The organism is Bradyrhizobium sp. USDA 4472 (assembly GCF_054058595.1).
Genome location: NZ_JBSSAM010000001.1, coordinates 2945872 through 3000943 on the forward strand (window position 1 = coordinate 2945872; position 55072 = coordinate 3000943).

The window sequence follows — 55072 nt, forward strand, 5'->3', positions numbered from 1 at the left end:
AGCTGCATGCCCGCTTGTGCGATCTTGTGGCTCCTGCGCCCGGCGATGTCGATGCCGTCGAACTTCACGCTGCCGCTGCGCGGCGTCACCACGCCCATCAGGCTCTTCAGCGTCGTGCTCTTGCCGGCGCCGTTACGGCCGAGCAGTGCCACCACCTCGTGCTGCTCGACGCGCATGGCGACGTCGAACAGGATGTGGGAGTCCCCGTAATAGCTGTTCAGGCCGTCGACCTCGATCAGGCTCATGCGGCGATCTCTCCGTGCACGCCGCCGAGATAGGCTTCCTGCACCGCGGCGTTGGTCTTGATTTCCTCGGGCGTGCCGGAGACCAGCACGCAGCCTTCCTGCAGCACCGTCACGCGTTCGACCAGCTCGAACAGCGAATCCATGTCGTGGTCGATGATGATCATGGTGCGGCCGCGCGCGATCGATTTGAGCAGCTTGACCGTTTCGACCCGCTCGCGCGGGCTCATGCCGGCGAGCGGCTCGTCGAGCAGCAGCAGGCGGGGCGAGGTGGCGAGGGCAAGCCCGATCTCCAGCCTGCGCTTCTCGCCATAGGCGAGCTCGGCGACCTGCGTGTCGGCACGGCGCGTCAGGTTGACCAGCGCCAGCGTGTGCTCCACCTGCTCCGTCAGGCCCTTGACGCCCGACAGCGAGCGGAAGAGGTCAAGCCGGAATTTTCCGCGCAGCTCGGCGAGTGCTGCGATCGTCAGGTTCTGCCGCACCGTCAGGCCGGTGAAGAGCTGATTGACCTGGTAGCTCTTGGTCAGTCCGAGCTGGCAGACGTCAGTGACCTTCAATCCCGTGATGTCGCGTCCCTCGAACATGATCCGGCCGGAGGTCGGCGGGATCTCGCAGGTCAGCATCTTGAAGAAGGTCGATTTGCCGGCGCCGTTGGGCCCGATGATGCCGCGCAGCTCGCCTTGATCGACGCTGAAATCGATGTCGCTGTTGGCGACGAGGCCGCCATAGCGCTTGGTGAGAGCGGTGGCTTTCAGGATCGGCCCGGAATAGGCGGGGTGCTGGACCTCCCTGGCCTGCATCGGCGCGGGCGGCGCCTCCAGTGCAGGCCCGGCCTGGGAGTCCTCCTCCCTCTCCGCAACCTTCCGACGCCTGCCGGAGAAGAGGCCGTAGAGATCGACGAGGCCGCCGATGATGCCCCCGCGCAGGAAACAGACCAGCAGCACGAACACGACGCCGAGCACGAGCTTCCAGGCGGCGCCTAAGCCCAGCGCGGACTGGAGGAAATCCTGCAGGAAGAGCCAGACGGTTGCGCCAACCAGCGGCCCGAACAGCGTGCCGCGGCCGCCGATGGCCGTCTGCATCACGAGCTGGCCTGATGTGTCGAAGGTGAAGGCGTCGGGCGGCATGAAGGCCTGAAGCACGCCGAGCAGGCCACCGGCGAAGCCGGCGTACGCGGCGGCGATCACGAAGGCGGTCAGCTTGTAGCCGTGGATGTTGTGACCCACGGCCGTGGCGCGCAGCGGGTTGTCCCTGATGGCGCTGAAGATCGCCCCCACCGGCGACCGCACGATCCTGAGCGCGATGATGACGCCGATGAAATAGCACAGCGCGATGAACTGATAGAGCGACCACCCATCTGTGAAATGGACCGTCGTGAAGCCGAGATTGAAGCTCGGCGTCGGTACGCCCGGCAGGCCGTTTTCACCGCCGGTGAAATCGGAGAGCGGATTGAACTCGACGAAGAAGAACACTTCCGCGATCGCCACCGTGATCATGGCGAAGTAGATCCCGGTACGTCGCAGCGCGATCAGTCCGATCAGGTAGCCGGTCGCTGCCGCCGCGATCATGCCGATGACCAGCGCGCCGAGCACGTTGCTGAAGCCGGCGCGGGTCAGCAGGTAGGCGGCGACGAACCCGCCGGTGCCGTAGAAGGCGGATTGGCCGAACGACAACAGGCCGGTGAAGCCGAACAGGATGTCGAAGCCGAGGCCGAACAGGCCCCAGACCAGGATCCGGTTCACGGTGTTCGGCGCGAAGCCGAGATGGGGCAGCACGAAGGGTGCCACGATCAGGCCGATGGCCGTCAGTGTCTCGATCAGGAACGGACGTTGCTTGAGCATCAGCGGATCACTTACTCGCGGCCCTGGACGCCGAGCAGGCCATGCGGTCGTACCACGAGCACGAGCGTCATCGCCGCAAACAGCATCACATAGGCATAGCCGGGGTTGAACATGGAGGTGACGCTGATGATCTCCCCGGCGATCAGGCCGCCGAGAATCGCGCCGGGGAACGAGCCGACGCCGCCGATCACCACCACCACGAAGGTCTGGACCAGGATGTCGTCGCCGATACCGGGTGTCAGCGACACCACCGGCGCGTTGACGATGCCGGCGAAGCCTGCAGCCATTGCGCCGATGCCGAATACGATCATGAAGACGCGGTAGACGTTGATGCCGAGCGAATCGACCATCACCGAATCCTCGATGCCGGCGCGCACGATCATGCCGAGCCGGGTCCGGTAGAGGATGATGAACAGCGCGCCGAGCGCGATCGCGACGATGCCGACGACCGCGAGGCGGTAGGTCGGATAGAACATGAAGCCGAGATTGGTGATGCCCTGGAATAGTGCCGGCGGCGGCACGATCTGCGACTGGCTGGAGAAGATCAGCCGGATGATCTCGACGAAGCAGATGCCGAGCCCGAAGGTGACGAGCAACTGGTCCTCGTGCGGGCGGTGGTAGAAATGCCGAATGATGGTTCTTTCCATCACCACGCCGAGCAGCATCACGAACAGCGAGCCCGCGATCACGGCGAGGATGAACGAATCCGTGTACTGGTAGGTGACGAAGCCGGCATAGCCGCCGATCATGAACATCGCGCCATGCGCGAGGTTGAGCACGCCGAGCGTGCCGTAGATGATGGTCAGGCCGGAGCTGATCAGCGCAAGCAGGGCGCCGAGCGCGAGCCCGTTGAAAAGCTGCGAAACGAGATTGGGCCAACTTATCATGCGGCGATCGCTGTTGTGACGCGCGAAGAGCTTGCGTCAAAAAGGTGACGCCGCAGGTCCAGAGTCACGGCCTACGGCGTCACAGGGGGTTAGCTCGGGCTCAGGTGTAGTCGCCGAGATGGCAGCCGAAGGCGTCCGGCTTCTGCATCAGGCTCTCGCCCGGGACGATCTCGACGACGTCGTACCAGTCTTCCTTGTTCTTCATGTCCTTCTGCTGCTTGCCCTTGACGATGATGACGGGTCGGACGCACTGGTGATCCTCGGGGCGGTAATGCACGTCGCCGACGAGCGAGGGGATGGTCTCGCCCTTCTCATAGGCCTTGATGACGTCGGGCGGATTGAAGCTGCCGGCTTCCTCGCACATGCGGGCCCAATGGGCGAAGCTGACATAGGCGTTCTCGGCGCCCCATTCCGGCTTGTATCCGTATTTCTTCTCGAATGCCTCGTTGAACATCTTGGCCAGTGGGTACTTGTCCTCGATCGTCCACCAAAAATCGGTCGCGGCATAGACGCCCTGCATCAGGCCGCCGGTTTCGCGCGCGATGAAGGGCACCTGGTAGGGCACGACCAGCTTCATCTTGTCGAGCACGCCGAACTGCTTCGCTTGCTGGGTCGACAGCACCGCATCGTGGCCCCAATTGACGTTGATGAGCACGTCGGCGCCGGAATTGGCGACGTTCAGCAGATATGAGGAATAGTCGGGCGCACCGAGCGGGGCGACCTGGTTGGTCGCAGTGGTCCAGCCGGCAGTCGCGAGGAAGTCCTGCATCGACTTGGTGACGGTATGGCCATAGGTGTAGTCAGGCGTGAGATAGGCGGCCTTCTTGCCCTTGCCGAACTCCCGCACCATCACCGGCCCGATCGCCGCAGCCGCAGTCTGGCCGAAGAAATTCTGGCGGAAGCCGTAACGCACGCAATCCTTGCCGGTGGTGTCGTTCGAGCCGGAAATGCCGCACACGAAGATCACATGCTCGCGCTGGGCGAGCTTGTTGAGCGCGACCGCGACGGCGCTCGAGGTGCCGCCGGTGATCATGATCGCCTTGTTCTCGCTGATGAAGCGCTGCTGCGCCTGCACCGCCTCATTGGGCTTGGCCGCGGAGTCGGCAACGCCGAACTTCAGCTCCTTGCCGAGCACGCCCTTGCTGGTCTTGGGCGAGATCTTCTTGATCAATTCGTGGCCTTCGTTGATGTGCTCGATCGCGAGCTGATAGCCCTTGAGCTCGTCCTCGCCCTGCACGGCGTAGGTTCCCGTGCGCGGCACGGAGATGCCGATGAAGGCGGTGGAACCGGATACGCCCGCGGGATAGGTGCCGATCGCCGGCTTGTCGTCGGCAAATGCCGGCATCGCCGGCAGCATCGAGCCGCCGATCAGGCCCGCGGTGGTCTGGAGCAGGCCACGGCGCGAGAGACCGCGGCGGATGAGATCGTCAGTCATGGTCGTTTCCTCCGAACGTCGTTCTTGTTTGCAGGCAAACACGACTTATCCGGCGGCGGCCGGCCCCATGGGCCTGCCCGCGCCGGGCACGTCACATCCGCGTGTAGCTCTTGGACCTAAGCATTGCTTGTGAAGGCCGTCTGTCAATTTCGCCTTTGGTCGAACGACCAAAATTATGTCGTGAAAACATATCGGAGAGCGATATATATTAGTCTTTGTGAGTACGAAGCTGGCGGGTTCGGCGAAAGAAATGGCGCGGCAGACGACAGTGGCAGGTGCCGACAAGCGACGATCCTGGCCGCAAGAGGCGGAGCGGCAGGAGGCTGCGCGGCCTTCCGGGGAGGGCGGCGACCAGCGCGTCCCGTCTCAATCCGGCGATGCCCCCAGATTGTCCGAGCCACGCAACCGGCCAACCCGCGAGCGCGGACCGGCCGTCGGATCCGTTCAGGCGAAGCGCGCGCCGGCGCCGATGAAGCGACTGAGCGTGCGGGCCCAGAACGTGCTGAAGGAGCTCGCAGTCGAGCTCACCGGCGAGCAGCCCCCGAAAGGGAATTGGTCGCCCTCGCGCGAACTGCTGCGCGCGCTGACGGCCGAGCGCCTTGCGACTGCGCGCAATTGCGGTCCGCACACCCTGCGCGAGATCGTCGATTGGGCGCAGGGATCCGGCGTCACCATCAAGCCGGTGCTTCCAGCGGGCGGCTCGCTGTCGCAGATGTGGGCAGAGCTGATCAACAATGCGTCGGCCGGCAGCCTGAGCGGGGCCGAGATCGTCGGCGCACTTCAGCGTTCGATCCGGCGAAAGAGCGTCCGCATCCCGATCGCGTTTCAGGTCATCCTGGTGAAAATCCTGCTGTCCAGCTTCGAATAAGGCGCTTGGATAGCTGTGCATCGCTGAATCCGGCCGGTTGGTCCGGCGGCGGTCGCTTGCTACTTTAGGCTAAGTCTCCCGTGGCGGCGGGTGGCATGGTCGAGGTGGGCATGGTTCAGGCGAAGAAGGCGCAGCGGTCCGGTGTGGTGACGTCAGCCGGGCGCGCCGGCAGCGCGATGCGGGCTTCCGATTACGCAGCGCTGGCACAGTTCCGCTACCAGATCCGGAGCTTTCTGGCATTCAGCGAGGCGGCGGCTGCAGAGCAGGGGTTGACGCCGACGCAGCACCAGGCGCTGCTCGGCATCAAGGGTTTTGTCCGTCCCGGTCCCGCAACCGTCGGTGATGTCGCGAAGTTTCTGTTGATCCGGCATCACTCCGCTGTCGAGCTGATTGATCGGATCGAAAAACTGGGCCTGGTCAGTCGCGTCGCTGATCGCGAAGATGCCAGGCGCGTCCATCTCAAGCTGACGAAGAAAGGCGAGCAGAAGCTCCAGGCGCTCTCGCGGAAGAACCTCGAGGAACTTCGCCGTGCCGCCAGCCCGGCTCTGAACCGTCTTTTGAAGTCGTTCGGCGAGTCCGGCGGGGCGTGAGCGACGAGCCGCCGGTCAAGCCCCGGCTCCTTGCGCGGCGAGCTGTGCCGCCTGGTGCTCCGTGGTCAGCGCATCGGTCAATTCGCCGAGCGCTTCGCCCGCGATCACCTGCGGCAGCTTGTAGAGCGTCAGGTTGATGCGGTGGTCGGTGACGCGCCCTTGTGGAAAATTATAGGTGCGGATGCGCTCGCTGCGGTCGCCGGAGCCGACCTTCTCCTTGCGCTCGGCCGAGCGCGCGGCGTCGACGCGCTGCCGTTCGGCGTCGTAGATGCGCGAGCGCAGGATGTTCATGGCGGAGGCGCGGTTCTTATGCTGCGAGCGGCTGTCTTGCATCATCACCACGATGCCGGTGGGGATATGGGTGATGCGAATCGCCGATTCGGTCTTGTTGACGTGCTGGCCGCCGGCCCCTTGCGCGCGCATGGTCTCGATCCGCAAATCGTCGTTCTTGATCTCGACGTCGACGTCCTCGACCTCGGGCAGCACCGCGACCGTTGCAGCGGATGTGTGGATGCGCCCCTGTGTCTCGGTGTCGGGCACACGCTGGACCCGATGCACGCCGGATTCGAACTTCAGCTTGGAGAACGCACCGCGGCCCTGGACCTCCGCGATGATTTCCTTGAAGCCGCCGACGGTGCCTTCGCTCGCCGAGATCACTTCGACCTTCCAGCCCTGCAAGCTCGCAAAGCGCTCGTACATCCGGAACAGATCGCCGGCGAACAGCGACGCCTCGTCGCCGCCGGTGCCGGCGCGGATTTCCAGCACCACGTTGCGGTCGTCCATGGCATCCTTGGGCAGCAGCGCGACGCGGATCTTCTGGACGAGGTCCTCGATCTTTGAATTGAGCTCGTCGCGCTCGGCTTCCGCCATGCTGCGCATCTCGGCATCAGTGGCCGGATCTGATATCAGCGCCTCGGTGTCGGCGAGTTCCTTCACCGCGGAACGATAGGTCTTCACCGCGTCGATCAGCGGATTGATCTCGGCGAGCTCGCGCGTGACCTGCACATAGCGCTCGGAGGAGAGCTGTCCCAGCGCTTCGGCCTCGAGCGAGGCGTGGTGCGCGAGCAGGACATCCAGTTTGGCTTCGGGGAGTGACGACATCGATTTGCTCTCAAAAGGCGGCGGGACGTGAGGCGGCGAACAACGAGCGGCAGGTCCGCTACAACGCCAAGCCTTCGGCCTCGGCAAATTCCGTCAGCTTCTGCCGGATCGAGACGCTTCCCGTCGGCGCATCCAGCAGCGGGCCGAGCATCGCTTCGGCCTTCCTGGCGTCGAGGTCGATCACCATCGCCTTGACCGGGCCGAGCGCGGTGGCCGACAGCGACAGCGAGCGGTAGCCCATCGCGATCAGCGCCAGCGCGCCGATCGGCTTCGAGGCCATTTCACCGCAGAGCGACAGCGATTTCTTCGCAGCCTGCGATTTTTGCGCGATGTCGCGCAGCGCACGCAGGATCGGCGCCGACATGGTGTCGAAGCGCTCGGAGACCTTGGCATTGCCGCGATCGACCGCGAACAGGAACTGGAACAGATCGTTGGAACCGACCGAGATGAAGTCGACCTTCTTCAGGAGTTCGTCCATCTGATAGAGCAGCGCCGGCACCTCGACCATGGTGCCGATGTCGATGCGCTCCGGCAGCGTATGGCCGTGCTGGCGCAGATAGGTCAGCTCGCGCTCGACCAGCGCCTTCGCCGAATCGAACTCGGCGACCTCCGAGATCATCGGGAACATGATCCGCAGCGCACGGCCGCCGCCGGCGCGCAACAGCGCGCGGATCTGGCCCCGCAACAGGCCGGGACGGTCGAGCCCCAGCCGGATCGCGCGCCAGCCGAGCGCGGGATTCTCCTCGATCACCGTCTCCATATAGGGCAGCGCCTTGTCGCCGCCGATGTCGAGGGTGCGGAAGGTGACGGGCTTGCTGCCCGCGGCATCCAGCACGGCGCGGTACAGCGCGAGCTGGTCGCTGGTGCGCGGCAGGCTCTGGCCGACCATGAATTGCAGCTCCGTGCGGAACAGGCCGATGCCGGCGCTGCCGGTGTCCTCGATATGCGGCAGGTCGATCGCAAGCCCCGCATTGATCAGCAGCTCGACCTTCTGGCCATCCTTGGTGACGCAAGGGCGGTCACGCAGGGCCAGATATTGCGCCTGACGGCGGGCGCGGAAGCGCACGCGTTCGGCATAGGCTGCCTCGACTTCCTGCGAAGGCCGCACATAGATCGCGCCCGACGTGCCGTCGACGATGATGGCGTCGCCGGGGTCGGCAATGCCGGGTGCGTTCGGCACCTCGCCCACAGCGGGAATGCCGAGCGCGCGCGCCACGATCGCGACATGCGAGTTGGCGGTGCCTTCCTCCAGCACGATGCCGCGCAGGCGCTTGCGGTCATAGTCGAGCAGCGCGGCGGGCCCCATGGCGCGCGCGATCACGATGGCGTTGTCGGGCATCTGCTCGCGCGAGGGCGCATGGTCCTGGCCGACCAGCTGCCGCATCAGGCGGTACCCGAGATCCTCGAGATCGTGCAGCCGGTCACGCAGATAGGGATCGGTGACGCGCAGCATGCGGGCGCGGGTGTCGGACTGGACGCGCTCGACTGCGGCCTCCGCCGTGAGGCCGGTGGCCACGGCCTCGTGCAGCTTGTGCGACCAGCCCTGGTCGTTGGCGAACATGCGGTAGGCTTCGAGCACGTCGCGATGCTCGCCGCCTTCGGCGACGTCGCCGCGCTCCAGCATGCGGTCGAGATCCGAGCGCAGCTTGGCGAGCGCGGTGTCGAGCCGCTTGATTTCCTTCGGCAGGTCCTCGGCGATGTAGTCCTTGATGACGACGCGCGGCTCATGCAGCACGACATGGCCGAGCGCGATGCCTTCCGAGAGGATGGCGCCGGCCTTCTGCGTCGAATGGCGTGCGGCCGGCTCCAGGCCGGGTTGGGCCAGCGCGGACAATTCGCCTGATGCGATCAGCTCCGCCAGCACCATGGCGGTGGTCTGCAGCGCCTCGAGCTCTTCCTCGACATAGGTGCGCTTGGCGCGGTTCTGCACCACCAGCACGCCGAGCGTGTTGCCGGCGCGCAGGATCGGCACGCCGAGGAAGGAGTGGTAGATTTCTTCGCCGGTCTCCGGGCGGAACGAGAAGGCCGGGTGGCTTTGGGCGTCGTTCAAATTGAGCGGCGTCGCCTCGCTGGCAACGAGGCCGACCAGACCTTCGTGGGCGCTGAGCACGGTATGGTGCACGGCCTCGCGGTTGAGGCCTTCGGTGGCATAGAGCTCGAGGGTGTTGTCGATGCGCAGCACATAAACCGAGCACACCTCAGCCACCATGTTGGCGGCGATCAGCACCACGATCTTGTCCAGCCGCTCCTGGGCCGAGACTTGCTCCGCCATGGTTTCGCGGAGCCGTCTCAACAAGACGCGGGGACCTCCCGACGCGCTCCGCATGAACCGTCAATCTCCTCCGTCTGCCGGGCCCGGCGATATTGGCCGGCGGCTGGCCTAAAACTCCAGAAAAACAATCAAATTGTTTGTCCGGCGCAGGCGCAAACCACAGCTTGCGCCGAATCAGCGGCCTGAACTGGGACACAGTCTGCGGCAGCCCACCCTGTTCGCCGTATAGCGAATTGAGGCTTGTTTTGCCAAGCAAAACGCCTGCCAAACGCGAAGGTGTGTACACCCCGGCGTTTGCTGCGACCGCTAAGAGAAAATTCGTCTAGGCCTGATCGAGACCGTAGAGCGTGTGCAGCGTGCGCACTGCAAGCTCGGTATAGGCGGTGTCGATCAAAACCGAGAACTTGATCTCGGAGGTTGTAATGGCCCGGATGTTGATATTCCGTCTGGCGAGCGCCGAAAACGCCTGGGCGGCGACGCCGGCATGGCTGCGCATGCCGCTGCCGATCACCGAGATCTTGGCGACGTCAGTGGCGGTATCCAGCCTTGCATACCCGATCGTGCCCTTGGCGGCGGTAATGGTGTCCTTGGCCCTGACGTAGTCGGCGGCCGGCACCGTGAAGGTGAGGTCGGTGGTCTTGCCGTCCTCGGACACGTTCTGGACGATCATGTCGACGTTGATATTGGCGTCCGCCAGCGGCCCGAAGATCGATGCCGCGACGCCGGGCTTGTCCTCGATCTGACGCACCGAGATCTGGGCCTCGTCCTTCGAAAAGGCGATGCCGGTGACGACGTGATTTTCCATGATCTCCTCCTCGCCGCAGATCAGCGTGCCGGGCGGCTGGTTGGCATGCGGGTCGATATCCTCGGGCTTGTCGAAGCTGGAGCGGACGAAGATCGGCATGTTGTGGACCATGCCGAGTTCCACCGAACGCACCTGGAGCACCTTGGCGCCCTGGGAAGCCAGTTCCAGCATGTCTTCGAACGCGATCTTGTCGAGCCTCTTGGCCTTCGGCACGATTCGCGGGTCGGTGGTGTAGACGCCGTCGACGTCGGTGTAGATGTCGCAGCGGTCGGCCTTCACCGCCGCGGCAACGGCCACGGCCGAGGTGTCGGAGCCGCCACGGCCGAGCGTGGTGATGCGATTTGTCCTGGGATCGATGCCCTGGAAGCCGGCGATAACGGCGACCTCCTTGCGATCCCTAAAACGGGAGATGATCTCGCTGCCGTCGATGTCCTCGATCCGGGCCGAGGCATGGGCGTCGCTGGTCTTGATCGGGATCTGCCAGCCCTGCCAGGAGCGGGCCTGGATACCCATGCCCTGGAGCACGATGGCCAGCAGGCCCGAAGTCACCTGTTCGCCGGAGGCGACGACGGCGTCGTATTCGCGCGCGTCGTGCATCGGCGAGGCCTCGGTGCACCAGGCCACCAGCTCGTTGGTCTTGCCCGACATCGCCGAGACGACCACCGCCACTTCATGGCCGGCGTCCACCTCACGCTTCACATGGCGTGCGACGTTGCGGATACGTTCGATGTTGGCGACGGACGTGCCGCCGAATTTCATCACGAGGCGGCTCATGACGACGCGTGCATTCCCTCTTGAGGATCAGTATGGTGACCCGCCCCGGACGGATGCCCTGGGGGATACCGACCGCGCGTATACAGAGGGGCGGGGCCCGGGGCAAGCGGGTTCCTGCAAGGCCCAATTCGGGCAATGGGTTGTCAGAGGTTATGGCGCGCTATATTGACGAAATCCTGCAGCCCGGCGAGCGGGTGCTGTATTCGACCAATGCGCACTGGATCTTCTATTTCCCGGCCATTTTGGCCTGGGTCGTGGCCCTTGGTTTCCTGGTGGCCTCGCGGATGACCACGATCGACTGGATCGTCTTGGTGTGTCTGACCGCCGCGGGCGTCGCGGCCTTGGCCGCGCTGTTCTGGACCCTGAAGGGCTGGTTCCATCGCTTCACCACGGAGACCGACGTCACCAATCTCAGGGTTGTGCACAAGACCGGCTTCATCAAGCGCCGCACCTTTGAAATGGCGCTGGATAAGGTCGAGAGTGTCGATGTCGACCAGACGATTCTTGGACGAATTCTCAACTACGGCGACGTGACCATTCGCGGCGTCGGCGAGGGGATCGAGACGATCAAGACAATCGCCTCTCCGCTCGCTTTCCGTAGTTCGATCACCACGCGGTAGGACCGCGCCTGGCCATGAGCATGCAGCAAGATACTTCCGCAATCGCCTCCGCCCAGCCGGGCTCGACCGTCGACGCCGCCGAGATCGCGAAGTTTTCAAAGCTCTCGGCCGAGTGGTGGGATCCGAAGGGCAAGATGGCGCCGCTGCACCGGATCAATCCGCTGCGGCTCGGCTACATCCGCGACGCAGCCTGCCGCAAGTTCGAGCGCAATGTGCGCAGCCTGAACTGCCTCGGTGGCCTCCGCGTGCTCGACATCGGCTGCGGCGCCGGCCTGTTGTGCGAACCGCTGTCGCGGCTGGGGGCGCAGGTGATCGGCGTCGATCCCTCGGTGAGCAACATTGCTGCGGCGAAGCTGCATGCCGACAAGAGCCATCTGTCGATCGACTATCGCTGCACCACGGTGGAAGAGATCGATCCGCGCGAGCGTTTCGACATCGTGCTGGCGATGGAAGTGGTCGAGCACGTCGTCGACGTCGGCGTCTTCGTGAAGCGCTGCGCCGCGATGCTGAAGCCGAACGGGCTGATGGTGGTCTCGACGCTCAATCGCAACTGGAAGAGCTTTGCGCTCGCCATCGTCGGCGCCGAATACGTCCTGCGCTGGCTGCCGCGCGGCACCCACGAGTGGAACAAGTTCGTCACGCCGGACGAGCTGACCAAACACCTCCTCGACAACCGGCTCGTCATCACCGAGCAGACCGGCGTCGTCTACTCCCCCTTTGCCGACAAATGGACGCTCTCGTCGGACATGGATGTGAACTACATGGTGGTGGCGGAAGGGATGGTATGAGGCGGGCATGACCGAGATGCGTGCTCCCACTCCCCGGGGCGGCGTCCCTGCGAACGCCGGGACGAAGTTTTGCGAAGGCTGCCGACCCGCGCATCTCACACCGCGTCCCACCGACAGATTCCGCGGCATCAGTCCCTGCTTTCGCAGGGACGACAGCGTACGTGTGGTAGGAGCATCGCTCCCATGACGGCCGTGTGGTTGACCGCGTCGGCCGTAGCTTGCAGGTTGGCCTGACCTTTCCTGCAATAGCCCCACCCGATGTTCACCGTCACCAGCCTCTGGATTCCCTTCACCGTCATTGCCGCGCTCGGCCAGGTGGCGCGCAATGCGATGCAGCGGTCGCTGACCAAGCCGCTGGGGACGTGGGGTGCGACCAATATCCGCTTCCTGTTCGGCTTCCCGTTCTCGCTCCTTTTCCTGGGGCTGGTGCTCGTCGCGACCGGCGATCGTCTCGGCGTGCCGCCATCGATGTTCTGGCCATGGCTGTTGCTGGGTGCGCTCAGCCAGATCGTCGGCACCGGGTTGATGCTGCTCGCCATGAACGACCGTTCCTTCGTGGTGACCACGGCCTATCTGAAGACCGAGGCGATCCAGACCGCGATCTTCGGCTTCGTCTTCCTCGGCGATCACCTGACCTGGCTGAAAGTGCTGGCGATCGTGATCGCCACCGTGGGCGTCGTCATCACCGCGCTGCGCCCCGGCGGCGAGAAGAGCTTTGCGGAGCTGAAGCCGACCATCACCGGGCTCGTCGCGGCGGCGGCGTTCGCGCTCTCTGCGGTCGGTTTTCGCGGCGCGATCATCAACGTTCACGGCGTGTCCTTCGTGACCGCGGCCTCGTTCACCTTGGTGCTCGGCCTGTTCGTGCAAACGCTGATCCTGACGATCTATCTGCTCTGGCGCGCGCCAAAGGTGCTTCAGTCGATCCTGGGGCTGTGGAAGCCGTCGCTGCTCGCGGGCTTCACGGGCGCCTTCGCCTCGCAGTTCTGGTTCCTCGCGTTCGCATTGACGGCCGCGGCCAATGTCCGCACGCTCGCGTTGATCGAGGTGCTGTTCGCGCAGGGCGTGGCGTATTACTCGTTCCAGCAGCCGATCGCGCCGCGCGAGCTTGCAGGCATCGCGCTGATCATTGTCGGCGTGGCGGTGCTGGTGGGGACTTAGTTCCGGTCTTCCGGCAAGGTCGGCAGCGGCGACACCTCGATGCCTTCGTCGATCAGCGACCTCGCCTCGTCGGGCGAGGCCTCGCCGTAGATCGGGCGGTGCTCCTTGTCGCCGTAATGCATCGCACGGGCTTCATTGGCAAAGCGCTCGCCGACATTGTCGGCATTCTTCACGATGTGATCGCGCAGCTCCTTCAGCTTGGCGCGCAACTCTTTCTCTTGCGCCATCATCAGCGAGGCCGGTCCTGCCGGTGCAGTCTCGGGCGCGGCGGTCGGCTCCGGCGTTGCGCGGCTGCGGCCCTTCTTGCCGACGATGCGCGGCGCCATGATCGCCTTTTGCACCTTGGCCGAGCCGCAGATCGGGCAGGTCACGAGCTTGCGCTTCACCTGCGAATCGTAAGCCGACGAACTCTGGAACCAGCTCTCGAAAGCGTGGTCGCGGTCGCAATGGAGCGCGTAGCGGATCATGCCGATCCCCGTACGAGGTGTAGATGATCCGGCCCGGCCTTCGGATCGGCGACACCGAAGCGGCGGCCATGCTGGAGCGAGGGGATCGCGCGGCGCGCCGTCTCGACCTTGGCCGGATCGATCTTGGCCATGATGATGCCGGGCTCGACATCGCCCTCGGCGAGGATCTCGCCCCAGGGATCGATGATCAGCGAATGGCCGTAGGTCTCGCGCTTGTTCTCGTGGGTGCCAGCCTGCGCGGCTGCGAAGATGAAGCAGCCGGTCTCGATCGCGCGCGCGCGCAACAGGATGTGCCAGTGCGCCTCGCCGGTCTTGCGGGTGAAGGCGGACGGCACCGTGATGAAAGAGGCTCCGCTCTCGGCCAGCGCGCGGTAGAGCGCGGGAAAGCGGACGTCGTAGCAGATCGTCAGGCCGACGCGGCCCCAGGGCAGGTCGGAGATCACGGCGGTCTCGCCCGGCTGGTAGTTGGCGGATTCGCGATAGCTCTCGCCATCCGGCAGGACGATGTCGAACATGTGGATCTTGTCGTAGCTTGCGAGCACCTGGCCCTCGGGCCCGATCAGGAAGGAGCGGTTCACCGCTTTTTCTTCCGAGAAGCGCAGCGCCAGCGAGCCGACATGGATGTGGATCTTCAGTTCCGCCGCGAGTGCCCGATAGGCCTTCAGCGAGATGTCCTCTTCTTCGCTCTGCAGATGCTCGAACAGCGCCGTGCGGTTCAGCTGCATCATGTTGCTGACCTCGGGGGTCTGCACGTAGTCCGCGCCATTGGCCGCAGCCTGCCGGATCAGCCCGGTGGCCTGCGCGAGGCTCGGCTCGGGCAGCAACCCGGTGCGCATCTGCACCATGGCGGCGGTGAAGGTCCTCACGGCACTCATGAGACCGCCTTGACGCTTTCGAGCAGCCCGTCGAGCTTGCCCTCGCGATCGAGCGCGTAGAGGTCGTCGCAGCCGCCGACATGGGTGCCGCCGATCCAGATCTGCGGGAAGGTCGAACCCTCGCCCGCGCGGTCGTACATCTCCTCGCGCCAGGACGGGTTCTTGGCGACGTCGAATTCCGTGAAGGTCGCCTTCTTGCGGGTCAGAAGCGACCTGGCAGCGGAACAATAGCCGCATCCCGGCCTGGTATAGATCTCGACAGCAGCGGTCATGGTATCAAGCGCTCTCATGTCATGAATTTGTTGAATTATATGGGAGTTTACCTGATCTCGACAACCCGGGCGAACACCAGGACGTCGACCTGGGCGGCCTTGGCGCGGAGCAGCGCGCGTGCGCAGGCGTCAAGTGTCGCACCCGAGGTCAGGACATCGTCGATCAGGATGATGCGCTGGCCCTGGACCTCGGCCTGACGGTCGGGGGATACCTGGAATGCCCCCTGCACATTGGTCGCGCGCTGGGCCCGCGACAGCCCGATCTGCTGCTCGGTGGCGCGCACGCGGCGCAGCACCTCAGCCTTCACCTTCACCCCGCTCTGCCGCGCGATGATCTGAGCCAGCGCACCGGACTGGTTGTAGCGTCGCCGCCAGGCCCGGCGCCAATGCAGGGGCACCGGGACCAGCATGTCGGCGCCCGCGAGCAGCTCGCCGCCCGCGCGCGCCATCCAGCGGCCCATGGCGGGCGCGAGGTCGGTGCGGTCCTGGTATTTCAGCGCGTGCACCAGCGTGCGTGCGGCCTCGTCATAGCGCACTGCCGCGCGCGCCCGCCGGTAGGCGGGCGGGCTCGCGATCGCCTCCATCGACAGCATGTCGGGGCCGGGGTCGTAGACGAAGGGAATGCCGAGCCGCGGGCAATAGGGCCGCTCAATGAACGACAGCTTGGCCCAGCACGCCGCGCAGACGCCCTCGCCGTCGACAGGCTCGCGGCAGGACACGCACAGCGTCGGCAGCGCAACGTCGAGCGCGAGCTTTGCCACATGCGCCAGAACGTGGCGGCCAGCCGTCCATGCGGCACGCAAGGGCGACGCGATGGAGCGGGTTGGGGCGGCGTCGGCGTCCATGAGAGGAGGCTAGCGCCGCATGTGGCGGATTGCCAGAGCCAGCATGATCGGCGTAACCAGCGGCATGGCCCAGACCCCCCAAATCCCGCCCGCTCTGTTCGACCGTGCCTTGCTGCGTGCGCGGCAGCGGCGTGCGCAGGCGCAAGGCGAGGTGACCTTCCTGCTCGACCGCGTCGCCGAGGACATGTCCGACCGGCTGGCCGCGGTGATGCGCGAGTTTCACGCGCCGGCCGATCTCTGGACGCCCGGCGAGGGGCTCGCGGGGCTGCGCGCACGGTTGCCTTCGATCCAGCGGATTGCGCTCGATGCGGCCGGCTCGGAGACATTGCCTTTCGCGCCCGACGGTCTTGATCTCGTCGTCTCCGCGCTGGCGCTGCAATTCGTCAACGATCTGCCTGGCGTGCTTGCGCAGATCCGTCGCGCGCTGAAGCCGGATGGGTTGCTGCTCGCCGCGATGATCGGCGGCGACACTCTCACCGAGCTGCGGCAGGCGTTTGCCGCGGCGGAGGCCGAATGCGAGGGCGGTGTCTCGCCGCGCGTGGCGCCGTTCGCCGATTTGCGCGACATCGGCGCGCTGTTGCAGCGGGCGGGCTTTGCGCTGCCGGTCACCGACGTCGATCGCGTCGTGGTGCGTTATTCCAACGCGTTCGCGCTGATGCAGGACCTCCGCCGCATGGGCGCGACCAATGTGCTGATCGAGCGGCGGCGCACCCCGAGCCGCCGCGCGACGCTGCTGCGGATGGCTCAAATCTATGCCGAGCGTTTTGCCGATGCCGACGGCCGTATCCGCGCGACGTTCGACATCATCTGGCTGTCGGGCTGGGCGCCGCATGCGAGCCAGCAGCAGCCGCTGAAGCCGGGTTCGGCCAAGGCGAGCCTGGCGGAGGCGGTGAAGAAGGCGGGAGAGACGTAAGCTCCTTCTCCGTCATGGCCGGGCACGACGTTGAGAGTGTTGGCGACAGCCCCTCTTACATCAGCAAGTCAATCAAATGCGGGATCAGCGGAATGTCCGCCGGCGGCATCGGATAGTCGCGCAGCTTGTTGGCGCGCACCCAGGCCAGCGTCTGGCCTTCGCGGGCTTCGACGATCCCCTCCCAGCGCCGGCAGATGTAGAGCGGCATCAGGAGATGAAAGGTCTCGTAGCCGTAGCTCGCAAAGGTCAGCGGCGCCAGGCAGGGCTCGGCGACGGTGATGCCGAGCTCCTCGTGGAGCTCCCGGATCAGGCTCTGCTCCGGCCGCTCGCCGGGCTCACACTTGCCGCCGGGAAACTCCCACAGGCCGGCCAGCGTCTTGCCTTCGGGGCGCTGCGCGATGAGGACGCGCTTGTCGGCGTCGACGAGCGCGCAGGCCACCACCAGTGTCAGCTTGAGATCGGCCATGATCCTTAAGACCGGTAATCCCCGTTGATGGCGACATACTCCTTCGTGAGGTCGCAGGTCAGCACACGGTCGCGGCCCTTGCCGAGGCCAAGCGAGACCTTGATCGCGATTTCCGGGGCCTTCATCGCCTCCGATACCTGGGCCTCGTCATAATCAGGATCGCGCGCGCCGCTCCTGGCGACGCGGATGCCGTTGAAGGAGATCGACAGCTTGTCGCGATCGGCCGGCTCGCCGGCCTTGCCGACCGCCATCACCACGCGGCCCCAATTGGCGTCCTCGCCGGCGATCGCGGTCTTCACCAGCGGCGAATTCGCAATCGACATCGCGATCTTGCGTGCGGAGGCCTTGGTCCTGGCGCCTTCGACGGTGATCTCGACCAGCTTGCGCGCGCCTTCGCCGTCGCGGGCGACCTGCTCGGAGAGGTCGGCGAGGATCTGGTTGAAAGCCTTGGTGAAGGCCTTCAGACGCGGATCGCTGGCGCGGCTGATTTTTGGCGCGCCGTGCTCGGCAGCGGCGCCGGTGGCGAACGCCAGCAGCGTGTCCGAGGTCGAGGTGTCGCCGTCGATCGTGACCGCATTGAAGGTGTCCTCGACGCCGGCTTTCAGCAATGCCTGCAGCGCGGCGGGTGCGATCGGCGCGTCGGTGAAGATGAAGGAGAGCATCGTCGCCATGTCCGGGGCGATCATGCCGGCGCCCTTGGCCATGCCGTTGATGGTGACCTTGGCCTTGCCGAGCTTCACGGTCGCGGTCGCGACCTTGGGGAAGGTGTCGGTGGTCATGATCGCCTTGGCGGCGGCGAGGTAGTCGCCGGATTCCGCGGACGCAGCGAGGCGGCCGAGCACGCCGTCGAACTTGGTCGCGTCCAGCGGCTCGCCGATCACGCCGGTCGAGGCCAGGAAGATCTCGCTCTCGCTGCAGCCCACGGCCTTGGCCGCGATCTTGGCCGTCAGCGCGGTGGAGGCGCGACCGGTCTTGCCGGTGAAGGCATTGGCATTGCCGGAATTGACGACGAGGGCGCGCGCCTTGCCGCCCTTCAGTTTCGCACGGCACCATTCGACCGGCGCGGACGGGCACTTCGATCTGGTGAAGACGCCGGCGACCGCGGTTCCCTTGTCCATGATCGCCAGCAGCACGTCGGTGCGGTTCTTGTAGCGGATGCCCGCCTCGGCCGTCGCGAGACGGACCCCCGCGATCACGGGCATGTCAGGAACGTTTGTCGGGGCGAGCGGGGAGACGGAGGTGGACATCGCGGGGGGCGCCTTGGCTTGTGCCTTGGTGAGGTCTGGACATGCAGATGCCCGGCCCTCTTGGCGAGGCCGGGCATCAGGTAGGCTTAAATACTCTTCGCGTCGGCGAAGTAACAGCGAATTCTTACTTCTTGGCGGGGGGCGCCATCTTGCTGTCGGCGGGCTTCGCATCGGCGGGCTTTGCCGCGTCTGCCGGCTTGGCATCCTTGGCAGCGTCTGCGGAAGGCTGGTCGGTCCGCTCGACCTTGGCTTCTGCGCGCAGCTTGCCGACGTAATCGGCCTGGGCCTTGCGGGTGACGTACTGCTCGATCTGGGCCTTGACCTGGTCGAACTCCGGCGCCTTGCGGTTGCGCTTCTCCTCGACCTTGATGATATGCCAGCCGAACTGTGACTTCACGGGGTCGGAGATCTTGCCGGGCTCCAGCGAGAACGCGACGGCCGAGAATTCCGGCACCATCTGTTCCTTGGTGAAGAAGCCGAGGTCGCCGCCGTCGGCGGAGCCCGGATCCTTGGACTTCTTCTTGGCGAGCTCGGCGAAATCGGCGCCCTTGTCGAGTTCGGCCTTCACCGCCTTGGCCTCGTCCTCGGTCTCGACCAGGATGTGGCGGGCGCGCACTTCCTGCTCGCCGGTGATCTGCTTGGAGGCCTCCTCATAGACCTTCTTCATGGCGTCGTCGGTGGTGGCGGCCTTGCCTTCCTGGGCGAGCAGGCTGTCCATCAGCAGGCGGTTGCGGGCGAACGCCATCCGCTTCTTGAACTCGTCGCCGTCGGCAATCTTCTTGTCCTCGGCGGCCTTGGACACGATTTTCATGTCGATCAGGAACGACAGGACGTTCTCGTCCTTGGTCGCCGGGTCCATCTGGGCGAGGCTCGGTCCGAGTTCCTCCTCGGCCATGGTCACGTCGCTCTTCTTGATCTCAGCGCCATTGACCTTCGCCAGGACCGGATCGTCGGCTGCCCGGAGCGGGCCCGCGAACGCCAGGGTCAGCGCCAGGGCGAGGCCTCCCGCCAGGGCGGACGCATGGCGGAAACGCAGGCCGGTGGTTACCGGGAACGAGGTGGTCATGGAAAATCCTTTTGTTGAAGCAGGGGGCTGCTCGAGCGGGGCGGACACTCGCCCAATTCAGGGGGGCTTGGCAACGCGAAAAGTCTGTCAAAATGATGAATTAGCGGCAAGATTGGCCGCCGTTGACAAGGTGCTGACCGGGCCATATCTCTGCGCGGTCGCGACCATGGCGATGGCGTTTATTTTGCTGCGTTTTTGGCCGTTGAACCCAGACTAACCCAATTCCCACCCATATGGCGGATGACCCCCGCAGTTCGGGCTCTGGCGCCATAGGGCGTCACGGTGAGTTGATAGGCCAATGGGTGACAACTTCTTGGCTGCAACGCGGTTAAATCGCGAACACAGGAACTAGGCATGATCGGCGCGCTCGCCCGCAAGTTTTTCGGCTCCGCCAACGACCGGCGGGTGAAGGGATACCAGTCCCGCGTCAACGCGATCAACGCGCTGGAAGCTGAGGTCTCGAAGCTGTCCGACGAGGCGCTCAGGGCCCGCACCGACGAATTCAAAAAGCAGCTCGCCGAGGGCAAGACGCTGGACGACCTGCTGGTCCCGGCCTTCGCGACCGTGCGCGAGGCGGCCAAGCGCACGCTCGGCCAGCGCCATTTCGACGTTCAGCTGATCGGCGGCATGGTGCTGCACGAGGGCGACATCGCCGAGATGAAGACCGGCGAAGGCAAGACGCTGGTCGCGACGCTTGCGGTCTATCTCAACGCGCTCGCCGGCAAGGGCGTCCACGTCGTCACCGTCAACGACTACCTCGCTCGCCGTGACTCCGGCTGGATGGGCCAGATCTACGGCTTCCTCGGCATGACCACCGGCGTGATCGTCCACGGCCTCGATGATGCCGAGCGCAAGGCGGCCTATGCCTGCGACATCACCTACGGCACCAACAACGAATACGGCTTCGACTATCTGCGCGACAACATGAAGTACCGCCTCGAGGACATGGTCCAGCGGCCGCACTTCTACGCGATCGTCGACGAAGTCGACTCCATCCTGATCGACGAAGCGCGGACGCCCCTGATCATTTCCGGCCCGCTCGACGACCGCTCCGACTTCTACAACACCATCGACGGCTTCCTCCCCAAGCTCGACAAGACCGACTACGAGGTCGACGAGAAGCAGCGCACGGTGACGCTGACGGAAGCCGGCATGGAGAAGATCGAGACGCTGCTGCGCGATGCCGGCCAGCTCAAGGGCGACTCGCTCTACGACGTCGAGAACGTCTCCGTCGTGCACCACATCAACCAGGCGCTGCGCGCCCACACGCTGTTCACCCGCGACAAGGACTACATCGTCCGCGACGACGAGGTCGTCATCATCGACGAGTTCACGGGGCGCATGATGGCCGGCCGGCGCTATTCCGAAGGCCTGCACCAGGCGCTGGAGGCCAAGGAGCACGTCACGGTTCAGCCCGAGAACCAGACGCTCGCCTCGATCACGTTCCAGAACTATTTCCGAATGTACGAAAAGCTCGCCGGCATGACCGGAACGGCGTTGACCGAAGCCGACGAGCTCTTCGACATCTACAAGCTCGAAGTCGTGGAAATCCCGACCAACGTGCCGGTCGGCCGCCTCGACGAGGACGACGAGGTCTACCGCACCCAGAAGGAAAAATACCAGGCGATCCTCGCCGAGATCGAGCGCGCCAACGCCCGGCTCCAGCCGGTGCTGGTGGGTACGGCCTCGATTGAAAAGTCGGAAGTCCTTGCCGAATTCCTGAAATCGAACGGCTACAAGCAGATCGATTTCGGCAAGGACAACGCGCTCGACAAGCTCTATGCGGCGGCGCGCGCCGGCAAGCCGGCCAAGCTGTTCGCGGTGCTGAACGCGCGCTTCCACGAGCAGGAAGCCTATATCGTCGCGGAAGCCGGCGTTCCCGGCGCGATCACGATCGCGACCAACATGGCCGGCCGCGGCACCGACATCAAGCTCGGCGGCTCGCTCGAGATGCGCATCCCCAAGGAAACCGCAGGCATCGAGGACGAGGCCGAGAAGGCCAAGAAGATCGAGCAGATCAAGGCCGACGTCGAGCGCTTCCGTGACATCGTGCTCAACGCGGAAGAGACCGTCGAGATCGAGCCGGCAAAGGGCAACAAGCCGGCCAAGACCGTGAAGAAGCCCGGCGGCCTCTACATCATGGGCTCCGAGCGGCACGAATCCCGCCGCATCGACAACCAGCTCCGCGGCCGTTCCGGCCGTCAGGGCGATCCCGGCCGCTCGAAGTTCTTCCTGTCGCTGGAAGACGATCTGATGCGCATCTTCGGCTCGGATCGCCTCGACAGCATGCTCCAGCGTCTCGGCCTGCAAGAGGGCGAGGCGATCATCCATCCCTGGATCAACAAGGCGCTGGAGAAGGCGCAGCAGAAGGTCGAAGCCCGCAACTTCGACATCCGCAAGAACCTGCTCAAGTTCGACAACGTCCAGAACGATCAGCGCAAGGTGATCTTCGACCAGCGCGTCGACCTGATGAAGGACGAGAGCGTCGCCGAAACCGTCGCCGACATGCGCCACGCCTTCATCGAGGACCTCGTCGCCAAGCATGTGCCAGAGCATGCCTATGCCGAGCAGTGGGACGTCGCCGGCCTGAAGGAAGAGCTGAAGCGCGTGCTCGATCTCGACCTGCCGGTCGAGGACTGGGCCAAGGAAGAGGGCATCGCCGACGAGGAGCTGCTCAACCGCATCGAGACCAGGGCAGACGAGCACATGGCGGCCAAGGTCGGGCAATGGGGGCCCGACGTGATGCGCTACGTCGAGAAGACCATCCTGCTGCAGACGCTCGACCATCTCTGGCGCGAGCACCTGATCATGCTCGACCATCTGCGCCAGGTCATCGGCCTGCGCGGCTACGGGCAGCGCGATCCGTTGCAGGAGTACAAGACCGAAGCCTTCAATCTCTTCCAGGAGATGAGCGCGCACTTGCGCGAGGCCGTCACCGCGCAGCTGATGCGGGTCGAGATCGTCCCGCCGGAGCAGGAAGCGCCTGTGCTGCCGCAGATGGAGGCGCACAAGTTCGACCCGAACACCGGCGAGGACGAGATGGCGCTCGCCAGCGTCACGCTGGCCCCGCAGCATACCGACGCCGCGTTGCGCGATCCGAAGAACCCGGCAAGCTGGGGCAAGGTCGGCCGCAACGAGGATTGCCCGTGCGGCTCGGGCAAGAAGTACAAGCACTGCCACGGGCGGTACGCTTAGCCGCTAGCAGCGTTCCCGCGCGTGTGTGAGGTGCGATGCTCGCGCCTCACACTCCCGCCCTCGTAGTGGCGAAGGCGGGCCCCACCGCGGACGAGACGCCCGTCTACTTCACCGCGCCAAAGCGGCTATCGAACGAGTTCGACGACACTACCGGCGCGGCGCCGGCCATTTGGGCGCCGTCAGCCGCAGCATCGCTCATCGACGGCTTCTGCGCGGGGCGCGTTGCGGCAACCCTGGTCTCGGTGGGCTTCGCCGGCTCGGCCGGCTTGGCGGCGACGGCCGGCTTGTCCTTGGCGGTTTCGTGGTGGACGAAGTGCGTCACCGCGGCCTTCAGCTTGGAAGCCGTGCTCGGCGCGGCGGGCGCCGGGGCCACCGAGGCGGTCGCTTGCGGCGGCGGCGTGGTCGCGGTCGTGTCGGCGGTCCCCAAGCCCATCTTGCGGCCGAGATTGGAGAAGAAACCGCCGGATTTCTCGTCGGGCGCTGCGGTCGCGACGCGGGCGTTGGTCGCGGGCGCGCTGACGGCAACGACGGGCTCTTCCTGCGGCGCAGAGGCGGTCGGTTCGAAGTTCGGCTTCGGCGGGTTGACCGTGCCGGGAATCGTGCCGGGGGCCTTCGACATCGCCAGCATCTGCAGCGTATTGCCTTCGGCGCCTTCCGACAGGCCGGTCGACCCTTCCGGTATCTTGGCGGCGAAGATCTTGTTCATGCCGCCGTCGATGCCGGTATTCATGCGTGCCACCGGCGTGCCCTTGGCCACGAGCTTGTTGTACTCGGCTTCGTCGCGCTGCTGCTTCTCGCGCACGGCGCTGGCGATGTCTTCGGGGACGATATAGGCCGGGCACTTCGCGGAAGCGTCGAACACGGGATCGCGCTTGGCGTCGGGCGCGCGTGCCGCGTCGAATACGTATTTCTTCTCGCAGAAGTCGACCTTCGGCTCCCGTCGCGTCACTTCGAAATGATCGTAGCCTTCCTTGATCATCCGCCAGAACGGCATGTTCGGATTGTTGCGGTGCTTGGCCATGTTCACCGGCGTCATCCGGAAGGGATAGGCCTGGAACTGGAACGCCTTCTGGCCGCCGAAGAAGGATTCCCGCCCGAGCGAATAGATCTCCGCGATCTGCTCGTCGGTCATGGCGTAGCAGCCGCGTGACGAGCAGTCCCCGTGCACCATCAGTTGCGAACCGGTACGGCCCAAAGCGCGGTCGAAGGCGTTGGGGAAGCCGGTATTGAACGAGAGGTAATAGGCCGACTGCGGATTCATCTGGCTCGGGTTGATCGAGTAAAATCCTTCCGGCGCCTGACGGTCGCCTTCGCGCACCTTGGGACCGAGGTCGCCCGACCAGCGGCAGATCGGATAGGTCTTGAGCAGGGCGAACTGGCCGGAACGGGTCTGCTTCCAGATCTCGAGCTCGGCCTCCTGCTTGAACAGGCGGATCAGGATCGGCGATTGCAGATCCATGTCCTTCTCGCCCATCGCGGCAACGAGCTTCGGCGGGACCGGCTGGTTGGCCTTGGCGTTGGTCGCGAGCGAAACCTGATCGGTATCGCAGCCGGCGAGCACAATGCTGGCGGCAAGCGCGACCGATGCCAAGAGCGCACGAGCAAGCGAACGAGAATTCAAGATGGACCCCACAACGTGCCGGGCGGAAGCGCGAACCCCGATTTTGGAGCCTGGCCTGACCGGAGAACCGGACCGTTTCAGACCAAGCCCCAGCGCTTATGCCCTGAAGCCATTGATTAAAATTCTAACCTCCGCACCCAAGGGTCGCAACCCGACCTGGGATCACGAGCCCGTTGGCGAGACGGCGTGGTCAACAGAGACTTAAACTGGGTCGGAACTTGGACTTTGCAGCTGAACCGGTACTGAGATGGCCGATTTGGGCAAAAAAAGGGTTAACGCGGCGTTACCAATCCCGCCTCACCTGATGCGGCACCGAATCCAGCCCGAATCAGCCCAGTTTCCGGCCGATATCGAGGAATTTCTGCCGGCGCTGCTTGCGGATGGCGTCGCCGTCCAGGCCCCGCATCTCGTCAAAGGCCTTGGCGATGGCATCGCCCGTAGTGGCGATCACGGCGGCGGGGTCGCGGTGGGCGCCACCAACCGGCTCCTTGATGATGGCATCGATCACGCCGAAGCGGAGCATGTCCTGGGCCGTGATCTTCATGTTGTTGGCGGCTTCCTGCGCCTTGCTGCCGTCGCGCCAGAGGATGGAGGAGGCGGCTTCCGGCGAGATCACGCTGTAGATCGCGTGCTCCAGCATCAGGACCTTGTTGGCGGTGGTGATGGCGATGGCGCCGCCCGACATGCCTTCGCCGGTGATGATGGCGACGTTCGGCACCGTCAGCGCCATGCAGGCGTCCGTCGAGCGGGCGATGGCTTCGGCTTGTCCCCGCTCTTCGGCGCCGATGCCGGGATAGGCGCCGGCGGAATCGGCGAGCGACAGCACGGGAAGGCCGAACCGCTCGGCCATCTCCATCAGCCGCACGCATTTGCGATAACCCTCCGGCCGGGCCATCCCGAAATTGTGCTTGATGCGGCTCTCGGTGGAATCGCCCTTTTCCTGGCCCATCACGCAGATGGCTTCGCCACGGAAGCGGCCGAAGCCCGCGACCAGCGCCTCGTCCTCGCCGAACTTGCGGTCGCCGGCGAGCGGGGTGAATTCGGTGATGAGCCCTTTGATGAAGTCATTGAAATGCGGTCGCTGCGGATGCCGCGCCACCAGCGTCTTCTGCCACGGCGTCAGGTTCAGATAGAGGTCGGCCAGCGCCTGCGCGGCCTTGTCCTCGATGCGGCCGATCTCCTCGGCGATGTCGGTGCCGGAGGCCGCGAGCGTCCTGAGTTCGTCGACCTTGGAATCGAGCTCGGCGACGGGCTTTTCGAAGTCGAGATAGCTGCGCATCTGGTCTGGCATCGTTTCAATATAGGGGGACGGGACAACGAGGCGAAGCGAGGTCAGTCAAAGAAGTGTAGCTTCTTCAAGGGCTTGACTTGTGCGCTCCCGGGAGCGCGGCAAATCACTGATAAGGCCACGGCTCTTTCTGCGGAGATGTGGCCGAAGTCAAGGCGGTTTCGTCCGCAGCCGCGCCGCTGCCGCTACTTCTCCGCCAGCGGGTGCAGGTCGCGCACCAGGCTCTTCAGCCGCTCCTCGACCACATGGGTGTAGATCTGGGTGGTCGAGATGTCGGTATGGCCGAGCAGGGTCTGCACAATGCGCAAATCCGCGCCGTTGTGCAGCAGGTGGCTGGCGAAGGCGTGGCGCAGCACGTGTGGGGAGACCAGGCGCGCCTGCAGCCCCGAAGCGACTGCGAGTTCCTTGAGGTCGCGGGCAAAATGCTGACGCGTCAAATGCCCGCTTTCGCCGAACGAGGGAAACAGCCATTTCGAGGCGGCGAGGCTGCCCTTCTTCTCGCCTTTGGCCGCGTCCGTCGCCGCGAGATAATCCGCCATCGCCTGCCGCGAGGCCTCGTTCAGCGGCACCAGCCGTTCCTTGTCGCCCTTGCCGCGCACCACGATCATGCGGGCGTCGCGCTTGGCCGCCGTTCGCGGCAGCGCCACCAGCTCGGAGACGCGCAGGCCTGTGGCGTAGAGCACCTCGAGCAGGCAATAGAGCCGCAATGCCCGCAGCCGTTGCGAGGGCGAGGCGTCCGCCGCCTCGCTCATCTCCTTGGCGCGGCTGAGCATGCGATCGACATCCGAGATCGACAGCACCTTTGGCAAGCCGCGCCCGCGCTTGGGGCCTGACAGGATCGCCGCCGGATCGTCGGTTCTGATGCGCTCGTTCAGCAAGAAGCGGAACAGGTGCCGCATCGCCGACAGCCGCCGCGCGACGCTGGAGGATTTGAAGCCGCGCGTATCGAGGTTGCCAAGATAGTCGCGCAGGACTTGCGTCTCGGCGTCCACAAAACTGTGACCGACGCGGGTCAGAAACTCGGAGAAATCGTTGAGATCGCGCCTGTAAGCATCGAGCGTGTTGGGCCCGGCACCCTGTTCCGCCGCGAGCATGTCGAGGAACAGGGCGGTCAGCCTGGTGTCGGAGGGCTTGCCGGTGGAGGAGTTGCGCATGCCCCGCAGGGTAACTCCTATTTCTTGAGAAACTTATCCGGCGGGATCGTCACCGTCATTTCCCGCGGCTTCGGATTGACGAAGTTCGCCAGCGCGAACACCACGCCATAGACGATGCCGGCGATCACGGCGACGACCGTCAGGAAGCGGAACAGGCTGGGCATCGGGAAAGGTCTCGGCGAGGTCTCAGGTTTGGCAAATTAACCAATGAAATCATCCAACATGTTCGCCGTTTCGTGGCAAGAGTCCTCTGGCGAGGGCCCCGACGGGGTCGTATAGGTGGCCGGGATGCCGCCTTTGGCGGCCAGTTGAGCGAGATCCAGAGCAAGATCCGATGTCCGACGTCGCGTTGCCAGCACAACCGAGCCCTGAGGCCGACATCCTGTCGGCGCTCGGCGGGCGTTCGATCGTGCTGGTCGGCATGATGGGCGTCGGCAAATCAACCATTGGCCGGAGGCTGGCAGGGCGGCTTGGTCTGCGTTTTTTCGACGCTGATGTCGAAATCGAGGTGGCCCACGCCGGCATGACCATCCCGGAAATATTTACGATCCATGGCGAACCCTACTTCCGCGACGGCGAGGCCCGCGTGATCGCGCGCCTGCTCGAAGGTGGGCCAATCGTGCTGGCGACCGGCGGCGGCGCGTTCATGCGCGAGGAGACGCGAACCCGCATCGCGGCAAAGGCGGTCTCGGTCTGGCTCAGGGCGGACCACGACGTCATCATGCGCCGCGTGCGACGTCGCGCCGACCGCCCGTTGCTTCAGACCGCCGACCCCGAAGGCACCGTCACACGGCTCCTCACCGAGCGTGAGCCGATCTATGGCAAGGCCGACCTCACCATCGCCTCGCGCGACGTGCCGCACGACCGCATCGTCGATGAGACCATCGCGACGCTGCACGCCCATCTGTGCCTCCAGCCGACATCGTGAGTGCCGTTCGATGACTGCGCCCCTCAAACATTCCGACCCCGTCAATGTCGACGTCGCGCTCGGCGATCGGGCCTATGACATCGTCATCGGCCGCGGCGTGCTCTCTTCGCTGGGCGAGCGCGTTGCCGCCTTGCGGCCCGGTGTGCGCACCGCGATCGTGACGGATCGCACGGTGGCAAAATACTGGCTCGCGCCGACGGAAGCCTCGCTTGCAGCCGCCGGCATTCCGACCTCGCGCGTCGTGGTCGAGGAAGGCGAAATCTCAAAGACCTATGCCGGCCTCGAAAAGGTCAGCGAGGCCCTGATCGCCGCGAAAATCGAGCGCAACGACCTCGTCATCGCGCTCGGCGGTGGCGTGGTCGGCGATCTCGCCGGCTTTGCCGCCGCGATCCTGCGCCGCGGCGTCGATTTCGTGCAGGTGCCGACCTCGCTGCTGGCGCAGGTCGATTCCAGCGTCGGCGGCAAGACCGGCATCAACTCGCCGCAGGGCAAGAATTTGCTCGGCGCTTTCCACCAGCCGGTGCTTGTCATCGCCGACACCGCCGTGCTCGACACGCTGTCGCCGCGGCAATTCCGCGCCGGCTATGCCGAGGTCGCCAAATACGGCGTGCTCGGTGACGAAGCCTTCTTCACCTGGCTGGAGAAGAATCATTCCGACATCTTCAAGGGCGGCTCGGCGCGCGAGCATGCGATCGCGACCTCCTGCCGTGCCAAGGCGGCCGTGGTCTCGCGCGATGAGCGCGAGACCGGTGAGCGCGCGCTGCTCAATCTCGGCCACACCTTCGGCCACGCACTGGAAGCCGCGACCGGCTTTTCGGATCGCTTGTTCCATGGCGAGGGCGTCGCCATCGGCATGACGCTGGCGGCGCAGTTTTCCGCAAAACTTGGCATGATCGGCGAGGCTGATGCGAGCCGCGTCGAGCGTCACCTCACCGAGGCCGGTCTTCCGACGCGCCTGCAGGACATCGCCGGCTTTGCGCAGGAAGGCCTTGCGGACGCCGACGCGCTGATGGCGCTGATGGCGCAGGACAAGAAGGTCAAGCGCGGCAAGCTTACCTTCATCCTGCTGGAGGCCGTGGGGCGCGCCGTCATCGCCAAGGATGTCGAGCCGGCGCCGGTGCGCGACTTCCTGAAAGAAAAGCTCGCTCCGAAGGCGTGATGCGCGGCTGAATCGCGGTAGAGTGCTGCATGGACTGGCTCGGCTTCACCATCGTCATCATCTGCCTGCTGGTCTCGGGCTTCTTCGCCGCGAGCGAGACCGCGCTGACCGGTGCTTCGCGCGCCAGTATGCTGCGGCTCTCCAAGCAGGGTAACCGCGACGCCGACGTGGTCTCGCAGCTGCTCGATATGCGTGAGCGCCTGATCGGTGCGCTGCTGCTCGGCAACAACATCGCCAATATCACCGCCTCCGCGCTCGCCACCTCCATCTTCACGGCGTGGTTCGGCGATGTCGGCGTGCTCTATGCCACCGGCGTGATGACGGCCCTGGTCGTGATCTTCGCCGAAGTGCTGCCCAAGACCATCGCCATCAACGCGCCTGATCGGATGGCGCTGGCGGTCGCACGCCCGATGCGGCTGACGATGTATGTGCTGGGGCCGCTGCTGCGCGTGGTGGAAGTGATCGTGCGCGTGTTGATGCGCCTGTTCGGCCTCGCCGGCGAGCACCAGGCGATCCTGTCGCCGACCGAGCGCCTGCGCGGCGCGGTCGACCTGCTGCATCATGAGGGCAAGGTCGAGAAGCAGGACCGCGACATGCTCGGCGGCCTCCTCGACCTGCGCGAGCTCCAGGTCTCCGACGTCATGATCCATCGCACCGAGATGATGATGATCAACGCCGATCTGCCGGCGGAGGAGCTGGTGCGCGAGGTGCTGGCGACCGAATACACCCGCATCCCGCTCTGGCGCGAGAAGCCGGAGAACATCATCGGCGTGCTTCATGCCAAGGATCTGTTGCGCGCGATCCGGGCATCCGACGGCGATACGTCGCGCATCGACGCCTCGACCATCGCGCTGCCGCCGTGGTTCGTGCCGGAAATGCGCCCCGTCTCCGAGCAGCTGAAGGCGTTCCGCCGGCGCAAGACGCATTTCGCGCTCGTGGTCGACGAGTACGGCGAAGTTGAAGGTCTCGTGACGCTGGAAGACATCCTGGAAGAGATCGTCGGTGACATCTCCGACGAGCATGACGTCGTGGTCGCCGGCGTGCGCGCCCAGCCGGACGGCTCCGTCGTGGTCGACGGCTCGGTGCCGATCCGCGACCTCAACCGCGCCATGGACTGGCGCCTGCCCGACGAAGAGGCAACCACTGTTGCCGGCCTTGTCATTCACGAAGCGCGCTCGATTCCCGACCGCGGCCAGAGCTTTACCTTCCACGGTTTCCGCTTCCGCGTCCTCCGCCGGGAACGCAACCGCATCACCGCGCTCCGTATTTCACCGGTGTCGCGTGAGGCGGAAATGGAGGGAGCCAAGCCGAGACGGGCAGGGACGTCGTTTTGACGCAGCGCGGCGGAGCTTACGTTCCGCCTTCCCCCGGCGCCTGCGCGTGGATTGCCAGCGCATGCACACTGCCGGAAAGTTCCGCCGCCAGCGCCGCATTTATCATGCGGTGACGGTCGATCCGGCTCTTCCCTTTGAAGGCCTGAGACACGATATAAACGCGGAAGTGCGTCTCGCCGCTCGGCCGATGGCCGGAATGGCCTTCATGCAAATGTGACTCGTCGACGACCTGCAGGCTTTCGGGGGTGAAAGCTTCCTGCAACTTGTTGCTGATAGTGTCTTTCATAACCATGAGCGCCATTAAGGCTTGCGAATCCGGCCCGTCAATTGCCCATAGGCCGCCTATGGCGGCCGTACTTGAGGATGCCGAAGTGAAACTTCGGCTCCGCGTGTGTAGCTAAATGCAATGTCAAGACTTGAAGGTTTTTGCGTTGCGTAGTCAAAGTCAGCCATGCCGATCGATCCATCAAAGTTCTTCGACTCCATCCGCGTAAAGCCGCGGGGCAAGCAGCCCGAGGTGAAGCCGCGCGACACCGTGGTGGCCTGCGAATGGACCGGGTGCCAGAACAAGGGCGCGCATCGCGCGCCGAAGGGTCGTGATAACCAGCGCGAATACTGGCACTTCTGCCTCGACCACGTGCGCGAGTACAACCAGAACTACAATTTCTTCTCAGGCATGAATGCCGACGCCGTCGCGCGCTATCAGAAGGACGCGCTGACCGGCCATCGTCCAACCTGGAAGATGGGCGCCAATGGCGGCAAGAAGGGTGCGGAAGCCGAGATCGATATGGCGTCCGATCCGTTCAGCATGTTCAGTGAGATCAACGGCCGCGCCAGCTGGCGGAAGGGTCCGGAGGCCGAGCCCAAGGCCGAAACGCGCAAGGTCATGAACGCGGAGCGCAAGGCGCTTCAGGTCATGGGCCTCGGCCCGAATTCCACGCTCGGCGACGTCAAGGCCAAGTACAAGGCCCTGGTGAAGCAGCACCATCCCGACGCCAACGGCGGCGACCGCTCCACCGAGGACCGCCTGATCGAGATCATCAAGGCGTATAATTATCTGAAGACGGTGGTGCGGGAGGCGTAGGGCCTCGCCGTTCTCCTCCTTCTCCCCTTGCGGGAGCAGCTGGCGCGAAGCGCCGGATGAGGGGTTGCTTCCGCAAATTCATTTGAACGAGGGTCCTCGCGGGGAGAACCCTCAGCCGTCTCGCCGCTTTGCGGCGAGCCACCCTCTCCCACAAGGGGAGAGGGGGGAGGAAGTCGCAATTCCTCACGCCTCCGGCATCGCGCCCACATAGGACGAGCTCGGCCGGATCAGTCGCCCGGTCCGCTGCTGCTCGCGCGCATGCGCGGTCCAGCCGGCGGCGCGCGCGACGGCGAAGATCGGCGTGAACGCCTGCCGCGGGATCGCCAGCGCGTCGAGCAGGATCGCGGTGAAGAACTCGACATTGGTCTCCAGCGGCCGTTCCGGATTCTTCTTGCGCAGCGCTGCGCGGATATAGGCCTCGACCTCGCCGGCGAACGGCAAATCGGTGCCGGCGGACGCGAGCGCCTCGACCGCGGATTTGAGCACGTCGGCGCGCGGATCGCGGACGCGATAGACACGGTGGCCGAAACCCATCATCCGCTCGCCGCGCGCCAGCGCCGCGTCGACCCAGGGCTGGATGCGCTCGCGCGAGCCGATCGCATCGAGCATTTCCAGCACCGGCTCCGGCGCGCCGCCATGCAGCGGTCCCGTTAGCGCGCAATAACCGGCGGTGACGGCGGCGAACAGATCGGCCTGTGTCGAGGCGACCACCCGCGTGGCGAAAGTCGAGGCGTTCATGCCGTGGTCGCTGGCGGTGACGAGATAAGCATCGAGCGCGGCGACCTCGCCCGAAGCGGGCGCATGCCCATGCAGCATGCGCAGAGTATCGGCCGCGTGGCTCACGGTCGGATCTGGCGCGACCGGATCGAGCCCTTTCGCGCGCCGGACCAGTGCGCCCGCGATCACCGGAAATGCGCCGACGATGGTGGCTTCGTGCGCGAGGCCGTGCTCGGCGCGCAGGCCCGCGACCGCCGCACGAAATCCGTCGACGATGCCCATACCCCGAGCCGCCGGCAGCAACTCTGAGAGCCGCGCAAAGGCCCGCTCGCGCGCAGCCCCCAGGCTCGCCCGGACATTGGCTTCGCTCAGCGTGCTCCCGGTCGCGCCATTCCAGAGCCGGGCGGTGACGCCCTCGAAACTCGAGATAGCGGCGAGGCGGCCGACATGGTCGCCGGCAATGATCAGTTCGCCGCGCTCGCCGTCGACATGGCTCAGCACGGTTTCGGCTGCGGGAACGCCGTCCAGCCCGATCTGGCTTTTCGTGAGGTGGATGTTCATGGCAAATCTCCCTTGCGCTGCACCAAAGGAGAATTGGACCACTCGACAGATTGATCAATCTTGATTACATCAATCAATATGAAAAATTTTGATGGCCTCTATCTCTCCGCCCGGGAAGCGGCTGCCGAACTCGCGATCTCGCCGGCCACGCTCTACGCCTATGTCAGTCGCGGCCTGATCCGCTCCGAGCCGACGCCGGATTCGCGCAGGAACCGCTATCGCGCCGAGGACGTCCGCGCCTTGAAGGAGCGGCGGGTGCCGTCGCCGGAGCCGCGCGGCCTGCGCAGCTTTGACGCCGATCTGCCCGTGATGGACACGGAGATATCGACCATCACGGAGGAGGGCGCCATCTACCGGGGCGTCAACTGCGTGGATCTCGCCGAGAACGACACGCTGGAGCACGCCGCAACGCTGCTCTGGGACGTCTCCGACGTAGATCCCTTTGCTGCCGAAAATCAGCCGAAAATCTCCGACGAGATGCGCGCCATCGCGGACGCCGCGCGCCGTGCCGCGCCGATCGATCGCGCCATCGCGGTGCTCGCGCTGGCAACCAGCGCCGATTCCCGAGCCTTCACCCGCGCGCCTGATGGCCGCGCGATGGTCGGCGGACGCATCGTCCGGCTGCTTGTTGCCACGATGTTGAATTCCGAGCCGTCATCGGAGCCGCTGCATCAGCAAATCGCGCGGACCTGGGCGGCCGACAACAAACATGCGCCGGACTTGATCCGCCGCGTTCTCGTGCTGCTGGCCGACCACGAATTGAACGCCTCGACCTTCACCGCGCGCTGCGCGGCGTCGACCGGCCTCAATCTCTACGACTCCGTCATCGCCGGTCTCGCCGCGTTGAAAGGCCCGAAGCACGGCGGCGCCGGCGTGCTGGCCTCGCAGCTCGTCAAGACCCTGGTCGACCGCGATGCGGAGCCGATGGTGCGCGAGCGCGTTGCGCTCGGTGAGCGCTTCCCGGGCTTTGGCCACGGCGTCTACAAGCACGGCGATCCCCGCGCGCAATCCCTGTTGAACGCGCTCGCGCGCGCCGGCGCACCGCGCAAATTCACGAAAGAGGTGCCGGAGCGGATCGCGGAGGCGACCGGAGAGTTCGTCAACATCGATTATGTGCTCGCCGTGCTCGTGCACGCACTGCGCCTGCCTGTCGGCAGCGAACTCGCCCTGTTCGCCATGGCCCGCAGCGTCGGCTGGATCGCGCATGCGAGCGAGCAATTGCAGTTCGGCAAGCTGATCCGGCCGCGGGCAAGGTATGTGGGACCTGCGCCGGGAAGACGGGCGGGAAGCTCCTGACCGCTCCCGCTTGCGGTCCTGACCACGGCGGCAGCCCGAGGCGCTTAATTGCTTTCCGCCCCGTCCAGCTCCGGGCAGTTTGCGGCTCCTTCGATCTTCCAGGGAGCCATTTGTGTCGCAAGCCGCCGCTCTATCTCGCCGAAGCCGTCCCGTTCGCACGATATCCGAACTGAGTTCGACCATCGCGACGGCATACGCGCGGATCGAACGCGACCAGCACCGCAATTGCTGGATCCATGTCAGGCCGAAGGAAGAGGTGCTGACGGAGGCCCAGTCTCTCGCACGGCGTGCCGCGCAGGGTGAATTCCTGCCTCTGCTCGGTGTGCCGTTCGGCGTGAAGGACAACATCGACGTGGCGGGCATGCCGACCACGGCGGCCTGTCCCTCCTTCGCCTACGTTGCAGAGCGATCGGCTCGGTGCGTCGAGCGCCTCGTCGCGGCCGGCGCAATCTGTATCGGCAAGACAAACCTGGATCAGTTCGCAACCGGGCTGTCCGGCGCCCGATCACCGCACGGCACCTGCCCCAGCATCGCTGATGACGGCTACATCTCCGGCGGGTCGAGCTCGGGCTCGGCCGTCGCCGTGGCTGCCGGGCACGTTGCTTTCTCACTCGGCACCGACACCGGCGGCTCAGGCCGGGTACCGGCAGGTTTCAACGGCATCATCGGAATCAAGCCGACCGTCGGGCTTGTCTCATCCCGCGGGCTCGTTCCGAACTGCCCGACGCTCGATTGTCCGTCGATCTTCTGCAATTCGGTCTCCGAGGGCAGATTGTTGCTCGAACTGATCGAGGGCTTCGACGAGGAAGATCCCTACAGCCGTGACGCGCGCGAGCCGTCATCCGCCGTCTCCGACGAATTCCGCTTCGGACGCATTTCCGCCTTTCAGCTCAATTCATTCGGGTCGCCCGAGTGCGATGGGCTTTACGAGCAGGCTTGCGAGCGGCTGGTGGGCCTGGGAGGCAAGGCCCGCGAGATCGACTTCAGGCCCTTCGCCGAGGCCGGCGAAATGCTGTTCTCGGGCCCGTGGATCGCGGAACGCTACGCGGCGATCAGCAAGCTCTTCGACGTCGATCACGGCCATCTGCTGGAGGTGACGCGCAAGGTGTTGCAGCGCGCGGCGGAGTTTACAGCGGCTGATGCGTTCGCTGCGCAACATCGACTCCTGCAGTTGCGGCGGCAGGTCCGGGGGCTCTTCGAGCAGATCGACGTCCTCATCGTGCCGACTGCGCCGCGTCCTTTCACCATCGCGGAGATGCTGGAAGATCCCATCACGCTCAATACGTGTCTGGGACACTACTCCTACGCCGTCAATCTCCTGGATCTGTGTGCGGTGTCGCTTCCCAACGCGACGCTCGCCGGCGGCATGCCGATGGGCGTCACCCTGCTGGCACCCGCATGGCATGATCACGCGCTCCTGGACTTCGCCTCGCGATGGCAGCGCGACGATGGCGCCGCCTTGTTCGGTCTGAATGTCTATTCGCGTGCCGCGGGCTAAAGCATGATCCGGAAAAGCGTGCAGCGGTTTTCCGAAAAGATCATGCTCAAACAATGACCCAAAGTGCGATGACGATTCATCCTAATCTCATCGCGCTTTAGACGATTTCGAGGTCGAGCGCGCGCAAATTCAGAATGACGATCAGGCTTCTGTCGTAGCGGATGATGCCTCGCGCCTGCATGCGAGATAGCTGCACCGTCACCCACTGCCGCGTCGCGCCAATCAGGTTGGCGAGATCGCCGTGGGTGAAAGGAATGCCGAGCACGATCTCGCGGCCGTGCTGCGAGCCGTAGATATTCGACAGAAAGATCAGCAGGCGCTGCAACCGCTCGGTCACCGATCGTGTGCCGAGCATTTGCGCCATGGCCGAGTAACATCTCGCCTTGAAGGCCAGTGCATCCAGCAGCGCAACCGCGATGGTCGCCGACTGAAGTGCAAGCTCGCGCAGAGCGGGGCCAGGCAGAAACAGCAGCAGGCTGCGCTCGACGGCAACCGACGACCACATATGCGCGCCGGCTCCGAAGAGATCCGGCCCGCCGACGAAATTGCCGCCGAACCAGTAGGCCAGCGTCACCTCACGCCCGGAGGGTGCTGCGTAATAGCTGCGGATCCGGCCGGATTCGATCAGGTAGATGCCGTTCTGGGTGTCGCCCTGGCGCCAGATATGCTTGCCGGCTTCCCGAACCTCGTGGCGACCGATGGCCAGCACCCGGCGCCGGTCAGCCTCATCAAGGGGATCGAGGAGGCCTGGCAGCGACCTGACCAGAGCATCCGACTCCGCCAGCATGATCCCGGCCGTGGTCCTGAGAGTTGCCGCTGACATCTGCCCGCTCCCTCGTTGCTGGAGCAGATCCATTCAAGAGCTATGCCAGCCGCTGCGGGCGGTTCAGGTCGCCGCTTCCATTTGCTCGAACGCCTTGCGGCCTTCGGTCCGGATCAGGTCAAGGCAATCCCGTTTGAGGGCGAGATAGGCAGCGTCGGTCAGAATAGCGCTGGAGCGCGGCCTTGGCAGGGCCACGGACAGATCCCGCAGGATGCGGCCCGGCCCGGCGCTCATGATCAGCACGCGATCAGACAGGAGAATGGCTTCGTCGATGTCATGTGTGACGAAAACGATCGTGGCGTGGATCCGGTCGCGAAGTTCGAGGAGATTATCCTGCATCACAGCCCGGGTCTGCGCGTCCAGGGCACCGAACGGCTCGTCCATGAGCAGCACACGCGGCTGGTTTGCAAGGGCACGAGCAATCGCCACCCGCTGCTGCATGCCGCCTGAAAGCGTATGCGGATAGGCGTTCGCGAATCTCGTCAGCCCGATCATGTCGATCAGGTCGTCGGCGATCCGCAGCGCCTCCGTTTTCGACTTGCCGAGCGCGCGCGGTCCGTGAGCGATGTTACGGCGCACCGATTTCCAGGGGAACAGGTGCGGCTGCTGGAACACCATCCCGATTTCAGGTCGAGGCGCCACCATCGGCTCGCCGGCGACCTTGACCTCGCCCTCGAACGGCCGTTCGAGGCCAGCCATCGCATTCAAGAGCGTAGACTTGCCGCAGCCCGACGGACCAACCAGGGAGACGAATTCACCCGGCAGCACGGCCAGGGACACCCGGTCCACCGCAACGACCTCGCCGCGCGGCACATCGAACACGATACTCAGATCGTCGACCCGGATGATCGCTTCCTGCGCGGCCGATGAAGGCTGCGGCGGAGCATCGACGAGCCGCAGCGGTGAGGTCGGGCGAAGCGGGGTCTGCATCAGCGCCACCATACGGCCCGCTCGGCAATGGCCGCGAAGGAACGATCGGCGATGAAGGAGAGCAATCCGAGCGCCGCCAGCCCTCCCATGACCTGCCCGGTCTGCATGTTCTGTTGCGCAATCTCGATTCGGTAGACGATGCCGGCAAACGCGCCCGCCAGCTCGGCGGCCACGAGCGTGTAAAAGGAGATGCTGACGGCGGTGCGCAGGCCGACGACGATATAGGGAAGCGCGCCCAGCAGGATGATCTCCGTGAGCATTTGCCGGCGTGGCGTGCCGAGCATCTGCGCGGCGCGAACGAGCCCGCGATCGACCTTCTGAACGCCGATATGGGTCGCGAGCCATACGGTGAAGAACACACCCCAGACGACGAGAAAGAGCTTGCCGGCCTCGGACAACCCGAACCACAGGATCACGATGGGCACAAAGGCGATCGGTGGGATTGGGCGGAGGATGTGAAACAACGGGGAGAGCAGGCTCGAGACCAGCCTGAACCGGCCCGTCAGGACGCCGAGCATGATCCCGCCCGCCGTCCCGATCAGGAAACCTGCGGTGACACGGAACAAGCTCGCAGAGAGGTCGCCCAAAAACTGGCCGCTGTGGATCCAATCAAGGACGGCGACCGCGACCGTGGAAGGCGGTGGAAACAGCACCGCGTTGACGATCCGCGACCGAGCGATCAACTCCCATACGCCGACGAAGGCCGGCACGGAGAGCGCGCCGACAAGCACGCTCAGACGTTCGGCCGAGGTCGTGCGGCTGCTCCCTCCGGTGCTCATGGATCGACCGAAAGCGTCACACGTGCGGGATCAAGCGCCTTCAGCGGTGCCGCCGCAATGATCTTCGAGAAATCGGGCATCGCCGCTCCCGGCGGGTGATTGCCGGTTTCGAGCCGCCAGGCAGCATGCGTTTTCAGAGTCTCCAGCAGCTTGTCGTCGAGGCGCACGTGATAGACGTAATCCGACCAGATCGGCGCAAGCTCATCGCGCTTCATGCCGGTCGCCGCGGCAACGATGTCGATCGCTTCGTCCGGATGGGCTTTGACCCAGCCTTCCGCTTCAATGAGCGCAGCCAGGAATTTGCTCAACACTGCCGGGTTTGCCTCCAGATAGGATCGTGTCACGACGATGTTGAAGGTTTCGGAGTAGATTCCCTTCGTATCGAGCAGGACGGCACCCTCACCGAGCGCCTTCTTTGCATTCGCGACGTGCGGCTCCCAGGTGTCGAAGGCTTCAATGCTCCCGGCCGCCAGAGCGGGAAGCATCTCCTGGGGGCGAAGATTGACAAGCATGACGTCCTTGGCCGTCAATCCCGCCGCCTTCAGCAGAACCGAGGTGTAGACCTCGCTACCGGTTCCCGCCGTGAAGCCGATGCGCTTGCCGCGCAAATCCTCTTTCGTCCTGATTGCGGCGGACGCGGCCGTCATCGTCTTCAGATCCGAGTACTCCATGCCGGCGACGAAGGCGATCGGCTGCTGCGCCATCGCGGCCGCCGTGACCGGAGCTTCGGCCGTGGTCGCGATATCGGCGCCTCCGCCGATCACCGTGTCCAGGCACTGCTTTCCGCTGGTGAAATTCGCGACCGAGATGTCGAGCCCCTGCTTGCCGAACAGGCCGTTCGCCTTGGCGACAATCGCGAGGCCCGAGATCGGGCCCAGGTTCTGCGCAAGCCGTGCCTTCAGAACCTCTTCGGCTGTGGCTTGGGAAGCAGGATTCAAGATGACCGCACAGGCAGAGATCGCAAACAAGACCCTGCGAACAGCTGGTTTCGAGCGCATTCAACCACCTTCGGTCATCTCGGCGACCGCAATGGCCAGCCTGTGATCGGGAGAGGGTCATCCGAAGCCGATGCGCCGGGAAGCAATTAATCGACAACGCGCCTCGCTGACGAACATTTGCGCATTGCGGAGCCGTGGCGGATCACAGTTTAGGCAACAGAGAGCTCTGTTTGCCCGCCTGTTGTGCTGTGTGCTTGCGGCCCTCATCCAACGCCGGCGATCCCGCCATCGTGCTCGAGAGACGCAACGTGGTGGACGCGACTCGACGGCCGGCGTTGCGCCATCAGGCCCGCGGCTTCGCCTCGGCGACGACGCCGTTCTGCCGACGGCGATAAATCCAGACCGCCACGCCCAGTACGATCGCCACCGCTACGACGGTCAGAATCCAGAGATGCTTGCCCAGATGCCCCTGGTGCGGCACGCCGAAATAGTCGTGGAAGGCCGAGACTGCCAGCACGCCCGGCAGCACATGAACCGGCGCCCAGACCAGGATCGCGGGGATGTTGACCGCATAGAACTTTGCCGGCGGCATGTCGAGCGCACCCGCCGTGATCGGCACGAAGGCGCGAATGGGCGGCACGAAGCGGGCGAAGAATACGGCCCAGGCGCCGAAGCGGTGGAAAAAGGTCTCGCTCTCCTGGATCACGCGCGGATGATTGGCCAGCGGCCAGGTGTTGAGGATCTTGCGCTGCTGCCGGTGTCCGAGCCAATAGGCCGAGCCGTCGCCCAGCACGGCGCCGGTGGCGGCTGCGAGCAGCACCCATTGCAGCTTCAGGTCCCCGCCGGGAACCAATGCGCTCAGCGCCAGGATGATGGTCGAGCCGGGGATCACCGATCCCACCACTGGCACCGCTTCGAGCAGGGCCGCCAGGAACAGGGTCAGGTAGGCGAGCCACGCATGGACCGAAACGAAGGAAATGAGGGGATCAAGGAAGGACGTCACGTCGTCTCTGTAGCGGGCTGGAGCATTCGGGTTCAGACCCTTACACAAGTAAGGAGCGGTGGTGAAAGTGCCATTCGCCCGGGCCGGGCGTGCCTATCCGGGCCGAAATTTGGGCGCGATTTGCAGGGCAGCCTTCCAAAAATCGCGTTCCTTGCCTATCTAAATGAAAAGACAACGGAACTTTGATTGGGCCGCGGGCTTCTGCCGGCACGTTGTCTCTGGTAGGTTCGCAGCCGCACCCAGCCGCAGCCTTGTGCAAATAACTGGTCTCGGGACCGCCCGGGGCCTCGGAGGATTGATGACGACCGCCGCAATGTCCAAAGTTGAGGAAGTTTCCGGTATGCCCGACATGAAGGTGTCGGTGCGCCAGGTGTTCGGGATCGACAGCGATCTCGAAGTGCCGGCCTATTCCGAAGTCGATCCTCATGTGCCTGAAGTCGATTCCGACTACCGTTTCGACCGCGCCACCACGCTTGCCATTCTCGCCGGCTTCGCCCGCAATCGCCGCGTGATGGTCACCGGCTATCACGGCACCGGAAAATCCACCCATATCGAGCAGGTCGCCGCCCGCCTGAACTGGCCCTGCGTGCGCGTCAATCTCGACAGCCACATCAGCCGTATCGACCTCGTCGGCAAGGACTCCATCGTGGTCCGCGACGGCAAGCAGGTCACCGAATTCCGCGACGGCATCCTGCCCTGGGCACTCCAGAACAACGTCGCGCTGGTGTTCGACGAATACGACGCCGGCCGCCCGGACGTGATGTTCGTGATCCAGCGCGTGCTGGAGGTCTCGGGACGCCTGACGCTGCTCGACCAGAACAAGGTGATCAAGCCGCATCCGGCGTTCCGCATGTTCTCGACCGCCAACACGGTCGGCCTCGGCGATACTTCGGGCCTCTACCACGGCACCCAGCAGATCAACCAGGGCCAGATGGACCGCTGGTCGATCGTCACCACGCTCAACTATCTCAGCCACGACGAGGAAGTGGAGATCGTGCTGGCCAAGGCCAAGCACTATCGCACCCAGGAAGGCAAGGACATCGTCAACAAGATGGTGCGCCTCGCCGATCTCACCCGTAACGCCTTCGCCAACGGCGACCTGTCGACGGTGATGAGCCCGCGCACGGTGATCACCTGGGCCGAGAATGCCGACATCTTCGGCGATATCGGCTTCGCGTTCCGCGTCACCTTCCTCAACAAGTGCGACGAGCTCGAGCGGCCCCTGGTCGCCGAGTTCTACCAGCGCTGCTTCAACGCGGAGCTGCCGGAATCCGCAGTCAACGTGGCGCTCAGCTGATCTCTCTCGGTATGTCGTCCCGGCGAAAGCCGGGGCCCATGCCGCGTGATGTCTCGATTGAAGCGACGTGGCCAATTTCTCTGAAGTCATGACCGCCGGTGGTTATGGATCCGGGCTTTCGCCGGGACGACGGTGAGATCGAGATGAGCACGCCCTCCAATTCCAAATTCCGTAACACCAAGGAAGCCCCGACCGAGCCGTTCAAGCGCTCGGTGGCGTCCTGTCTGAAGGCCATCGCGAAGACGCCCGAGCTCGACGTGAGCTTCGCGGCCGAGCGCCCGGGTCTTGCGCCCGGCAAGGCGCGATTGCCCGAACCCGCGCGAAAGATGACAAAACGCGATGCGGCGATCGTGCGCGGCCACGCCGATTCCATCGCGCTCAAGCTCGCCTGCCACGACGCCAAGCTGCATCGCAAGCTGATGCCGGGCAATCCGCAGGCACGTGGCGTGTTCGAGGCGGTCGAGCAGGCCCGCGTCGAGGCGATCGGCGCGCGCCGCATGGCTGGCGTCGCGAAAAACCTCACCGCGATGCTCGACGACCACTTCCATCGCGGCAAGTTCGACGAGATCACCGACCGCGCCGACGCGCCGCTGGCGGACGCACTGGCGATGCTGGTGCGCGAGCGCCTCACGGGCCTGGCGCCGCCCGCCGCCGCGCGGAAGATGGTCGATCTCTGGCGGCCCATCCTCGAAGACAAGATCGGCAAGCGGCTCGACCGGCTCGACCGCGTGGTCGAGGACCAGACCAAGTTCAGCGATGCCGTGCATGATCTCCTGACCGCGCTCGAGCTCGGCGACGAGCGCAGCGCCGACAGCGAGGACAATGACGACAACGACGAGAACCAGGACGGCGACAACGATCAGTCCGGCGCGGAGGGATCGCCCGATTCCGACGCCGCGCAGGAGATGAGCGCGGACCAGGCGCAGGCCTCATCCGAGGAGATGAGCGACAGCGCGATGGAAAGCGCGCAGGCCTCGACGTCTGATAGCTTCGACGACGGCGAGCTCGGCGACGACGAGACGCCGGGCGAGGCGACACGTCCGAATTCGCACGGCAGGAACGAGCCGCGCGGGCCGGAATACCACGCCTTCGCGCCGAAATTCGACGAGGTCATCGCCGCCGAAGATCTCTGCGACCATGACGAGCTGGAGCGCCTGCGCGCCTATCTCGACAAGCAGCTCGCGCATCTGCAGGGCATCGTCGCGCGCCTCGCCAACCGGCTGCAGCGCCGGTTGATGGCGCAGCAGAATCGCGCCTGGGAGTTCGATCTCGAAGAGGGCATCCTCGACCCCGCGCGGCTTTCGCGCGTGGTGACCGATCCCTATCACCCGCTGTCCTTCATGCACGAGAAGGAGGCGACGTTCCGCGACACTGTCGTCACGCTGCTGCTCGACAATTCCGGCTCGATGCGCGGCCGCCCGATCACGGTTGCCGCCACCTGCGCCGACATTCTCGCGCGCACGCTGGAGCGTTGCGGCGTCAAGGTCGAGATCCTGGGCTTCACGACGCGCGCCTGGAAGGGCGGGCAGTCGCGTGAGGCGTGGCTCGCCGCCGGCAAGCCGGCCAATCCCGGCCGTCTCAACGATCTCCGTCACATCATCTACAAGTCCGCCGACGCGCCCTGGCGCCGTGCGCGGAAAAACCTCGGCTTGATGATGCGCGAGGGCCTGCTGAAGGAGAACATCGACGGCGAGGCGCTCGACTGGGCGCACAAGCGCCTGCTCGGCCGGCCCGAGCAGCGCAAGATCCTGATGATGATCTCGGACGGCGCGCCGGTCGACGATTCCACGCTGTCGGTCAACCCCGGCAACTATCTCGAGCGGCATCTGCGCCACATCATCGAGGAGATCGAGACCCGCTCGCCGGTCGAGCTGATCGCGATCGGCATCGGCCACGACGTGACGCGCTACTACCGCCGCGCCGTGACGATCGTGGACGCCGAAGAGCTCGGCGGCGCCATCACCGAGAAGCTCGCTGAACTCTTCAGCGAAACCAACACGGCGCCCTCACAGCCGGCCGGTCGCCCGCGACGCAAATTGCATTCGTGAGCACGCACTCATCCCGCCGCTTCTTTCTCGGCCACGCGGCGGCGGGATTTTCCACTCTCGCTCTGTCGCGGCTCGCGCAGGCGCAGTCGACGGCCAAGCAGGCTCAGCCGGACCAAAGGCCGGCGCAGCCCGAGCACGCGGTCACCGCGCCTGTCGGCATCGAGGTCAACGCGCGGCCGATTCCCGATTTCGAGCCGCGCGACCGTGCGCGCACGCGCTTCGGGCAGCTGGCTTATCGTAGCGGTCTGGTGCTGACCTCGCCGCATCGCGGCTTCGGCGGCCTCTCTGCTCTTCGCTTCCTCGACGACAAAGGCGAGCGCTTCCTCTCACTGTCGGATCAGGGCACCTGGTTCACGGGCGCCATCCGCTATTCCGGCGGCAAGATGGCCGGGCTCGACGACGTCGAGGCTGCGCCGATGCTGAACGGCGAGGGGCGTCCGATCACGGAGAAGCGGCTCTGGTACGATACCGAGTCGCTCGCGCGTGACGGCTCGCTCGTCTATGTCGGGCTCGAACGCGTCAACCAGATCATGCGTTTCGACTTTGCCAAGGGTGGCACGCGCGCCCGCGGCGAGGTGCTGCCGACGCCACAGGCGATCCGCAAGCTGCCCTACAACAAGGGGCTCGAGGCGCTGGTGTTCGTACCCCGGGACATGAAAGGCCAGCCGCTCGCGGGCACGCTGATCGCGATGTCCGAAGGCGGCTTCGACGCCGACGGCAATCTGATCGGCTTCCTGCTCGGCGGTCCATCGCCCGGCCAGTTCAGCATCAGGCGCTCCGACAAGCAGTTCATCAGCGATGCCGTGCTGCTGCCATCGGGCGAGCTGCTCATCCTCGAGCGCAAATTCTCCTGGTTCACCGGCATCAACATCCGCATCCGCTCGTTACCGCTGAAGGCGATCGCGCCGGGCGCATTGGTCGACGGCCCCGTCGTGTTCGAGGCCGATCTCGGCCACGAGATCGACAACATGGAGGGCATCGACTTCCACGTCACGCCCGACGGCGAGACCGTTCTGACCATGGTGTCGGACGATAATTTCTCGATGCTGCAGCGGACGCTGCTGTTGCAGTTCACGCTGGTGGAGTGAGCGCACGCGAACCCGCGTTCACACCCGCGAGCCGGCGATCGGCTTGAACGCCACGCGCCGTCCTGCGACCCATTCATCCGTAGGGGGCGACATCACACCACACCCGCATGCATGGCGTCACGGCTGCCATGCCGCCCGCGCAGCTCGCAATTCGCGCGTGCGCCACTAAACTTCATGCAATCGCTTCCATTCCTCCCGTCCCGGATTCTGCATGAGCGCCCTGTTTTCCCCGATCCAGCTGCGCGGCCTGACGCTGAAGAACCGCGTCGTGGTGTCGCCGATGTGCCAGTATTCGGCCGAAGACGGCGTTCCCACCGATTGGCATTTCACCCACATCAACAATCTCGCGCTGTCGGGCGCGGCGATGTTCTGCATCGAGGCGACCCATGTCGAGGCGATCGGCCGCATCACGCCGGGCTGCCTGGGCCTCTACAGCGACGCCTCGGAGGCCGCGCTGAAGCAGATCCTCTCCTCAGTGCGCAAGCATTCCTCCACCGCGATCGGGATGCAGCTCGCCCATGCCGGCCGCAAGGCGTCGAGTGCGCGGCCCTGGGACGGCGGCCAGCTGATCGCCGAGCAGCAAGGCGGCTGGCAGACGGTGGCGCCGTCGGCGATCCCGCACAAGGAAGGCGAGGCGGCGCCGGTCGCGCTCGATGCGGCCGGTCTGACGCGCATCCGCGAGGCCTTTGTCGAGGCGGCGAAACGCGCGGAGCGCATCGGCATCGACGCCATCGAGCTGCACGGCGCGCACGGCTACCTGCTGCATCAATTCCTGTCGCCGATCTCCAACAAGCGCACCGACGACTATGGCGGGTCACTTGAAAACCGCATGCGCTTCCCGCTCGAGATCTACGACGCGGTGCGCGCGGTGTTCCCGCACGACAAGCCTGTCGGTATGCGGGTGTCGTCGACCGATTGGGTCGAGGGCGGCTGGGACCTGGCGCAGACCATCGAGTTTGCCAGAGCGTTGAAGGCGCGCGGCGTCGACTGGATCGATGCCTCCTCCGGCGGCGTCTCGCCGCTGCAGAAGATCACGCTCGGCCCCGGCTATCAGGTGCAGTTCGCAGAAGCGATCAAGCGTGAGACCGGGCTGCCCACCATCGCGGTCGGCCTGATCACGGAAGCCAGGCAGGCCGAGGAGATCATCGCCTCCGGGAAGGCCGACATGATCGCACTCGCCCGCGGCATGCTCTACGATCCCCGCTGGGGCTGGCACGCCGCTGCGGAAGTCGGCGGCGAAGTCGAAGCCCCGCCGCAATACTGGCGCTCGCAGCCTGCGACGCAGAAGGCGCTGTTTGGCAAGACGACGTTCGGGGCGCGGTGATTTTCGTCACCCCGTGACAACGGGCGAAGTCACGGAGTCCTCACGTATCCGTAACTCTCCTCGCCTTCCACCGGTCGCAAAATGGGCCTAACCTCCCGATGTCAGGGGCATCACGGAGGTCCGCCATGCGGTTTCGTGTTCGCAAGACCGCCCACGTGTTCGAGCGATTGGGCCTCGCGATGGCCGGTGCCGCGTGCGGGCTGTTCGTCGGCGCCTATGTCGGATCGGCCTTCACCTCGCTCACCACGCAGGGCTTTCTGCTGTTGATGATGCTGCTCGGCGTCGTCGGCTTCTATCTCGGCATCGACACGCCGCAACTGCCCTTCGATGACGCGCACAGCCAGATCGATGCCGCGGAATTCCTGAGCTCCGCCGGCACGCTGTGCGCCACGCTGGCGTCACTTGCCTCCGTCGCCGTCATCGTGCTCCGCCTCGAGCCGCACGACGCGCTGACCCTGCTGGTGCTGATCGCCTGGATCGCCGGCGTGGCGATGCAGATCGTCGCGGGCGCGAAGGCAAGGATGCGGGCCTAAGAACAGTTGCTAGAGAACAGTCGTGCCGCGGGCTCCTTTAATCTCTCCCGCTTGCGGGGGAGGGGGCGCCTCCCACGGAGCGAGGCTTGCGAATGATCACTCTCAAAACACCACGCCCACCCGCGTGCCGCGCTTCCAGGCGATGCGGCAGCGCTTTTTGGTGTTCACGTGCAGCAGCTCGAACCGATCGGGAATCTTCACCTGGCCGCCGAGATCGACGCAGGCCCCGCCCGGCGAATAGTCGATCAGCGTGCAGACGATCACGGGCGCGCGCGGGTCGGTGATGATCTTGGCCTGGCGGGACACCAGGCCGGCGGGTTTGACACGGGCATGTCGACGCGGATGCATTGGCACTCTCCTCCAAGTCCGCGGCGGCATGATCCGAAAAAGTTTTTCGATCATGCCAAAGCAAGGCGCGGTGGCAGGGTTCCAATGATGGCGGAGCAATTTCTGCGATCAGCCTAAGGCGCGGCGGAGAATTTTAATGAAAAGTAGCGATGATCGGAGAAAGCGGCGGTAGCGGGATGCCCACCCTCCAGGGAAGGGTGGCTCTACTTTAGCTCACAACCTCCCCGCCCGCGGTCAGATCCACGCCCGGCGCCACCGGCATCGGCACCGTCACGTACTCCCGCGGCAAATTCACCGGCCGATACCCGGGCTCGACCGCCATGCGCTTCAGCACGCTCTCATGCACATGCGCGCCTTCGGGGATGAAGCGCGGTTCGCTGTCGGGGATGTAGAACCCTGCAAAGACCTTGCGCTCCGGCCACTCCTTGTATGTCGCGCTCTTCGGCAGATACTCCAGCACGCGCCAGGCCGCGCTCATGGAATCGTGCAGCTTGCCGGCTCTACCGGTGTACGCGGGCGCGACATAGCTGAACGGCGAGGCCTTGCGCTGGATGCCCCAGGCCAGCTGGTTCACGGTGCGCGGGTTGAAGTTCAGGCCCGCCTTCGCAGCCTCCTCGATCATCCACAGCAGCGGATATTTCGATTCCGCGCTCTCGGCTTCCGGATAGCCGCCGCCGACGTCGCAATGCACGCCGGCGAACCAGACCTGCAAAATGTCCTGCGGCACCTTCTTCTCGTCTCGCACGTAGCGATGGCTCCAGAATTGCTGCGGCTCCTCGTACGCTTTCAGGCGGAACATGCAGCGCCGCTCGTCGATCGCGATCGCTTGGCGGAAGATGTTGACGCTGGGATTGCGCAGCGTGAAGGCGAGCTCCTCCAGGCTGAACACCAGGAAGAACACGTCGCGCCGCGGCACGATCACGCTCGCCACCGTGTCCCAGACGCCGATGAAATGGATGGTCGGCCAGCGCGTCGAGGTGATGCGCGCGAACTGCGCGGCGAGGTCGAATGCGTCCTTCGGCAGCGGCCCCTGCTCGTCGACCGCGATGTCCTTGAGGTCCTCGATGTCGTTGCCGCGCCCGAGCCCGGAATATTGCTTGTAGGCGATGAGGCCCGAGCCTGCGAGGTTCGCCTGCTCCGGCGAGATCAGCCCGACCTTGTGGATCAGCCCCGCCAGCACGCGCACCGTGTAGGCGCCGCGCGAAAACCCGAACAGGAAGATCTTGTCGCCGGGCGCATAATGCTCGACCAGGAAGCCATAGGCCGAGAGCACGTTGTCGTCGAGCCCGTAGCCGGTGGCGAGCCCCAGCACCGTCTTGATGTTGGACTTCCACCTGTTCCAGGTCGACGGCTCCGTCACCGTGCCGACCCCCGGATCGTAAAACACCATCTGCCGCGGATGCGTCCTCTCGGTCTTGCGCAGGCAGCGATAGAGCTTCAGGACGTTGGAGATGTTCTCCGAGATCTCGTTGCCGGTGCCGTCACAGCAGATGACGAGGTTTTTCGGTTCGGGTCTGGCTGCGTGCTCCATGGGATGCGCCTCCGGGTGATGCTACCGGGGCGAGTATAGCGGAAATGGGGGCGAGCGAGGAGACGAAGGCGACGCCGCCGGGATGCAGTCCCATCGCCGCATCGTCTGTTGATGTTAACCCCCTGTTAACCATGCGGTCGCCTAATGTTGACGATGGGGGGATCACCATGTCGGCTCATGTGACGCGACTGAAGTTGATGCCTGTTTCGGCCGATCCGGCCATCCGGTTGGTGGCGAGGCTGGCGGTTCGCGCCAAGGCCGTCCTACAGGGCAAGACGCCTGCCCTAGGGAGCAAAGCCATGTTCGGAAAGGACGACTTAGTGGACCATCTCAGCCGCGATCTCGATCGCGCGCGCGGCAGGCGCGATGCGCTCGCATCCGAAGCCACGACCCTGGCGGCCCAGATCGCCGAAATCGAAGCGCGCCTCGGCGAGGAGAAGAAAAGGCGGGAGCGTGAGCGCGTCCTGGCCGAGATCGAAGTCATCAAGACGCGAATCAAGCAAGCCGCCGGCGCGTTTGCGCCCGTCGTCGACGGTCTCTCCAAGGCGATCGAGCAGGCCACGGCCGTGGTGCCCGAAGCGCGCGAGCTCAACAGTTTCCTGGTATCGGTGGCGACCGAGATCGACAGCGTGCTCGATCCCCTGTTGCGCGAGCTGGATCAGCGCGCGGATGCGGTGCGCTCGGGGCAGGCGGCGCTGGACTTGCCGAGTTCGGCCGTCGAAGCGCCGCCGATCGAGCTGCCGAAAGACCCCAACGAACGCCTGCTTCGCTTTCCGGCCTGGCTGTCGCGCGACAAGGAGCCGGACAAGAAGGACGTCGCGGAGAGCCCGCGCAGCACGGCCGCGTGAAGCAGCCGCGCGCTCCAGGCGCGCGGACTTCTGGTGCAGAATAGCTTTTGGTTGGACCGATCGGGCCGCGGGCTCGCTCAACCTCTCCCGCTTGCGGGGGAGGTCGGCGCGAAGCGCCGGGCGGGGGCTCTCTCCACATTGGGAGGGTCCCATTGCGGAGCCACGCTCTCCCCAACCCTCTCCCGCAAGCGGGAGCGGGAGCCCACCGCATGCGTGACGAGAACAAGGCTGGTCTCAGCGCGTTGTCGCGTCGCAAGCGTTGGTGCCGGCATTGGGCGACCCCGGCTCGCCGCCGCTCAGTTGGCGGCGCGGCGCAGGAAGGCCGGGATATCGAGAACGGTCTCGTCGGGCGCATTGCGTACGGGCGCGCGGCCGTAGGGGTCGAGCGGCTGAATCGCCGCGTGGCGCGCATGGTCCGGACCCAACCGGGCCGGAGGCCCCACGGGGTGGTGCGGCTGCGGGCGGAGCGGCGGGCTGCCCACTTGCGGAAGCGGTGCGCTGCGCTCGATGCGATCGGCGATGCGCCGGCCGTCATTGCGCAGCTTTCCGGCGAGCTGGGTGAGGGCGGTTTCCACCGGCAGCGCCTGCGCCGGGTCGAGATTGTCGATCCCGGTCGCCACCACCGAGACGCGGACGATGCCCTCCAGGCTTTCGTCGAAGGACGCGCCGACGATGATGTTGGCGTCCGGGTCGGCCTCGTCGCGAATGCGGGTGGCGGCTTCGTCGACCTCGTACAGCATGAGATCCCTGCCGCCGGTGATGGAGATGATGAGGCCGCTGGCGCGCTTGATCGAGGGATTCTCGATCAGCGGATTGGAGATCGCCGCGACGGCGGCGGCCAGCACGCGCTTCTCGCCGGAGGCCTCGCCCCGTCCCATCATGGCCTTGCCCTTCTCCTTCATGACGGAGAGGACGTCGGCGAAATCGAGATTGATCAGGCCTTCCTTGACGATGAGGTCGCTGATGCAGGCGACGCCCGAGTAGAGCACCTGGTCGGCCAGGGCGAAGGCATCGGCGAATGTGGTCTTCTCGCTGGCCACCCGGAACAGGTTCTGGTTCGGGATGATCAGGAGGGTGTCGACCGTCTTCAGCAGCTCCTCGATGCCGGCTTCGGCAAAGCGCATCCGGCGTTGGCCCTCGAAGTAGAACGGCTTGGTGACCACGCCGATGGTGAGAATGCCGAGCTCGCGCGCGGTCCTGGCGACGACGGGTGCCGCCCCGGTGCCGGTGCCGCCGCCCATCCCGGCCGTCACGAACACCATGTGCGCGCCGGCCAATTGCTCGCGGATCGCATCGATCGCCTCTTCGGCCGCGGCGCGTCCCAGTTCCGGCTGCGAGCCGGCGCCGAGGCCCGCGGTCACCTTGGTGCCGAGCTGGATCAGTCGCCGCGCCTTCGACATCGCCAGCGCCTGTGCGTCGGTGTTGGCGACGACGAACTCGACGCCCTCGAGCCCGGCCGTGATCATGTTGTTCACGGCATTGCCGCCGGCGCCGCCGACGCCGAACACGACGATGCGGGCTTTCATTTCATGGATGTCGGTATTCCCAGCCATTTTTTCCTCGCGATTGGTCCGGCAAGCCGGGGATTGAACAAAGAGTGTTACCCGCGCGCCGCGCGGTCTGCCTGCACGATGGCAGCGGCCAGATGTCCCAGGCGACGCGCCGCGAATCCCGCGAGCAAGCCGCCCGGGCGGCGATCGGTCCGCAGCGCCGCCATGTCGTCTTCCAGCCGTGCCGCCCACGCATTGGCGGCCGTCGCCTCGGCGGTCGCCTGCTGCAGCTCGACAGCGAGGCGCTCGGCGCGATCACGCTCGCGCTCGAACACCTGCCTGTAGGCGGTTGCGACGTCCTGGAGCCGCGCGATCTCCGCCTTGAAGGCCGCGGTCTTGATGGCGTCGATCCTTGCCATGGAGACAGCGATGGGGTCCGCCCGGCGGCCCGTTCGCGGGCGGGGCGTGTAGCGCAGCTCGGAGAAATCGACGGTCACCAGGGCCTTGCCGTCAGCCGACCGCGAGCGCGGCAGACGGCGCCGTCGCGCCAACGACCGCGCCGCCTCGCGCGAGATCTCGAGGCGGGCACCCAGATCGGCATACGTCAACAACGCAACAGACATCGGCGCTTCTCCTGGAGCGAACCGGGAAGGGCATTTCGGGCTAATGATGGCTGGACGATTGCAGCAGGCTAGGCTGCGTTGGTTAATGCAGGGTTAACGGGCGAGGGGGACTGTTTACGGGTGGCGTCGCCACGTGATGCGCCTCCGGGTGAGAGGAGACGGTTGCCTTTCTTACCCTCCCCCTCCAGGTCCCCTCCAGGGGAGGGTAAGCGCACTTCCGATCCCTACTTCTTCTTCCCCTGGCCGATTTCCGGCTGCCAGGCCGCGTCCTTGCGGCTCGGCGCCGCGGCGATCACCTTGGCTTTGTCCTTTTTCGGCTTCTTGGCTTCGCGATTGCTGCGTTGCTGTCCCTTGGCCATGTCGCCCTCCTCTGATGGTTGAGCTCATCCGGTTCGCCGGATCGCTCTGCACGCCCGCACGGCGTGCAGACGGTCGGTGCCGTGGCGGGAGATGCGATGATGCAAGCGAGCCTACGCCCGCGTCACCGCAATAGCGAGGCCTAAAACGCCGCGCACGTTTGCGGCCTCGCCGCGCAGAGCGGCGGTGACGATAGTGCTGGCTATTGCCGCGCAACGGGCGCATGCTCGCTACAGTCGGCGTCGGTTGGGGCCCACTTGCGAAAAGGCAGGCGCGCATGACCATCCGCTCGCGGCATGAAACCGTGACATTCAAGCATCCGTTTCACCTCCGCGGCATCGCGCGCGAATTGCCGGCGGGCGCCTATGATGTCGTCACCGACGAGGAGACGATCGACGGCCTGTCGTTCGAGGTCTGGCGCCGCATCGCCACCATGATCACCGTTCCGGTCGAAGGCCTGCGCGGCGCCACCGAGCTTTTGTCGATCGGCTCTGTCGACCTTGCGGATGCGATAGCCGCCGACGCGAGCGTCGCCCATGACTGATCAACCCGTCGATCTCGACAAGCATCGCGGCATGGCCGCGCAGAAGGCCACCGATTTGCGCCGCGTGCTGGCGGAGGTCGAGAACAATGTCCGTGAGCTGCGCGAGCGCGAGGCCGATCTCGAAAGCCGCATGCTGACGGTGCCCGCCGCCTCCTGGCCCGAAGCCGCCGTGAAGGCGCGCTATCTCCTCAACCTCTACGCCGCGAGCCTCCCGCCCGAAGACACCCGCCACCGCGCGCTGGTGGCCGCGCTGCTCGACGATTTTTCGAGATTAGGCGAAGAAGGCTGAGGCCCGCCGCGACCTAGCTGTCGTTACCCAGGTGCTGTGGTCCCGGACCAGCGAAGCGCAGATCGGACCCATAGTCACCGCAGTGAGTTGTTGTAGCTGCGCGTGCCGCAGCCGTGCTTGAATGAAGCCGACCGGCCAGTGGCTCCCTGCGCCCGTGCGCAATTGCGAACCAAGGCCGGTACGACCTTGGAGTCGTAAAGGAGGTATCCCATGCCCCTCACCAGCGGCCGTTTCATCGGCCATGAACAGGACCGCGGCATCGTCCAGTTCTCGATGCAGGACGGCGCGAAGGAAATCCCCTGCGCGATCTCGACCTCCGCCATGGACGATCTCGAACGCGGCCCGCAGACCCGCCCTCACGAGCGCGAAGCCCAGTTCACCCGCCTTCGCGACCGCATCGAAGCCCGCGCCGCGAGCAAGTACCGCGCGACCGAGTTCGAAGGCACGCCGCCGGGGATCGTGTTGCGGAGCATTGATTTTCGGGGGTAGGCTTCGCGAGTCTGGCAAACCCACACGCCGTACTTCGAGAAGCGGAATATTCGCTTCTCCGTCAAACAAGTGCGGCTTCAGCATCGTCGAGTTCTTCAATGCCCACCATCCGGACCCCCATCCGCATGGCGTCCATCCCCAACGTTCCCCTTCTTGTAGCTAGCAAGAGGGGAGTCGATGATTATTGTGCCAAGATGAGGACGGTTGTTGTTCCTGCAGCACCTTAATAGCCCGACCACGAATGCTGAATGAAGAACTGCTCGAAAGCCTTTGCCGTGCGACTGTCGAGACTGACCATCAACAACGATGTCGTAGGTTGCCTCATCAAACTCGACTCGTCCTTCACTCGAGGGTGAAACGCTCAAACTCATCTGGGCTAAACTGCGCTAGGCGATCCAGTGGGTCGACAGGAAGACCGACGCCTAGTCCGAGCAGACGAGCGTTTGCCTTAGGCCAAGGAGTGGGAGGTGGAAGGCTCTCGATGGATATCGATTTGGTTTTGACCGTCGCCACTTCTCCCCCAAGCGAATTGTGCGATTGTTATTGGTCGCGAGAGTATCTCCATAGCACAACTTGTCGTAGCGCCACTTTGGACGAAGATTGCCCGAGCCCACAAAACAAAAACGGCCGGATCTTTCGATCCGGCCGCCACTCAACTCTACTCGGCCAAGCCTACGCCACGCGACGCAACCTAGCCCCCGCCCAAATTCAAAATCTCTTAGCTGGCCTTCTTGACCGGCGCGTCGCCGACCTTCTTTTCGATGGCGCGCTTCAGTTCGACGGCGCGCGGCGAGAGGGCCGCGGTGTTGGCCTTGAGCAGGTAGGCATCGAGGCCGCCATTGTGGTCGACGCTCTTCACCGCGTTGGTGGAAACGCGCAGGCGCACGTTGCGGCCCAGCGCTTCCGAGATGAAGGTCACGTTGACCAGGTTCGGCAGGAAGCGGCGCTTGGTCTTGATGTTGGAGTGGCTGACCTTGTGGCCGACGAGGGGGCCCTTGGCCGTCAGTTCGCAGCGGCGAGACATGCTAGAAATCCTTCGTTCGATCCCCCAACGATTGCGGCCGCCATCAGGGGCGCCACGGGGGCTAATTCTTTCGTCCTTGCAGGGAGCGGGCGGACGTATAGGGGGGAAGGGGCGGGACGTCAAGGTGACGGGCCGTTTTTGGCCCGTCATCTCGGGGCGCGCGGGCGCGCGAACCCGGGATCTCAGGCCGCATGACAGGTGTCATCGCCCGCGCAGGCGGGCGATCCAGTATCCCAGAGGCCGGCGTTTGAGAGCTCGCTTTCACCAGATCCGCCGCGGCGTACTGGACACCCCGCTTTCGCGGGGTATGACAGCGGAATGGGTGGGCGAGGTGCGCCCGCCTGACGCACCCCCTCCAATCACCAAAACGGCAATGTTTAAAGTGCCTTACCATCACATAAAGGGCGCAATCTCCTCCGAAAGAGTCCGGTGAGTTCCCGGCCTGTGGCTTCTGGATGCATTGCTTGGCGCCGCAACAGGCTTAAGTAACAACAACTCGCTTCCCGATTGGATCGTCTCGTGCACACCACCCCGCTCATTCCGCCCCGGCTGCGCGCGGCCGGCCGGCTGGCTCTGGCCGCTCTTGGCGGCCTGGTGCTGGCGTGGGGGGCCGCGCCCGCAGCGGCGCAAGGCAAGCTCGAGGCGCAATATGAGGCCTCGCTGGCAGGCATTCCGGTCGGCCGCGGCGCCTGGAACATCGATATCCAGGACGATGTGTTCTCGGCTGCGGCCTCCGGCGGCACCACCGGCATCCTGAAGTCGTTCGCGGGCGGGTCCGGCACCGGCGCTGCGCAGGGCCGCATCGTCAACGGCGCGCTGGTCGCGACCGCCTACCAGGCCTCCACCACCACCTCGAAGAAGACCGAGGAGATCCACATCACCCTCGACAAGGGCAATGTGAAGGAGTTCGGCATCATTCCGGAGCCGCCTGTCGATCCTGATCGCATCGTCGTCACCGAGGCGCATCGGCGCGGCGTGTTCGATCCGATGACGGCCTCGCTGGTGCGCGTGCCCGGAAACGGCGATCCCGTGTCGCCGGAGGCCTGCCACGGCTCGGCGCCCGTCTTTGACGGCCGCATGCGCTACGAGCTCAAGCTCGATTTCAAGCGCATGGAGACCGTGAAGGCCGAGAAGGGCTATCACGGCCCCGTGGTGGTCTGCGCGCTGTATTTCGTGCCGATCGCCGGCTACATCCCCGACCGCCCCGTGATCAAATACCTCGCCGCCCAGCGCAACATCGAGATCGCCTTGGCGCCGGTGGCGGGAACACGGGTTTTGGTCCCGTTCTGGCTGAAAGTGCCGACGCCGCTCGGGCCGGCGATGCTGGAGGCGACCAGCTTCGTCACCACGGCCCAGCCGCCACGGGTCGCGAAGACGCAGTAGGTATTGGCCGCTCACA

General features: G+C 65.2%; 55 protein-coding genes and 1 pseudogene (1 of these 56 cut by a window edge). 25 read left to right on the forward strand and 31 right to left on the reverse strand.

Features of this window, described 5'->3' with window-relative positions:
* The 4 genes from ACVWZ4_RS13455 to ACVWZ4_RS13470 all read right to left on the reverse strand — a co-directional run.
* A protein-coding gene (locus ACVWZ4_RS13455) for an ABC transporter ATP-binding protein (RefSeq protein WP_456700178.1) crosses the window boundary here: on the reverse strand, positions 1-245 show its 5' portion. It extends 454 nt beyond the left edge of the window; the window shows 245 of its 699 coding nt (coding positions 1-245); its start codon is at positions 243-245; its stop codon lies off the left edge, out of view.
* The gene (locus ACVWZ4_RS13460) at positions 242-2083 is read right to left on the reverse strand and encodes a branched-chain amino acid ABC transporter ATP-binding protein/permease (protein ID WP_456740578.1); all 1842 of its coding nucleotides are present in this window, start codon (positions 2081-2083) and stop codon (positions 242-244) included. Before ACVWZ4_RS13460 ends, ACVWZ4_RS13455 begins: the two co-directional genes overlap by 4 nt.
* Positions 2084-2094: 11 nt before the next feature.
* Positions 2095-2970 (reverse strand): branched-chain amino acid ABC transporter permease, encoded by an 876-nt coding sequence (locus ACVWZ4_RS13465; RefSeq protein ID WP_456736969.1) that lies wholly within the window; start codon positions 2968-2970, stop codon positions 2095-2097.
* Positions 2971-3070: 100 nt separating this feature from the next.
* The gene (locus ACVWZ4_RS13470) at positions 3071-4405 is read right to left on the reverse strand and encodes a substrate-binding protein (RefSeq protein WP_456740579.1); all 1335 of its coding nucleotides are present in this window, start codon (positions 4403-4405) and stop codon (positions 3071-3073) included.
* A 469-nt stretch (positions 4406-4874) separates the two neighbouring features.
* Between ACVWZ4_RS13470 and ACVWZ4_RS13475 the strand changes: the two genes are divergently transcribed.
* Positions 4875-5273, forward strand: a complete 399-nt coding sequence (locus ACVWZ4_RS13475) for a hypothetical protein (protein ID WP_456790137.1) — start codon at positions 4875-4877, stop codon at positions 5271-5273.
* A gap of 110 nt (positions 5274-5383) precedes the next feature.
* Complete coding sequence (locus ACVWZ4_RS13480) at positions 5384-5863, forward strand: MarR family winged helix-turn-helix transcriptional regulator (protein ID WP_456736972.1); 480 nt, start codon at positions 5384-5386, stop codon at positions 5861-5863.
* Positions 5864-5878: 15 nt separating this feature from the next.
* Here ACVWZ4_RS13480 and prfA read toward each other — a convergent pair whose 3' ends face one another.
* The 3 genes from prfA to ACVWZ4_RS13495 all read right to left on the reverse strand — a co-directional run bounded on the left by prfA (position 5879) and on the right by ACVWZ4_RS13495 (position 10815).
* Entirely contained in the window at positions 5879-6964 is a 1086-nt protein-coding gene (gene prfA, locus ACVWZ4_RS13485) for a peptide chain release factor 1 (RefSeq protein WP_456700172.1), read from the reverse strand.
* A 58-nt stretch (positions 6965-7022) separates the two neighbouring features.
* The gene (gene ptsP, locus ACVWZ4_RS13490; protein WP_456700171.1) at positions 7023-9290 is read right to left on the reverse strand and encodes a phosphoenolpyruvate--protein phosphotransferase; all 2268 of its coding nucleotides are present in this window, start codon (positions 9288-9290) and stop codon (positions 7023-7025) included.
* A 268-nt stretch (positions 9291-9558) separates the two neighbouring features.
* Positions 9559-10815 carry an aspartate kinase gene (locus tag ACVWZ4_RS13495; protein ID WP_456736974.1) on the reverse strand — a complete coding sequence of 419 codons (1257 nt, stop codon included), beginning with the start codon at positions 10813-10815 and terminating at the stop codon, positions 9559-9561.
* Positions 10816-10967: 152 nt separating this feature from the next.
* Here ACVWZ4_RS13495 and ACVWZ4_RS13500 point away from each other — a divergent pair, with 152 nt between their 5' ends.
* The 3 genes from ACVWZ4_RS13500 (at position 10968) to ACVWZ4_RS13510 (ending at position 13381) form a co-directional block, all read left to right on the forward strand.
* Complete coding sequence (locus ACVWZ4_RS13500; RefSeq protein ID WP_456742221.1) at positions 10968-11435, forward strand: PH domain-containing protein; 468 nt, start codon at positions 10968-10970, stop codon at positions 11433-11435.
* A gap of 14 nt (positions 11436-11449) precedes the next feature.
* Entirely contained in the window at positions 11450-12223 is a 774-nt protein-coding gene (gene ubiG, locus ACVWZ4_RS13505) for a bifunctional 2-polyprenyl-6-hydroxyphenol methylase/3-demethylubiquinol 3-O-methyltransferase UbiG (RefSeq protein WP_456700169.1), read from the forward strand.
* Between the two features lie 258 nt (positions 12224-12481).
* Positions 12482-13381, forward strand: coding sequence for an EamA family transporter (locus tag ACVWZ4_RS13510; RefSeq protein WP_456700168.1), 900 nt, complete (start codon positions 12482-12484; stop codon positions 13379-13381).
* Here ACVWZ4_RS13510 and ACVWZ4_RS13515 read toward each other — a convergent pair.
* Genes ACVWZ4_RS13515 through ACVWZ4_RS13530 form a run of 4 tightly spaced genes read right to left on the reverse strand, consistent with a single transcriptional unit; the run spans position 13378 to position 15840 of the window.
* Positions 13378-13848, reverse strand: coding sequence for a DUF1178 family protein (locus ACVWZ4_RS13515; protein ID WP_456740580.1), 471 nt, complete (start codon positions 13846-13848; stop codon positions 13378-13380). The two genes, ACVWZ4_RS13510 and ACVWZ4_RS13515, sit on opposite strands and share 4 nt — an antisense overlap.
* Entirely contained in the window at positions 13845-14723 is an 879-nt protein-coding gene (locus ACVWZ4_RS13520; RefSeq protein WP_456700166.1) for a carbon-nitrogen hydrolase family protein, read from the reverse strand. The genes ACVWZ4_RS13515 and ACVWZ4_RS13520 overlap by 4 nt, the downstream gene beginning before the upstream one ends.
* Positions 14720-14995, reverse strand: a complete 276-nt coding sequence (gene grxC, locus ACVWZ4_RS13525; RefSeq protein ID WP_456700165.1) for a glutaredoxin 3 — start codon at positions 14993-14995, stop codon at positions 14720-14722. Before grxC ends, ACVWZ4_RS13520 begins: the two co-directional genes overlap by 4 nt.
* 47 nt (positions 14996-15042) lie before the next feature.
* Positions 15043-15840 carry a ComF family protein gene (locus ACVWZ4_RS13530; RefSeq protein ID WP_456740581.1) on the reverse strand — a complete coding sequence of 266 codons (798 nt, stop codon included), beginning with the start codon at positions 15838-15840 and terminating at the stop codon, positions 15043-15045.
* Positions 15841-15883: 43 nt separating this feature from the next.
* Here ACVWZ4_RS13530 and ACVWZ4_RS13535 point away from each other — a divergent pair, with 43 nt between their 5' ends.
* Positions 15884-16753 (forward strand): methyltransferase domain-containing protein, encoded by an 870-nt coding sequence (locus ACVWZ4_RS13535; protein WP_456700163.1) that lies wholly within the window; start codon positions 15884-15886, stop codon positions 16751-16753.
* A gap of 55 nt (positions 16754-16808) precedes the next feature.
* Here ACVWZ4_RS13535 and ACVWZ4_RS13540 read toward each other — a convergent pair whose 3' ends face one another.
* The 3 genes from ACVWZ4_RS13540 to ACVWZ4_RS13550 all read right to left on the reverse strand — a co-directional run bounded on the left by ACVWZ4_RS13540 (position 16809) and on the right by ACVWZ4_RS13550 (position 19532).
* Positions 16809-17219: a (deoxy)nucleoside triphosphate pyrophosphohydrolase gene (locus ACVWZ4_RS13540; RefSeq protein WP_212427824.1), complete on the reverse strand. Its 411-nt coding sequence runs from the start codon at positions 17217-17219 to the stop codon at positions 16809-16811.
* A gap of 5 nt (positions 17220-17224) precedes the next feature.
* On the reverse strand, positions 17225-18466 hold the full coding sequence (gene argJ / locus ACVWZ4_RS13545; protein ID WP_456740582.1) for a bifunctional glutamate N-acetyltransferase/amino-acid acetyltransferase ArgJ: 1242 nt from the start codon (positions 18464-18466) through the stop codon (positions 17225-17227).
* 124 nt (positions 18467-18590) lie between these two features.
* Positions 18591-19532 carry a peptidylprolyl isomerase gene (locus ACVWZ4_RS13550; RefSeq protein WP_456736978.1) on the reverse strand — a complete coding sequence of 314 codons (942 nt, stop codon included), beginning with the start codon at positions 19530-19532 and terminating at the stop codon, positions 18591-18593.
* Between ACVWZ4_RS13550 and ACVWZ4_RS13555 the strand changes: the two genes are divergently transcribed.
* Both ACVWZ4_RS13555 and secA read left to right on the forward strand, forming a co-directional pair.
* Positions 19531-19749 carry a hypothetical protein gene (locus ACVWZ4_RS13555; protein WP_456700160.1) on the forward strand — a complete coding sequence of 73 codons (219 nt, stop codon included), beginning with the start codon at positions 19531-19533 and terminating at the stop codon, positions 19747-19749. The genes ACVWZ4_RS13550 and ACVWZ4_RS13555 overlap by 2 nt on opposite strands.
* A 137-nt stretch (positions 19750-19886) precedes the next feature.
* A complete protein-coding gene (gene secA, locus ACVWZ4_RS13560) occupies positions 19887-22727 on the forward strand; it encodes a preprotein translocase subunit SecA (protein WP_456700159.1) in 2841 nt (946 codons plus the stop codon).
* A 103-nt stretch (positions 22728-22830) separates the two neighbouring features.
* On the opposite strand, the gene ACVWZ4_RS13565 is transcribed toward secA, so the two are convergent.
* The 4 genes from ACVWZ4_RS13565 to ACVWZ4_RS13580 form a co-directional block, all read right to left on the reverse strand.
* Positions 22831-24348 carry a L,D-transpeptidase family protein gene (locus tag ACVWZ4_RS13565; protein WP_456740583.1) on the reverse strand — a complete coding sequence of 506 codons (1518 nt, stop codon included), beginning with the start codon at positions 24346-24348 and terminating at the stop codon, positions 22831-22833.
* Between the two features lie 328 nt (positions 24349-24676).
* Positions 24677-25639 carry an acetyl-CoA carboxylase carboxyltransferase subunit alpha gene (locus tag ACVWZ4_RS13570; RefSeq protein WP_456700157.1) on the reverse strand — a complete coding sequence of 321 codons (963 nt, stop codon included), beginning with the start codon at positions 25637-25639 and terminating at the stop codon, positions 24677-24679.
* A gap of 182 nt (positions 25640-25821) precedes the next feature.
* Positions 25822-26790 carry a site-specific tyrosine recombinase XerD gene (xerD, locus tag ACVWZ4_RS13575; RefSeq protein WP_456740584.1) on the reverse strand — a complete coding sequence of 323 codons (969 nt, stop codon included), beginning with the start codon at positions 26788-26790 and terminating at the stop codon, positions 25822-25824.
* A 17-nt stretch (positions 26791-26807) separates the two neighbouring features.
* On the reverse strand, positions 26808-26954 hold the full coding sequence (locus ACVWZ4_RS13580; protein ID WP_035669499.1) for a hypothetical protein: 147 nt from the start codon (positions 26952-26954) through the stop codon (positions 26808-26810).
* Between the two features lie 170 nt (positions 26955-27124).
* Between ACVWZ4_RS13580 and ACVWZ4_RS13585 the strand changes: the two genes are divergently transcribed.
* From ACVWZ4_RS13585 to ACVWZ4_RS13595, 3 genes are read left to right on the forward strand one after another with little or no spacing between them, the layout of a single operon-like run.
* Entirely contained in the window at positions 27125-27718 is a 594-nt protein-coding gene (locus ACVWZ4_RS13585) for a shikimate kinase (RefSeq protein WP_456700155.1), read from the forward strand.
* A 10-nt stretch (positions 27719-27728) separates the two neighbouring features.
* On the forward strand, positions 27729-28877 hold the full coding sequence (aroB, locus tag ACVWZ4_RS13590) for a 3-dehydroquinate synthase (protein ID WP_456700154.1): 1149 nt from the start codon (positions 27729-27731) through the stop codon (positions 28875-28877).
* A 29-nt stretch (positions 28878-28906) separates the two neighbouring features.
* Positions 28907-30211 carry an HlyC/CorC family transporter gene (locus tag ACVWZ4_RS13595; protein ID WP_456736982.1) on the forward strand — a complete coding sequence of 435 codons (1305 nt, stop codon included), beginning with the start codon at positions 28907-28909 and terminating at the stop codon, positions 30209-30211.
* Positions 30212-30227: 16 nt separating this feature from the next.
* On the opposite strand, the gene ACVWZ4_RS13600 is transcribed toward ACVWZ4_RS13595, so the two are convergent.
* Complete coding sequence (locus ACVWZ4_RS13600) at positions 30228-30503, reverse strand: BolA family protein (protein ID WP_456705106.1); 276 nt, start codon at positions 30501-30503, stop codon at positions 30228-30230.
* A gap of 159 nt (positions 30504-30662) precedes the next feature.
* On the opposite strand from ACVWZ4_RS13600, the gene ACVWZ4_RS13605 reads away from it, so the two are divergent.
* A complete protein-coding gene (locus tag ACVWZ4_RS13605) occupies positions 30663-31295 on the forward strand; it encodes a J domain-containing protein (RefSeq protein WP_456700152.1) in 633 nt (210 codons plus the stop codon).
* 183 nt (positions 31296-31478) lie between these two features.
* On the opposite strand, the gene ACVWZ4_RS13610 is transcribed toward ACVWZ4_RS13605, so the two are convergent.
* The gene (locus ACVWZ4_RS13610) at positions 31479-32573 is read right to left on the reverse strand and encodes a citrate synthase/methylcitrate synthase (protein ID WP_456700151.1); all 1095 of its coding nucleotides are present in this window, start codon (positions 32571-32573) and stop codon (positions 31479-31481) included.
* Positions 32574-32651: 78 nt separating this feature from the next.
* On the opposite strand from ACVWZ4_RS13610, the gene ACVWZ4_RS13615 reads away from it, so the two are divergent.
* Positions 32652-33869 carry a citrate/2-methylcitrate synthase gene (locus ACVWZ4_RS13615; protein WP_456740585.1) on the forward strand — a complete coding sequence of 406 codons (1218 nt, stop codon included), beginning with the start codon at positions 32652-32654 and terminating at the stop codon, positions 33867-33869.
* Positions 33870-33981: 112 nt separating this feature from the next.
* The gene (gene atzF / locus ACVWZ4_RS13620) at positions 33982-35367 is read left to right on the forward strand and encodes an allophanate hydrolase (protein ID WP_456740586.1); all 1386 of its coding nucleotides are present in this window, start codon (positions 33982-33984) and stop codon (positions 35365-35367) included.
* Positions 35368-35464: 97 nt separating this feature from the next.
* On the opposite strand, the gene ACVWZ4_RS13625 is transcribed toward atzF, so the two are convergent.
* The 5 genes from ACVWZ4_RS13625 to ACVWZ4_RS13645 form a co-directional block, all read right to left on the reverse strand.
* Positions 35465-36190 (reverse strand): Crp/Fnr family transcriptional regulator, encoded by a 726-nt coding sequence (locus ACVWZ4_RS13625; protein ID WP_456700148.1) that lies wholly within the window; start codon positions 36188-36190, stop codon positions 35465-35467.
* 63 nt (positions 36191-36253) lie between these two features.
* The gene (locus tag ACVWZ4_RS13630) at positions 36254-37132 is read right to left on the reverse strand and encodes an ABC transporter ATP-binding protein (RefSeq protein WP_456736987.1); all 879 of its coding nucleotides are present in this window, start codon (positions 37130-37132) and stop codon (positions 36254-36256) included.
* Positions 37120-37830 (reverse strand): ABC transporter permease, encoded by a 711-nt coding sequence (locus ACVWZ4_RS13635; protein ID WP_456700146.1) that lies wholly within the window; start codon positions 37828-37830, stop codon positions 37120-37122. Before ACVWZ4_RS13635 ends, ACVWZ4_RS13630 begins: the two co-directional genes overlap by 13 nt.
* Positions 37831-37895: 65 nt before the next feature.
* Entirely contained in the window at positions 37896-38837 is a 942-nt protein-coding gene (locus tag ACVWZ4_RS13640; RefSeq protein ID WP_456740588.1) for an ABC transporter substrate-binding protein, read from the reverse strand.
* A gap of 343 nt (positions 38838-39180) precedes the next feature.
* On the reverse strand, positions 39181-39840 hold the full coding sequence (locus tag ACVWZ4_RS13645; RefSeq protein ID WP_456700144.1) for a DedA family protein: 660 nt from the start codon (positions 39838-39840) through the stop codon (positions 39181-39183).
* Positions 39841-40138: 298 nt separating this feature from the next.
* Between ACVWZ4_RS13645 and cobS the strand changes: the two genes are divergently transcribed.
* The 5 genes from cobS to ACVWZ4_RS13670 all read left to right on the forward strand — a co-directional run bounded on the left by cobS (position 40139) and on the right by ACVWZ4_RS13670 (position 46130).
* A complete protein-coding gene (cobS, locus tag ACVWZ4_RS13650; protein WP_456736989.1) occupies positions 40139-41137 on the forward strand; it encodes a cobaltochelatase subunit CobS in 999 nt (332 codons plus the stop codon).
* Positions 41138-41280: 143 nt separating this feature from the next.
* Positions 41281-43185, forward strand: a complete 1905-nt coding sequence (gene cobT, locus ACVWZ4_RS13655; RefSeq protein ID WP_456700142.1) for a cobaltochelatase subunit CobT — start codon at positions 41281-41283, stop codon at positions 43183-43185.
* Positions 43182-44273 carry an esterase-like activity of phytase family protein gene (locus ACVWZ4_RS13660; protein WP_456740589.1) on the forward strand — a complete coding sequence of 364 codons (1092 nt, stop codon included), beginning with the start codon at positions 43182-43184 and terminating at the stop codon, positions 44271-44273. Before cobT ends, ACVWZ4_RS13660 begins: the two co-directional genes overlap by 4 nt.
* A gap of 211 nt (positions 44274-44484) precedes the next feature.
* Positions 44485-45597, forward strand: a complete 1113-nt coding sequence (locus ACVWZ4_RS13665) for an NADH:flavin oxidoreductase/NADH oxidase (RefSeq protein ID WP_456740590.1) — start codon at positions 44485-44487, stop codon at positions 45595-45597.
* A gap of 125 nt (positions 45598-45722) precedes the next feature.
* A complete protein-coding gene (locus ACVWZ4_RS13670) occupies positions 45723-46130 on the forward strand; it encodes a hypothetical protein (protein ID WP_456700139.1) in 408 nt (135 codons plus the stop codon).
* A gap of 102 nt (positions 46131-46232) precedes the next feature.
* On the opposite strand, the gene ACVWZ4_RS13675 is transcribed toward ACVWZ4_RS13670, so the two are convergent.
* Positions 46233-46478 carry a PilZ domain-containing protein gene (locus tag ACVWZ4_RS13675; protein ID WP_164987974.1) on the reverse strand — a complete coding sequence of 82 codons (246 nt, stop codon included), beginning with the start codon at positions 46476-46478 and terminating at the stop codon, positions 46233-46235.
* 208 nt (positions 46479-46686) lie between these two features.
* Positions 46687-48009 (reverse strand): DUF2235 domain-containing protein, encoded by a 1323-nt coding sequence (locus ACVWZ4_RS13680; RefSeq protein WP_456763391.1) that lies wholly within the window; start codon positions 48007-48009, stop codon positions 46687-46689.
* Positions 48010-48053: 44 nt separating this feature from the next.
* Between ACVWZ4_RS13680 and ACVWZ4_RS13685 the strand changes: the two genes are divergently transcribed.
* Positions 48054-48857, forward strand: a complete 804-nt coding sequence (locus ACVWZ4_RS13685) for a hypothetical protein (RefSeq protein WP_456740592.1) — start codon at positions 48054-48056, stop codon at positions 48855-48857.
* Between the two features lie 296 nt (positions 48858-49153).
* Here ACVWZ4_RS13685 and ftsZ read toward each other — a convergent pair whose 3' ends face one another.
* From ftsZ to ACVWZ4_RS13700, 3 genes are all read right to left on the reverse strand, one after another.
* Positions 49154-50410: a cell division protein FtsZ gene (gene ftsZ / locus ACVWZ4_RS13690; protein WP_456740593.1), complete on the reverse strand. Its 1257-nt coding sequence runs from the start codon at positions 50408-50410 to the stop codon at positions 49154-49156.
* Between the two features lie 47 nt (positions 50411-50457).
* Positions 50458-50970 carry a hypothetical protein gene (locus tag ACVWZ4_RS13695; RefSeq protein WP_456740594.1) on the reverse strand — a complete coding sequence of 171 codons (513 nt, stop codon included), beginning with the start codon at positions 50968-50970 and terminating at the stop codon, positions 50458-50460.
* Between the two features lie 224 nt (positions 50971-51194).
* On the reverse strand, positions 51195-51329 hold the full coding sequence (locus tag ACVWZ4_RS13700; RefSeq protein WP_456700134.1) for a hypothetical protein: 135 nt from the start codon (positions 51327-51329) through the stop codon (positions 51195-51197).
* Between the two features lie 275 nt (positions 51330-51604).
* Between ACVWZ4_RS13700 and ACVWZ4_RS13705 the strand changes: the two genes are divergently transcribed.
* The 4 genes and pseudogenes from ACVWZ4_RS13705 to ACVWZ4_RS13720 all read left to right on the forward strand — a co-directional run.
* Positions 51605-51871 carry a hypothetical protein gene (locus tag ACVWZ4_RS13705; RefSeq protein ID WP_456740595.1) on the forward strand — a complete coding sequence of 89 codons (267 nt, stop codon included), beginning with the start codon at positions 51605-51607 and terminating at the stop codon, positions 51869-51871.
* Complete coding sequence (locus tag ACVWZ4_RS13710; protein WP_456740596.1) at positions 51864-52160, forward strand: hypothetical protein; 297 nt, start codon at positions 51864-51866, stop codon at positions 52158-52160. Before ACVWZ4_RS13705 ends, ACVWZ4_RS13710 begins: the two co-directional genes overlap by 8 nt.
* 210 nt (positions 52161-52370) lie before the next feature.
* Positions 52371-52649, forward strand: a complete 279-nt coding sequence (locus ACVWZ4_RS13715; protein ID WP_456700131.1) for a DUF1488 domain-containing protein — start codon at positions 52371-52373, stop codon at positions 52647-52649.
* A gap of 3 nt (positions 52650-52652) precedes the next feature.
* Positions 52653-52770 (forward strand): annotated as a pseudogene (locus tag ACVWZ4_RS13720) (GNAT family N-acetyltransferase); the annotation flags it as partial.
* A 597-nt stretch (positions 52771-53367) separates the two neighbouring features.
* On the opposite strand, the gene rpmB reads toward ACVWZ4_RS13720, so the two are convergent.
* On the reverse strand, positions 53368-53673 hold the full coding sequence (gene rpmB / locus ACVWZ4_RS13725; protein ID WP_456740597.1) for a 50S ribosomal protein L28: 306 nt from the start codon (positions 53671-53673) through the stop codon (positions 53368-53370).
* Between the two features lie 573 nt (positions 53674-54246).
* On the opposite strand from rpmB, the gene ACVWZ4_RS13730 reads away from it, so the two are divergent.
* Positions 54247-55056 carry a DUF3108 domain-containing protein gene (locus tag ACVWZ4_RS13730; protein ID WP_456705104.1) on the forward strand — a complete coding sequence of 270 codons (810 nt, stop codon included), beginning with the start codon at positions 54247-54249 and terminating at the stop codon, positions 55054-55056.
* The last annotated feature ends 16 nt before the right edge of the window (positions 55057-55072 follow it).

Bases quoted from the DNA above. Each gene is read 5' to 3' on its own strand.
- aroB (WP_456700154.1), top strand. From the start codon at position 27,729: ATGACTGCGCCCCTCAAACATTCCGACCCCGTCAATGTCGACGTCGCG.
- prfA (WP_456700172.1), bottom strand. From the start codon at position 6,964: ATGTCGTCACTCCCCGAAGCCAAACTGGATGTCCTGCTCGCGCACCAC.
- ACVWZ4_RS13510 (WP_456700168.1), top strand. From the start codon at position 12,482: ATGTTCACCGTCACCAGCCTCTGGATTCCCTTCACCGTCATTGCCGCG.
- xerD (WP_456740584.1), bottom strand. From the start codon at position 26,790: ATGCGCAACTCCTCCACCGGCAAGCCCTCCGACACCAGGCTGACCGCC.
- ptsP (WP_456700171.1), bottom strand. From the start codon at position 9,290: ATGCGGAGCGCGTCGGGAGGTCCCCGCGTCTTGTTGAGACGGCTCCGC.
- ACVWZ4_RS13625 (WP_456700148.1), bottom strand. From the start codon at position 36,190: ATGTCAGCGGCAACTCTCAGGACCACGGCCGGGATCATGCTGGCGGAG.
- ACVWZ4_RS13495 (WP_456736974.1), bottom strand. From the start codon at position 10,815: ATGAGCCGCCTCGTGATGAAATTCGGCGGCACGTCCGTCGCCAACATC.
- ACVWZ4_RS13550 (WP_456736978.1), bottom strand. From the start codon at position 19,532: ATGACCACCTCGTTCCCGGTAACCACCGGCCTGCGTTTCCGCCATGCG.
- ACVWZ4_RS13515 (WP_456740580.1), bottom strand. From the start codon at position 13,848: ATGATCCGCTACGCGCTCCATTGCGACCGCGACCACGCTTTCGAGAGC.
- ACVWZ4_RS13595 (WP_456736982.1), top strand. From the start codon at position 28,907: ATGGACTGGCTCGGCTTCACCATCGTCATCATCTGCCTGCTGGTCTCG.
- grxC (WP_456700165.1), bottom strand. From the start codon at position 14,995: ATGACCGCTGCTGTCGAGATCTATACCAGGCCGGGATGCGGCTATTGT.
- ACVWZ4_RS13585 (WP_456700155.1), top strand. From the start codon at position 27,125: ATGTCCGACGTCGCGTTGCCAGCACAACCGAGCCCTGAGGCCGACATC.
- ubiG (WP_456700169.1), top strand. From the start codon at position 11,450: ATGAGCATGCAGCAAGATACTTCCGCAATCGCCTCCGCCCAGCCGGGC.
- ACVWZ4_RS13665 (WP_456740590.1), top strand. From the start codon at position 44,485: ATGAGCGCCCTGTTTTCCCCGATCCAGCTGCGCGGCCTGACGCTGAAG.
- ACVWZ4_RS13715 (WP_456700131.1), top strand. From the start codon at position 52,371: ATGCCCCTCACCAGCGGCCGTTTCATCGGCCATGAACAGGACCGCGGC.
- ACVWZ4_RS13705 (WP_456740595.1), top strand. From the start codon at position 51,605: ATGACCATCCGCTCGCGGCATGAAACCGTGACATTCAAGCATCCGTTT.
- ACVWZ4_RS13520 (WP_456700166.1), bottom strand. From the start codon at position 14,723: ATGAGTGCCGTGAGGACCTTCACCGCCGCCATGGTGCAGATGCGCACC.
- argJ (WP_456740582.1), bottom strand. From the start codon at position 18,466: ATGTCCACCTCCGTCTCCCCGCTCGCCCCGACAAACGTTCCTGACATG.
- ACVWZ4_RS13680 (WP_456763391.1), bottom strand. From the start codon at position 48,009: ATGGAGCACGCAGCCAGACCCGAACCGAAAAACCTCGTCATCTGCTGT.
- ACVWZ4_RS13530 (WP_456740581.1), bottom strand. From the start codon at position 15,840: ATGGACGCCGACGCCGCCCCAACCCGCTCCATCGCGTCGCCCTTGCGT.
- ACVWZ4_RS13460 (WP_456740578.1), bottom strand. From the start codon at position 2,083: ATGCTCAAGCAACGTCCGTTCCTGATCGAGACACTGACGGCCATCGGC.
- ACVWZ4_RS13480 (WP_456736972.1), top strand. From the start codon at position 5,384: ATGGTTCAGGCGAAGAAGGCGCAGCGGTCCGGTGTGGTGACGTCAGCC.
- cobS (WP_456736989.1), top strand. From the start codon at position 40,139: ATGACGACCGCCGCAATGTCCAAAGTTGAGGAAGTTTCCGGTATGCCC.
- ACVWZ4_RS13685 (WP_456740592.1), top strand. From the start codon at position 48,054: ATGGGGGCGAGCGAGGAGACGAAGGCGACGCCGCCGGGATGCAGTCCC.
- secA (WP_456700159.1), top strand. From the start codon at position 19,887: ATGATCGGCGCGCTCGCCCGCAAGTTTTTCGGCTCCGCCAACGACCGG.
- ACVWZ4_RS13570 (WP_456700157.1), bottom strand. From the start codon at position 25,639: ATGCCAGACCAGATGCGCAGCTATCTCGACTTCGAAAAGCCCGTCGCC.
- rpmB (WP_456740597.1), bottom strand. From the start codon at position 53,673: ATGTCTCGCCGCTGCGAACTGACGGCCAAGGGCCCCCTCGTCGGCCAC.
- ACVWZ4_RS13555 (WP_456700160.1), top strand. From the start codon at position 19,531: ATGGAAAATCCTTTTGTTGAAGCAGGGGGCTGCTCGAGCGGGGCGGAC.
- ACVWZ4_RS13540 (WP_212427824.1), bottom strand. From the start codon at position 17,219: ATGGCCGATCTCAAGCTGACACTGGTGGTGGCCTGCGCGCTCGTCGAC.
- ACVWZ4_RS13500 (WP_456742221.1), top strand. From the start codon at position 10,968: ATGGCGCGCTATATTGACGAAATCCTGCAGCCCGGCGAGCGGGTGCTG.
- ACVWZ4_RS13580 (WP_035669499.1), bottom strand. From the start codon at position 26,954: ATGCCCAGCCTGTTCCGCTTCCTGACGGTCGTCGCCGTGATCGCCGGC.
- ACVWZ4_RS13605 (WP_456700152.1), top strand. From the start codon at position 30,663: ATGCCGATCGATCCATCAAAGTTCTTCGACTCCATCCGCGTAAAGCCG.
- ACVWZ4_RS13675 (WP_164987974.1), bottom strand. From the start codon at position 46,478: ATGCATCCGCGTCGACATGCCCGTGTCAAACCCGCCGGCCTGGTGTCC.
- ACVWZ4_RS13630 (WP_456736987.1), bottom strand. From the start codon at position 37,132: ATGGTGGCGCTGATGCAGACCCCGCTTCGCCCGACCTCACCGCTGCGG.
- ACVWZ4_RS13475 (WP_456790137.1), top strand. From the start codon at position 4,875: ATGAAGCGACTGAGCGTGCGGGCCCAGAACGTGCTGAAGGAGCTCGCA.
- cobT (WP_456700142.1), top strand. From the start codon at position 41,281: ATGAGCACGCCCTCCAATTCCAAATTCCGTAACACCAAGGAAGCCCCG.
- ACVWZ4_RS13470 (WP_456740579.1), bottom strand. From the start codon at position 4,405: ATGACTGACGATCTCATCCGCCGCGGTCTCTCGCGCCGTGGCCTGCTC.
- ACVWZ4_RS13710 (WP_456740596.1), top strand. From the start codon at position 51,864: ATGACTGATCAACCCGTCGATCTCGACAAGCATCGCGGCATGGCCGCG.
- ftsZ (WP_456740593.1), bottom strand. From the start codon at position 50,410: ATGGCTGGGAATACCGACATCCATGAAATGAAAGCCCGCATCGTCGTG.
- ACVWZ4_RS13695 (WP_456740594.1), bottom strand. From the start codon at position 50,970: ATGTCTGTTGCGTTGTTGACGTATGCCGATCTGGGTGCCCGCCTCGAG.
- ACVWZ4_RS13600 (WP_456705106.1), bottom strand. From the start codon at position 30,503: ATGGTTATGAAAGACACTATCAGCAACAAGTTGCAGGAAGCTTTCACC.
- ACVWZ4_RS13610 (WP_456700151.1), bottom strand. From the start codon at position 32,573: ATGAACATCCACCTCACGAAAAGCCAGATCGGGCTGGACGGCGTTCCC.
- ACVWZ4_RS13615 (WP_456740585.1), top strand. From the start codon at position 32,652: ATGAAAAATTTTGATGGCCTCTATCTCTCCGCCCGGGAAGCGGCTGCC.
- ACVWZ4_RS13670 (WP_456700139.1), top strand. From the start codon at position 45,723: ATGCGGTTTCGTGTTCGCAAGACCGCCCACGTGTTCGAGCGATTGGGC.
- ACVWZ4_RS13535 (WP_456700163.1), top strand. From the start codon at position 15,884: ATGATCGGCGTAACCAGCGGCATGGCCCAGACCCCCCAAATCCCGCCC.
- ACVWZ4_RS13465 (WP_456736969.1), bottom strand. From the start codon at position 2,970: ATGATAAGTTGGCCCAATCTCGTTTCGCAGCTTTTCAACGGGCTCGCG.
- ACVWZ4_RS13700 (WP_456700134.1), bottom strand. From the start codon at position 51,329: ATGGCCAAGGGACAGCAACGCAGCAATCGCGAAGCCAAGAAGCCGAAA.